General features: G+C 60.5%; 55 protein-coding genes (1 of these 55 running past the window's edge). 34 read left to right on the plus strand and 21 right to left on the minus strand.

Translation table 11 applies throughout. The features are described from left to right. The first annotated feature begins 657 nt into the window (after positions 1–657). Entirely contained in the window at positions 658–1,011 is a 354-nt protein-coding gene (locus ACX3P0_RS21045; protein WP_459091576.1) for a MarR family transcriptional regulator, read from the plus strand. 314 nt (positions 1,012–1,325) lie between these two features. On the opposite strand, the gene ACX3P0_RS21050 is transcribed toward ACX3P0_RS21045, so the two are convergent. The 4 genes from ACX3P0_RS21050 to ACX3P0_RS21065 all read right to left on the minus strand — a co-directional run bounded on the left by ACX3P0_RS21050 (position 1,326) and on the right by ACX3P0_RS21065 (position 4,670). After that, on the minus strand, positions 1,326–2,003 hold the full coding sequence (locus ACX3P0_RS21050; RefSeq protein ID WP_459091578.1) for a transposase: 678 nt from the start codon (positions 2,001–2,003) through the stop codon (positions 1,326–1,328). 340 nt (positions 2,004–2,343) lie between these two features. Beyond that, the gene (gene panC / locus ACX3P0_RS21055) at positions 2,344–3,213 is read right to left on the minus strand and encodes a pantoate--beta-alanine ligase (protein ID WP_459091580.1); all 870 of its coding nucleotides are present in this window, start codon (positions 3,211–3,213) and stop codon (positions 2,344–2,346) included. Further along, a complete protein-coding gene (panB, locus tag ACX3P0_RS21060; protein ID WP_459091582.1) occupies positions 3,210–4,046 on the minus strand; it encodes a 3-methyl-2-oxobutanoate hydroxymethyltransferase in 837 nt (278 codons plus the stop codon). The genes panC (ACX3P0_RS21055) and panB (ACX3P0_RS21060) overlap by 4 nt, the downstream gene beginning before the upstream one ends. A gap of 291 nt (positions 4,047–4,337) precedes the next feature. Next, positions 4,338–4,670 (minus strand): hypothetical protein, encoded by a 333-nt coding sequence (locus ACX3P0_RS21065; protein WP_459091584.1) that lies wholly within the window; start codon positions 4,668–4,670, stop codon positions 4,338–4,340. Between the two features lie 223 nt (positions 4,671–4,893). On the opposite strand from ACX3P0_RS21065, the gene ACX3P0_RS21070 reads away from it, so the two are divergent. The 4 genes from ACX3P0_RS21070 (at position 4,894) to repC (ending at position 9,336) form a co-directional block, all read left to right on the plus strand. Further along, complete coding sequence (locus ACX3P0_RS21070) at positions 4,894–5,187, plus strand: FCD domain-containing protein (RefSeq protein ID WP_459091742.1); 294 nt, start codon at positions 4,894–4,896, stop codon at positions 5,185–5,187. Between the two features lie 564 nt (positions 5,188–5,751). Further along, positions 5,752–6,963 carry a plasmid partitioning protein RepA gene (gene repA / locus ACX3P0_RS21075; RefSeq protein ID WP_459091586.1) on the plus strand — a complete coding sequence of 404 codons (1,212 nt, stop codon included), beginning with the start codon at positions 5,752–5,754 and terminating at the stop codon, positions 6,961–6,963. After that, positions 6,963–7,982, plus strand: a complete 1,020-nt coding sequence (gene repB, locus ACX3P0_RS21080; RefSeq protein ID WP_459091588.1) for a plasmid partitioning protein RepB — start codon at positions 6,963–6,965, stop codon at positions 7,980–7,982. Before repA ends, repB begins: the two co-directional genes overlap by 1 nt. 154 nt (positions 7,983–8,136) lie before the next feature. Next, positions 8,137–9,336 (plus strand): plasmid replication protein RepC, encoded by a 1,200-nt coding sequence (repC, locus tag ACX3P0_RS21085; RefSeq protein WP_459091590.1) that lies wholly within the window; start codon positions 8,137–8,139, stop codon positions 9,334–9,336. Between the two features lie 62 nt (positions 9,337–9,398). On the opposite strand, the gene ACX3P0_RS21090 is transcribed toward repC, so the two are convergent. Together ACX3P0_RS21090 and ACX3P0_RS21095 are read right to left on the minus strand one after the other, a co-directional pair. After that, positions 9,399–9,821, minus strand: a complete 423-nt coding sequence (locus ACX3P0_RS21090; RefSeq protein WP_459082143.1) for a PIN domain-containing protein — start codon at positions 9,819–9,821, stop codon at positions 9,399–9,401. Further along, on the minus strand, positions 9,818–10,084 hold the full coding sequence (locus tag ACX3P0_RS21095) for a type II toxin-antitoxin system Phd/YefM family antitoxin (RefSeq protein ID WP_459091592.1): 267 nt from the start codon (positions 10,082–10,084) through the stop codon (positions 9,818–9,820). Before ACX3P0_RS21095 ends, ACX3P0_RS21090 begins: the two co-directional genes overlap by 4 nt. 1,075 nt (positions 10,085–11,159) lie before the next feature. Here ACX3P0_RS21095 and ACX3P0_RS21100 point away from each other — a divergent pair. From ACX3P0_RS21100 to panC (ACX3P0_RS21125), 6 genes are all read left to right on the plus strand, one after another. Further along, positions 11,160–11,744, plus strand: coding sequence for an AMP-binding enzyme (locus ACX3P0_RS21100; RefSeq protein ID WP_459091594.1), 585 nt, complete (start codon positions 11,160–11,162; stop codon positions 11,742–11,744). A gap of 235 nt (positions 11,745–11,979) precedes the next feature. Beyond that, positions 11,980–12,378, plus strand: coding sequence for a hypothetical protein (locus ACX3P0_RS21105; protein ID WP_459091596.1), 399 nt, complete (start codon positions 11,980–11,982; stop codon positions 12,376–12,378). Between the two features lie 41 nt (positions 12,379–12,419). Continuing rightward, on the plus strand, positions 12,420–13,187 hold the full coding sequence (locus tag ACX3P0_RS21110; RefSeq protein WP_459091598.1) for an SDR family NAD(P)-dependent oxidoreductase: 768 nt from the start codon (positions 12,420–12,422) through the stop codon (positions 13,185–13,187). A 165-nt stretch (positions 13,188–13,352) separates the two neighbouring features. Further along, positions 13,353–14,243 (plus strand): acyl-CoA thioesterase, encoded by an 891-nt coding sequence (locus ACX3P0_RS21115; protein ID WP_459091600.1) that lies wholly within the window; start codon positions 13,353–13,355, stop codon positions 14,241–14,243. Between the two features lie 62 nt (positions 14,244–14,305). Further along, positions 14,306–15,151, plus strand: coding sequence for a 3-methyl-2-oxobutanoate hydroxymethyltransferase (gene panB / locus ACX3P0_RS21120; RefSeq protein WP_459091602.1), 846 nt, complete (start codon positions 14,306–14,308; stop codon positions 15,149–15,151). Then, positions 15,148–15,993, plus strand: a complete 846-nt coding sequence (gene panC, locus ACX3P0_RS21125; protein WP_459091604.1) for a pantoate--beta-alanine ligase — start codon at positions 15,148–15,150, stop codon at positions 15,991–15,993. The genes panB (ACX3P0_RS21120) and panC (ACX3P0_RS21125) overlap by 4 nt, the downstream gene beginning before the upstream one ends. 86 nt (positions 15,994–16,079) lie before the next feature. Here the strand turns inward: panC (ACX3P0_RS21125) and ACX3P0_RS21130 are convergent, their stop codons facing one another. Then, positions 16,080–16,907: an SDR family NAD(P)-dependent oxidoreductase gene (locus ACX3P0_RS21130; RefSeq protein ID WP_459091606.1), complete on the minus strand. Its 828-nt coding sequence runs from the start codon at positions 16,905–16,907 to the stop codon at positions 16,080–16,082. Between the two features lie 253 nt (positions 16,908–17,160). Between ACX3P0_RS21130 and ACX3P0_RS21135 the strand changes: the two genes are divergently transcribed. Next, entirely contained in the window at positions 17,161–17,925 is a 765-nt protein-coding gene (locus ACX3P0_RS21135) for an N-acyl homoserine lactonase family protein (RefSeq protein ID WP_459091608.1), read from the plus strand. Positions 17,926–18,041: 116 nt separating this feature from the next. Here the strand turns inward: ACX3P0_RS21135 and ACX3P0_RS21140 are convergent, their stop codons facing one another. From ACX3P0_RS21140 to ACX3P0_RS21175, 8 genes are all read right to left on the minus strand, one after another. Continuing rightward, positions 18,042–18,941, minus strand: a complete 900-nt coding sequence (locus ACX3P0_RS21140) for an alpha/beta fold hydrolase (protein ID WP_459091610.1) — start codon at positions 18,939–18,941, stop codon at positions 18,042–18,044. A 91-nt stretch (positions 18,942–19,032) separates the two neighbouring features. Next, the gene (locus ACX3P0_RS21145) at positions 19,033–20,016 is read right to left on the minus strand and encodes a Bug family tripartite tricarboxylate transporter substrate binding protein (RefSeq protein ID WP_459091612.1); all 984 of its coding nucleotides are present in this window, start codon (positions 20,014–20,016) and stop codon (positions 19,033–19,035) included. A 55-nt stretch (positions 20,017–20,071) separates the two neighbouring features. Beyond that, positions 20,072–21,052, minus strand: a complete 981-nt coding sequence (locus tag ACX3P0_RS21150; protein ID WP_459091614.1) for a Bug family tripartite tricarboxylate transporter substrate binding protein — start codon at positions 21,050–21,052, stop codon at positions 20,072–20,074. 60 nt (positions 21,053–21,112) lie between these two features. Then, on the minus strand, positions 21,113–22,309 hold the full coding sequence (locus ACX3P0_RS21155) for a CaiB/BaiF CoA transferase family protein (RefSeq protein WP_459091616.1): 1,197 nt from the start codon (positions 22,307–22,309) through the stop codon (positions 21,113–21,115). Position 22,310: 1 nt separating this feature from the next. After that, the gene (locus tag ACX3P0_RS21160) at positions 22,311–23,093 is read right to left on the minus strand and encodes an enoyl-CoA hydratase/isomerase family protein (RefSeq protein WP_459091618.1); all 783 of its coding nucleotides are present in this window, start codon (positions 23,091–23,093) and stop codon (positions 22,311–22,313) included. Positions 23,094–23,239: 146 nt separating this feature from the next. Next, positions 23,240–24,889, minus strand: coding sequence for a class I adenylate-forming enzyme family protein (locus tag ACX3P0_RS21165; RefSeq protein ID WP_459091620.1), 1,650 nt, complete (start codon positions 24,887–24,889; stop codon positions 23,240–23,242). A 48-nt stretch (positions 24,890–24,937) separates the two neighbouring features. Then, positions 24,938–26,368 (minus strand): aldehyde dehydrogenase family protein, encoded by a 1,431-nt coding sequence (locus ACX3P0_RS21170; RefSeq protein WP_459091622.1) that lies wholly within the window; start codon positions 26,366–26,368, stop codon positions 24,938–24,940. A gap of 59 nt (positions 26,369–26,427) precedes the next feature. After that, positions 26,428–27,486, minus strand: coding sequence for an alcohol dehydrogenase (locus ACX3P0_RS21175; protein WP_459091624.1), 1,059 nt, complete (start codon positions 27,484–27,486; stop codon positions 26,428–26,430). 592 nt (positions 27,487–28,078) lie between these two features. Between ACX3P0_RS21175 and ACX3P0_RS21180 the strand changes: the two genes are divergently transcribed. From ACX3P0_RS21180 to ACX3P0_RS21205, 6 genes are all read left to right on the plus strand, one after another. Then, positions 28,079–29,314: a CaiB/BaiF CoA transferase family protein gene (locus ACX3P0_RS21180; protein WP_459091626.1), complete on the plus strand. Its 1,236-nt coding sequence runs from the start codon at positions 28,079–28,081 to the stop codon at positions 29,312–29,314. Positions 29,315–29,465: 151 nt separating this feature from the next. Further along, positions 29,466–31,082 carry a class I adenylate-forming enzyme family protein gene (locus ACX3P0_RS21185; RefSeq protein WP_459091628.1) on the plus strand — a complete coding sequence of 539 codons (1,617 nt, stop codon included), beginning with the start codon at positions 29,466–29,468 and terminating at the stop codon, positions 31,080–31,082. Positions 31,083–31,166: 84 nt separating this feature from the next. Beyond that, complete coding sequence (locus ACX3P0_RS21190; protein WP_459091630.1) at positions 31,167–32,333, plus strand: acyl-CoA dehydrogenase family protein; 1,167 nt, start codon at positions 31,167–31,169, stop codon at positions 32,331–32,333. Continuing rightward, positions 32,330–33,841: a 3-hydroxyacyl-CoA dehydrogenase NAD-binding domain-containing protein gene (locus ACX3P0_RS21195; RefSeq protein WP_459091632.1), complete on the plus strand. Its 1,512-nt coding sequence runs from the start codon at positions 32,330–32,332 to the stop codon at positions 33,839–33,841. Before ACX3P0_RS21190 ends, ACX3P0_RS21195 begins: the two co-directional genes overlap by 4 nt. Before the next feature lie 14 nt (positions 33,842–33,855). Beyond that, positions 33,856–34,848 (plus strand): NADPH:quinone oxidoreductase family protein, encoded by a 993-nt coding sequence (locus ACX3P0_RS21200; RefSeq protein WP_459091634.1) that lies wholly within the window; start codon positions 33,856–33,858, stop codon positions 34,846–34,848. A 2-nt stretch (positions 34,849–34,850) separates the two neighbouring features. Further along, positions 34,851–36,296, plus strand: a complete 1,446-nt coding sequence (locus ACX3P0_RS21205; RefSeq protein WP_459091636.1) for a 3-hydroxyacyl-CoA dehydrogenase NAD-binding domain-containing protein — start codon at positions 34,851–34,853, stop codon at positions 36,294–36,296. A 36-nt stretch (positions 36,297–36,332) separates the two neighbouring features. Here the strand turns inward: ACX3P0_RS21205 and rpoN are convergent, their stop codons facing one another. After that, positions 36,333–37,820 carry an RNA polymerase factor sigma-54 gene (gene rpoN / locus ACX3P0_RS21210; protein ID WP_459091638.1) on the minus strand — a complete coding sequence of 496 codons (1,488 nt, stop codon included), beginning with the start codon at positions 37,818–37,820 and terminating at the stop codon, positions 36,333–36,335. 253 nt (positions 37,821–38,073) lie between these two features. On the opposite strand from rpoN, the gene ACX3P0_RS21215 reads away from it, so the two are divergent. Then, positions 38,074–39,735 (plus strand): sigma-54 interaction domain-containing protein, encoded by a 1,662-nt coding sequence (locus ACX3P0_RS21215; protein WP_459091640.1) that lies wholly within the window; start codon positions 38,074–38,076, stop codon positions 39,733–39,735. Positions 39,736–39,740: 5 nt separating this feature from the next. On the opposite strand, the gene ACX3P0_RS21220 is transcribed toward ACX3P0_RS21215, so the two are convergent. Genes ACX3P0_RS21220 through ACX3P0_RS21235 form a run of 4 tightly spaced genes read right to left on the minus strand, consistent with a single transcriptional unit; the run spans position 39,741 to position 42,905 of the window. Beyond that, the gene (locus ACX3P0_RS21220; protein WP_459091642.1) at positions 39,741–40,445 is read right to left on the minus strand and encodes an SDR family NAD(P)-dependent oxidoreductase; all 705 of its coding nucleotides are present in this window, start codon (positions 40,443–40,445) and stop codon (positions 39,741–39,743) included. A gap of 1 nt (position 40,446) precedes the next feature. Then, positions 40,447–41,217, minus strand: a complete 771-nt coding sequence (locus tag ACX3P0_RS21225; RefSeq protein WP_459091644.1) for an enoyl-CoA hydratase/isomerase family protein — start codon at positions 41,215–41,217, stop codon at positions 40,447–40,449. Between the two features lie 35 nt (positions 41,218–41,252). Next, positions 41,253–41,711: a MaoC/PaaZ C-terminal domain-containing protein gene (locus tag ACX3P0_RS21230; protein WP_459091646.1), complete on the minus strand. Its 459-nt coding sequence runs from the start codon at positions 41,709–41,711 to the stop codon at positions 41,253–41,255. Positions 41,712–41,738: 27 nt separating this feature from the next. After that, on the minus strand, positions 41,739–42,905 hold the full coding sequence (locus tag ACX3P0_RS21235; RefSeq protein WP_459091648.1) for a thiolase C-terminal domain-containing protein: 1,167 nt from the start codon (positions 42,903–42,905) through the stop codon (positions 41,739–41,741). A 305-nt stretch (positions 42,906–43,210) separates the two neighbouring features. Here ACX3P0_RS21235 and ACX3P0_RS21240 point away from each other — a divergent pair, with 305 nt between their 5' ends. The 7 genes from ACX3P0_RS21240 to ACX3P0_RS21270 all read left to right on the plus strand — a co-directional run bounded on the left by ACX3P0_RS21240 (position 43,211) and on the right by ACX3P0_RS21270 (position 48,879). Continuing rightward, on the plus strand, positions 43,211–44,413 hold the full coding sequence (locus ACX3P0_RS21240; RefSeq protein WP_459091650.1) for an acyl-CoA dehydrogenase family protein: 1,203 nt from the start codon (positions 43,211–43,213) through the stop codon (positions 44,411–44,413). A 49-nt stretch (positions 44,414–44,462) separates the two neighbouring features. Further along, positions 44,463–45,248, plus strand: coding sequence for an enoyl-CoA hydratase/isomerase family protein (locus tag ACX3P0_RS21245; RefSeq protein ID WP_459091652.1), 786 nt, complete (start codon positions 44,463–44,465; stop codon positions 45,246–45,248). Between the two features lie 31 nt (positions 45,249–45,279). Further along, on the plus strand, positions 45,280–45,606 hold the full coding sequence (locus ACX3P0_RS21250; RefSeq protein ID WP_459091654.1) for an EthD family reductase: 327 nt from the start codon (positions 45,280–45,282) through the stop codon (positions 45,604–45,606). Positions 45,607–45,685: 79 nt separating this feature from the next. Further along, positions 45,686–46,654 carry an NAD(P)H-dependent flavin oxidoreductase gene (locus ACX3P0_RS21255; RefSeq protein WP_459091656.1) on the plus strand — a complete coding sequence of 323 codons (969 nt, stop codon included), beginning with the start codon at positions 45,686–45,688 and terminating at the stop codon, positions 46,652–46,654. 40 nt (positions 46,655–46,694) lie between these two features. Further along, positions 46,695–47,507: an enoyl-CoA hydratase/isomerase family protein gene (locus ACX3P0_RS21260; protein WP_459091658.1), complete on the plus strand. Its 813-nt coding sequence runs from the start codon at positions 46,695–46,697 to the stop codon at positions 47,505–47,507. A gap of 69 nt (positions 47,508–47,576) precedes the next feature. Continuing rightward, complete coding sequence (locus ACX3P0_RS21265) at positions 47,577–47,981, plus strand: Zn-ribbon domain-containing OB-fold protein (RefSeq protein WP_459091660.1); 405 nt, start codon at positions 47,577–47,579, stop codon at positions 47,979–47,981. 58 nt (positions 47,982–48,039) lie between these two features. Beyond that, positions 48,040–48,879 (plus strand): thioesterase family protein, encoded by an 840-nt coding sequence (locus ACX3P0_RS21270; RefSeq protein ID WP_459091662.1) that lies wholly within the window; start codon positions 48,040–48,042, stop codon positions 48,877–48,879. A 135-nt stretch (positions 48,880–49,014) separates the two neighbouring features. On the opposite strand, the gene ACX3P0_RS21275 is transcribed toward ACX3P0_RS21270, so the two are convergent. Further along, complete coding sequence (locus tag ACX3P0_RS21275; protein WP_459091664.1) at positions 49,015–49,500, minus strand: ABC transporter substrate-binding protein; 486 nt, start codon at positions 49,498–49,500, stop codon at positions 49,015–49,017. Positions 49,501–49,515: 15 nt separating this feature from the next. Here ACX3P0_RS21275 and ACX3P0_RS21280 point away from each other — a divergent pair, with 15 nt between their 5' ends. The 8 genes from ACX3P0_RS21280 to ACX3P0_RS21315 form a co-directional block, all read left to right on the plus strand. Further along, complete coding sequence (locus ACX3P0_RS21280; RefSeq protein ID WP_459091666.1) at positions 49,516–49,695, plus strand: SDR family oxidoreductase; 180 nt, start codon at positions 49,516–49,518, stop codon at positions 49,693–49,695. 168 nt (positions 49,696–49,863) lie between these two features. After that, complete coding sequence (locus tag ACX3P0_RS21285) at positions 49,864–50,322, plus strand: tripartite tricarboxylate transporter TctB family protein (protein ID WP_459091668.1); 459 nt, start codon at positions 49,864–49,866, stop codon at positions 50,320–50,322. After that, positions 50,322–51,833, plus strand: a complete 1,512-nt coding sequence (locus ACX3P0_RS21290) for a tripartite tricarboxylate transporter permease (RefSeq protein ID WP_459091670.1) — start codon at positions 50,322–50,324, stop codon at positions 51,831–51,833. The genes ACX3P0_RS21285 and ACX3P0_RS21290 overlap by 1 nt, the downstream gene beginning before the upstream one ends. Positions 51,834–51,888: 55 nt before the next feature. Next, positions 51,889–52,026, plus strand: coding sequence for a hypothetical protein (locus tag ACX3P0_RS21295; protein WP_459091672.1), 138 nt, complete (start codon positions 51,889–51,891; stop codon positions 52,024–52,026). A 43-nt stretch (positions 52,027–52,069) separates the two neighbouring features. Next, positions 52,070–52,885, plus strand: a complete 816-nt coding sequence (locus ACX3P0_RS21300) for an SDR family oxidoreductase (RefSeq protein WP_459091674.1) — start codon at positions 52,070–52,072, stop codon at positions 52,883–52,885. After that, entirely contained in the window at positions 52,882–53,724 is an 843-nt protein-coding gene (locus ACX3P0_RS21305; RefSeq protein WP_459091676.1) for an enoyl-CoA hydratase/isomerase family protein, read from the plus strand. The genes ACX3P0_RS21300 and ACX3P0_RS21305 overlap by 4 nt, the downstream gene beginning before the upstream one ends. Positions 53,725–54,345: 621 nt before the next feature. Beyond that, complete coding sequence (locus ACX3P0_RS21310; RefSeq protein WP_459091678.1) at positions 54,346–55,095, plus strand: electron transfer flavoprotein subunit beta/FixA family protein; 750 nt, start codon at positions 54,346–54,348, stop codon at positions 55,093–55,095. A 24-nt stretch (positions 55,096–55,119) separates the two neighbouring features. After that, a protein-coding gene (locus ACX3P0_RS21315) for an electron transfer flavoprotein subunit alpha/FixB family protein (RefSeq protein WP_459091680.1) crosses the window boundary here: on the plus strand, positions 55,120–55,778 show its 5' portion. The gene runs 277 nt beyond the window's last position; 659 of the gene's 936 nt are visible here — the first part of the coding sequence; it begins with the start codon at positions 55,120–55,122; its stop codon lies beyond the right edge, outside the window.

Here is a 55,778-nt window from a genome sequence, read left to right on the forward strand (position 1 = left end):
CCGGCTGCGCAACCCGGACCAGCTTCGCCGGCCACACCGGCCGTAGCGCCAAGACCCGTCATGCACTAACATTAAACCCGGACCACCTCAGGGGGGCCGGCCAAGGGCGTGCGGTCACCAAGGCCTTGCACACTCGCTGTCCGTCTTCGAAATGCCAGCGGTCGGACCCCTGCGTTCTGTGCCCTCCACCGCTGGTATCGTTCCTACATACTTCGTTGCCAACGACTTTGGGCTCCGTGGATACGCAGCCCACTTCATCGCGTCCGCGATCACCGTTCCTGGTGACCAGCCGGAAGCCCGTATCGCAGTAATATGGCTCATAGCGGGGTTTGGACGCAGTGAAGCCGACACCGCTGCAGATCGGAAAGGATCGTCCTTTGGCGAGATGCGACCAAAGCCGTTTTATCGGTGGACGGCACTCGGCATACTGGGTAGGACCGCCGGGATTTGAAAGGCACAGGAGTACCTGGCAGCCCCAGTCATCTCCACGAGCTATGGAAGATGAAAACGTGTATATTGAAACGCACAGTAAACTCCCGGAAAGTGCCCGAATGATCGCATTTTTCATGCAAATCCCCTTGTCAGGAGCGTCCTCGGCTGGCCGTCGAGGCGGATTCTCCACCTTGTCATACTGCACGATAACGCATAGATAGACCGATGCCAACCCCGTTAAATCACCGCTGGCACAACACGGGTTTCGCGACCCTCGCAACGCACGAGATCATGTCAAAACCTTTGCCGGGCGAGACGCCCAATTCAAGGCTTCGGCAGCTTGGCATGATCAATTTGCTCTATAGCCTGCAGAAGGCGGACATGGCCTTGACGATCACAAATGTCACGGAAGTGGCTGGAATGACAAGGAAAGCTGCGCAGGAGGCGATTGATCCACTCGTAAAAAGGGCGCTTTTAAAGGAATCCTGGGGTCGTACTTCAATCGGTCGTGGCAAGGCCCGACAGTACGAGATTGCCCCCGAGATATTCGACAAGCTTCAGGGTGTCTACGGCGCGTGAAGTCAGCGGTCGCGGCGCCCTGGGCGCTTTTATCGCACTACAAGATCGCACACTATTGATGGCGCTCAGCGGTGCAGGCGTATTTGATGCTGTGACTTGATTGGCTTACCGGCAGCCTGATTCGTTTTAGCTAATTGGCACACTTAAAGATGCACTGTGACGTGCAAACCGGTCCCGATAAACGATCTCTGTGTGAGCGTCTCGCAGCCGGCCACTCGATGGTGCCGGCAAATAGTTTTGAATCGCTCGTGCAGCGCTCGCCCTGCCACTGGCCGGAGCAATAATGGCAGCGAACCGTCAGCACTGAGCCTGGTTTAAAGTCCGAGCTTCTTCTTCAGTTCGGCATTCTCCTCGCGCAGACGTTCTGCAAGGAGGGTCTTCAGCCGTTTGTTCTCTTCTTCGAGTGCGAGGAGATCCTTCAATTCGTCACTCTGTGAGACAGGTGCCGCGGACTTTTTCCACTGATAGTAGGTCTGTTCCGATATACCGGCCTGACGCGTAGCGTTCTTGATACTGTCGCCGCGACCGATTAACTTCTCAATCTGGCCGAGCAATTGGCCGCGCTCTTTTTCAGAGTAAATCTTCCGCGCTCTCCGTACTGGCGCGGAAGAGTCAGCTGCGGCGGGTGCAGACTTAGCGGCTGCTTTTCGCGCTGGCTGCATCTTTGCCTTTTTCGGCCGGGGAGCTTTCTTCTTTAGGTCAGAAGCACCCGCTTCTGCGGGGGCTTCTGATGTAGTCTGCACTGGTCCCGTTTCCTGAGGGTCGGCCATAAGATGCTCCGCTCGCGTTTTGTACCCGTCTCCAGCATCAATGGGTGTCACATGAGAGTCAATAAGCTGATCGCCTGGCTGCCCGATCTCCCCTTTTGTCTCCCTGGTCTCCTCTGTTAGAAGAGCAGAATGGTTGAGATCACCCCAGATAGAGCGGCTCTGCTTTAGACCGCGCCGCTTTTGTTTGACCTCCACGACAAATGATTGGGTTTGCCGCTTCATTATTCATTCCTTGCTGAAAGCGACCTGCACGAACAGGCGCTGCTATATTTCATCTGGCGAGTATCCGATGGTCAGTCACCGCATGTTGTCCGCTGAGCTTTATCGGACAAGGCCACTGACGAGCAAGTACCGTTCCGGCGCAACTGGCGCGTCTTAATGTTGAGCTTCTTCCTTCCTCTTTGACTGTGATTGGCTGAACCGTCCGAACTATGCGGCACTCATGTCGGGGTGGGGCGTCGATCCGATTTGCCGCTCGCGCTCAACGTCGCCGAAAGAAACGCCGGCCCGACTTCTCGTCATCGCCGACGCTGGCTTAAGCCGAAACTGCGCCGACGAACTGTTACAAGCCGAGCGGACTCCGTCCCGAAAAGACCTCGACATTGTCGATCAAGCGTGTTTCGCCGAGCCAGGCGGCGGCCAGCAGGCGCGCTGGCCTGTCGAACTCGTTCATCTGCGCGAGATCCTCTTCGGCCCGTAATTCGAGATACTCTACGCGCGCGTAGCCGGCCGCAACAATCCTCGCGCGGGCTTTGGCGAGCGTCATGTCAACACGAGCACCGCTGGCGATCTGCTTCGACTCCCCGAGCAGAATCGCGGCGAGTTTCGGTGCAATCTGCCGTTCGGCCGATGACAGACGGACGTTACGCGACGAAAGCGCCAGCCCGTCGGCTTCGCGCACCGTTGGGCAACCGAAGATGGTGACGGGGATGTCCAGGTCGCGCACGATGCGCCGCACCACATGCAGTTGCTGGAAATCCTTCTCGCCGAAAAAGGCGAGATCGGCGCTGGTCTGCAAGAAGAGTTTTGCCACCACCGTCGCCACGCCGTCGAAATGGCCGGGCCGAAAGGCCCCGCACAGACCTTCACTGACACCGCTCACCGTAACAGTGGTAGCGAAACCGTTCGGGTACATCTCATTGCCATCCGGCACATAAAGCAGGTGCGCACCGAGTGGATCGAGCTTTGCTGCATCCGACTCCTCCGTACGTGGGTAGGCAGCAAGGTCGGTTGCATTGTTGAACTGCTTCGGATTGACGAACAGCGTGACGATGACGCGGTCGGCCTTCTCAAGACCGGCGCGGACGAGACTGAGATGCCCTTCATGCAGCGCACCCATGGTCGGCACCACTGCAATCTTGGCGCCGGCCGCACGCCATTCCGCCACCTTCGTACGCAGGCCGGCGACGGTGCGGACGATCGGTACACTCATGCAGGCTCTCTACCCTTGGGCGCATCGCCGAAGACGTGCTCGGCGGCGGGGAAACGCCGCCCGCGCACTTCGTCGGCATAAGCCGCGATTGCGGCTTCGGCCTCGTCGCCGAGTTCGGCATAGCGCTTGACGAATTTCGGCCTGAAAGCGCCGAACAGCCCGAGCATGTCGTCGACGACGAGAATCTGACCGTCGCAGGCGGGCGAGGCTCCAATGCCGATGGTTGGAATGGCGATCTCCGCTGTGATCCGCCGTGCGAGTCGCTCGGGTACTTTCTCAAGCACCACCGAGAAGGCGCCCGCTTCCGTCACCGCAACTGCGTCGCGCCTGATCCGGTCAGCCTCCTCTCCCCGCCCCTGGACGCGATAGCCGCCGAAGGCGTTCATCGCCTGCGGCGTCAGGCCGATATGGGCCATGACCGGGATGCCGCGAGTGGCGAGGAAGCGGATGGTGGCGGCCATGCTCCCGCCGCCCTCCAACTTGACCGCCGCGCACCCTGTCTCGGCCATCAGCCTGGCGGCATTGCGGAACGCCTGCTCCTCGCCTTCCTCATAAGAGCCGAAGGGCATGTCGACGATCATAAGCGCGCGCTCCAGCCCGCGCCGCACGGCTTGGCCGTGCATAATCATCATGTCGAGGGTTACGCCGAGCGTGGAAGGCAGACCGTGCAGCACCATGCCGACACTGTCGCCGACCAGAACTATGTCACAATGCCGATCAACGAGCTTAGCAATCGGCGTGGTGTAAGCCGTCAGGCAGACGAGCGGAGTCTGGTTCTTCCGCAAGCGAATATCAGGCGGTGTGATCGCCTTTGTGTCAGCTGCAGCACTCAATGGCGCCTCCTTCCCCTGCGTCATTCACCCGCGGGGTGATGTTTGGCATATTTTTGTGCAGTTGCGAAGAGTCGGTTGCTGCAACGCGGTGCGCGTTGACGGGCGGCCGGACGACATCGAACGGGTGGGAGGAATTCACTCGATTAAAGTAGCAGATTGTGAAACTGATCAGTCCGCCTAACCCGTTGAGAACAGTAGCCAAAGATTAATGTGCAGGGTTCCGAACTTGTCGCTTTAAATGTCTAAATCCCGCCATGTGAACCCATGAGATTTGGGGTGAGTTTCCGGGTTTTACTCTTCGGCCTTACGGATCATGTCATCAACGATCTCGGCGGGAGTTTTATTCGAAAAGTCAACCACCTTGGCAGCCTTGACGCCTTCTCCTATCAATTTCTTCAGGGCGGAATCCTTGACGCCGAGTAGCTTTGCCCGAGCAGTTCTCAAATCGGCCAAGCTTAGGTCGTCCAGTTTGCCTTGGTCCATTTTTTCGATAAATGACAGCGGTACACCGTAGTAGTCGGCTGCTTGGTTAGGCGTGAGGTTCATTTCGTCTGATGCGAGCTGCAAATCCACGGCGATCTCGGCTTTCAGCATCACCTCGTCGTATATTGTGTCGTCACCCATATCGCCCCCCCTGTCGACGTAGTCTGCATAGTTAACACCCAATGGCTCCGAGGCGTTCCATGGCGGAGTTCAAATCTTTGGGATTGAAGAGTCGAATTCGAAAAGCCTTCAACGATATCCATATCTTGCACGCAGTCTGGTGAGTATCGGACTTATGCTGCGAAAGCTCTGTTCCTGATGAATAGAATTCCGCATCATCGACGATTTCGAGAGCGTGACCGACATGATGCTGATCAGCCAATGGAACCTCGGCCTACATTTGGCTTTCTATGCTCCGGCCGGCATGTCCCATCTGGAGAACATGATCACGCGAGCCCACACCATCGCGCAGCGTTATACCCATATCTACATGCGCCTCAGCGGAGCGCCTATAGCCACGCACGACGAAGATCGTGCAATCCTGGCAGCCTATAGTGCGAAGGATATCGACCTGGCCGAAAACCTAATGCGAGAACACATTGCAGTGGCCTCCGACGAATTCGCCGAGTATCTAAAACCCCGACTTGCCTCGTTGTAAGCTGTTCAACTGGCGATATGGATATACACGACCGGATGAAAAAGGATTGCGCATGCGATGGGTCGAAGAACGACCTTGCCGATAGCTATCCCCGTCGGGGTCCCGTAAGCGACGAATGCCAGGCTAAAGCCAGGCTGCGAAAGCGCGAAACGGCGATGCAGGGTTTCCGATCATCAGGAAGTTTTCAACGCGTCGTCTAGGTATTCTCGGCTCTTTGCAATCTGTTCGTCCGACTCTAAACACACTGCTCTGCTCTCGCCATCTACATTCGCCTCCTGCAAGCGATGGCGGAATGAACGCAGCAGTTGGGTCGTCGAGCTCGATGCCAGTAACGAGAAGCGGTATATCGCTGAGTTATGGCCACCCTGCCCTGACAGTCCATTTTCAATCCAATACGGTCCTGTTTACGGCCGTAAACTTTATCTGGATCCCGTGATGCGTTCCGCCAGAAAATTGTGTTAACCTTCTGTCAACTTTAAATTCCTTGCACGATGATGAGAATCGGGGCTAAGTGCGATATATCTGCTGATGCGGATGAAAATTCGCACTTACGGGTTCTATCGCATGAATATCGCATTCGACGCCGACAAGCCTCTAGCCGACTTCGATCAGCTCATATTGAAGCAGGGAGCCGCGCTGTCTGGCCGCCTTGAAAAGCATCGTCTGGAAAATTTTCCACCAGATGCCGTGAAGACCCTGCGTTCATTCCAGCTTGGCGAGGTCGCTCAATATCTCGGGATCAGCCCTGGTTATCTCAAGAATCTATCATTGAACAGCAAGGGGCCACAACCAGCCGTTACGGCAACTGGCAGGCGTTCTTACTCGGCTGCGCAAATGCTGGAGATGCGGCACTATCTCGATAAAAACGGCCGCTCGGATTCGAAGATGTATGTCCCCCACCGCAAGGAAGGGGAGCATTTGCAGATCATTGCCGTCGTCAACTTCAAGGGTGGCTCCGGTAAGACGACGACAACTGCCCATCTGGCGCAGCACCTCGCCCTGACTGGTCATCGTGTTCTCGCTATCGATCTCGATCCGCAGGCATCTCTTACAGCGCTGCACGGCATCCAGCCTGAATTGGACAATCTCCCATCACTCTATGAAGCCCTTCGATACGACGAGGACAAGAAGTCGATCACGGAGCTTATCAGGTCGACCAATTTTCCCGGTCTGGACATCATTCCTGCAAGTCTCGACCTGCAGGAATTCGAATACGACACTCCATTGGTGCTCGCCGAGAAGAGCACGCGCGACATGGGCAGACTGTTTTTCACCCGTCTCGATGCCGCTTTGTCGGAGGTTGAAAGTCAGTACGATGTTGTCGTTCTCGATTGCCCGCCACAGCTTGGCTATTTAACGCTGACAGCATTGTCTTCGGCAACGTCTGTTCTCGTTACTGTTCATCCTCAGATGCTCGACGTGATGTCGATGTGCCAGTTCTTGCTGATGCTCGGTCAAATTCTCGATCCTATCAAACGGGGCGGGGGCAACATGAACCTGGACTGGATGCGATATCTGGTAACACGATATGAGCCGGGTGACGTGCCGCAGAGCCAGATGGTTCATTTCATGCGGTCTCTTTTCGGTGGCTTCGTTCTCAAGAACGAAATGGTGAAGTCGACGGCGATCTCGGACGCGGGCATTACGAAGCAGTCACTATACGAGGTCGAGAGAAGCCAACTGACACGCTCAACCTATGACCGGGCAGTTGAATCACTACAGGCCGTCAACGGCGAAGTCGTTTCGCTCGTCCACAAGGCTTGGGGGAGGACATAATGGCTCGTAAAGGTATCATGGCGGGTCTCATGGATGACGATGAGTTTACGGCCGTAAACTCATCCAATCCGGAGTCTTCAAAGCCGACTGAAATACCCGCACGACGCGGTGCCTTCGGGATGATGTCCCGTGCAGCAGATGAAGTCGCGGCAAAGGTTGAGGCAGCGCAAAAGATTGAGCAGCAGCTGTTGTCGGGCACTCAAATTATTGAACTCGATCCCGATGACTTGGAGGCCTCATTCGTCGTCGACCGCCTGGAAGACGATGACGGATCAAGCCTTCAGGATCTGATCCAGGCTATCCGTGAGCGTGGTCAGGACAGCCCGATCCTGGTGCGGCCTATTCCAAACACGGAAGGCCGCTATCAGATTGTTTTCGGCCACAGGCGTGCGAAGGCCGCCATGGCTCTGGGCATCAAAGTCCGGGCATCGGTTAAAGAGCTGTCCGATCAGGAACATGTCGTCGCGCAGGGGCAAGAGAATACCGTCCGAGCTGACCTGAGTTTCATCGAGAGAACATTGTTCGCACAAAAACTCGCCGAACGGTTCGACAACGAAACCGTCATGTCGGCGCTGGCCGTTAACAAAACCGTGCTCTCGAAAATGCAGTCGGTCACGACGAATATCCCGTTCGATCTCATCTACAAGATTGGTGCTGCGAGAGGAGTAGGGCGTGACCGTTGGTATGATCTGTCGGTTCTCTTCAAGAGCGACAATGCACCCGAACTTGGCGACATCATTGTCCAAGATGCTTTCAGGGCGGCGACCTCTGATGACCGTTTCACGAAGGTCTATGATTTTCTGAAGAACGGCCCAAAGACAGCTAAAGCCAAGAAAACGGTCGCGATCGTTAAACCTTGGGCTCCGATGGACGAGTCGGTTAGCGTTCTCGCTAAATCGCGTCCCAAAGCGCTCACTGTTGAATTCTCGAACACTGACGGCAAGGCGTTCGGGACATGGATAACGAGCAATCTGGACGATCTCTACGAGGCGTTCAGGAAGTCGAAAACGGAGAACTGAAACCGCAAAAGAAAAAGGCCCCCAGACGGCGAACCGTGGAAGCCCTTCTCGATCTTTAGCAAGTTGAGAATCACATTTCCACGAATCAGTGTCAAGCGTTTTGACGTCAAAGTCGGCGAGTCGGGTTCTTTTGCCTAACTGTAGGCGAAGAAAAATGGAAACGCATATCGCAACGACGCCCTTTGGGCGGCGGTCGATGACGCTCGCCATGTTGGCAGCACAAAAAGAAGAGATACCGGCAGGGAAAGCCGTCGATAAGTGGCAGCTGTATCGCGATCTCTGCGAGGGGAAATCCCTCGTTGGTATCGGTGACCGCTCGCTGGCTATCTTGGCGGCACTGTTGTCGTTCTATCCGGACAACGAGTTGTCGGAAGAGAACGGCCTTGTCGTGTTCCCCTCCAACAAGCAGTTGTCGCTTCGTGCCCACGGCATGGCTGACACGACCCTGCGGCGGCATCTGGCAGCGTTGCTCGATTGCGGGCTGATTACGCGCCGGGATTCTCCAAACGGCAAACGATATGCCCGCAAGGGCAGGGGAGGGGACTTGGAGGAAGCGTTTGGTTTCTCGCTTGCTCCGCTGCTGGTACGCGCCGATGAGATCACAGACGCCGCTGAACGGGTGCGGGCGACCAACCGTGCGCTGAAGCTGATGCGGGAGCGGATCACGCTTCACCGTCGCGATATCAGTAAGTTGATCGAGGCCGCCGTCGAAGAAGATGTAGCCGGCGACTGGGGCGGCCTGTGGAGGCGTTTCCGCATTGTTGTGGATGCGATCCCCCGCCGGGCAACTGTTGACGACCTGGAGCCTATTGTGGGCGAATTGGCCGCGATCCGTGACGATGTGGATACGCTGTTGGATTCTCACATGAATACCGAGAATCCGGATGGCAATGAATCCCAGAGTGGCTGGCAGCAATCTGATTCAAATACCAATAACCTTTTTGAATTTGAACCCGCTCTCGGCAAGAGCAAGACAACGGCGGAGCCAGAACGGGGAACGCAGGAGCCGCCGAAAGGGTATCCGCTCGGGTTCGTGCTGAAGGCCTGCCCCGAAATCATGGATTACGCGGTCGTGGGAATCGGCAGCTGGCGCGATTTGATGGCCACGGCCGCCCAGGTGAGAGGATACCTCGGGGTTTCGCCGTCAGCGTATGAGGACGCCTGCCACGTCATGGGACCGGAAACTGCGGCGATTGTCGTCGCCTGCATCCTGCAGCGGGCCCAGCACATCAATTCGGCAGGCGGATATCTCAGGGTGCTGACCGAGAAGGCGAGGGCAGGGGAGTTTTCCGTTGGCCCGATGCTCATGGCGGCATTCAAATCGAATGGGGCAACGGCGAGGATGGTGGGGTAGTTGCGACCTAGAGCAGGCGGTAAGCACTTCGACCCGTTGCCGGTTTGCGAATCTGGAGAATATCATCCGATCCAAGGGTCGAAGAGCTCTATTCCAAAGCGCTCAAAATCCTTCGTGTTACGGGTCGCAAGGGTGAGGTCGTGAGCAATCGCAGTGGCAGCGATGAAACCGTCCATTGATGACATGCCACGGCCGCTCCGCTTTGCAAGTCCCATCAGGTCGCCCCAGGCTAAAGCTACCGACTCGTCAACAGGGAGAACCCTCTGCTCGAAGCGCTGTGGCAGGTCCCGGGCAAGCCACTCAGTCAGTGCATCGCGTTTCCGACCCTTATCCATCAGGGCCACGCCGCGCCGTATCTCCGCAATGGACACGACGCTGATGAATGAACGATCCTCGTCGAGTCCACCTAGCCATTCCAGCACCCGCGCGTCAGGGCTCGGCCTCGTCACTTCGGACAAGACATTAGTGTCGAGCAGAAGTCTCATAACGAGAGATCACGCGGTTCGTCGCGTTGGCGCTCGAGGTCCAGGCCGGTGCCACGCAGCGGCGACTCCATCAGGAACTCCGCAAGGGTGCCCTTGCGTGCGGTCTTGCGTTGCCATTCCTCAGCCGAAACGACAACAACGCTTGGCTTGCCGTTTCGTGTGATCGTTTGTGGCACCGACTGTGCACGCTCGATAACCTCCGAGAACTGGGCCTTTGCCCGGGCGACGGTCCACTTGATATCCGTTTCAGGTGCAGACAGCATTTCTAGCCTCCATGACCATAATGACTATCGTGACTATATAGTCTGTGGCCGGCGCCGAGACAATAGGGGAGGGCGGTTCGCCACGGGATAGTGCCCTTATCGAAACAGCGCAGGTCATTCATCGGCGGATCGTGGTGAGGGCTCCTAGCGCAAATCCGACACGCGTGGCTAGAGAAGGCGCTTGTAACGCTCTGGGCGCCGCCCAGCCAGCTGCCCGATGGACTGACGCTTTCACGGAATTTGGCGTCTACGCCCAGCCGGCCCGCAAAGGGCGAGGCGGCGCGTGGAAATTATTGAACCACACAGAAGCTCGTAGAACGCGTTGGGAGGGCTCGGATGACCATCAAGTCGTGACAGGCGAGAAACCTCTGTGCGACTCTGTATGGCCGAAATACGCAAACGGATGATTTTCGGGAAGAAAGGCTCTCCGGAAACCCGTTGGAAGCCGGAAACTCGGTCTTCAGTGGGGCGGACCTATCCGCAAGGCCGGTCCGCTCAATGAACGCGAATTCTCATCGAGCTGACGCCCAAAAGAGGCCGTCCGGCGTTGAAAAGCGAGCGACACGGTTCGTTTTTTCCAAAGCGCCATAACGAGCGATAAGGCAACATTATCGGTCCTATTATGTGCGCGACAGGCGGTGCTGTTTATTGCATTAAGAGTAGCCGAAAGCGCACGTCCGATCTATGCTGCTGCCCATGATTAGTGCCGAAAAATCCCCGCGCGCCGCCGCCGCCGCGCGTCCCCGCTTGGGCGCTGCCGGGCGGGCTGCTCAAACACGATGCCGATGCGGCTTTATACGCCGGCGGCGCCTTGAATTCGCTGGACATTCTCGTCCGCTCCGGCGCCCTGGCGCCACCGTCTGGCGCTGAAAGCGGCGGCAGTGACGGTGCGGGCAGCGGGGCGTGTTGAGGATGAAGCCCCGATGCCGTTCTGCTCACGCGGCTGGGCGATTTTTTATCCGTCGGCCCCGCTGGATCGATGCTGCTCGCCTGGCGCGCGCTGGCAACTGGGCCGTCGCTCGGGTCGCCAGGCTGAACGCCGACTGGCCGGTGCCGCTGGCCGAACGCCTGTCGATTGCCATGGACGAAGCCCACCCAGGAGGCAATCAACGCCGCCCTTGCGGCGGGCGTGGGGCGTCGGAACCCAGTCGAAGCCGCGGCATCTACTGCAGGGAACAATCTACGACTGTGGCCCGACAGCCGTCCGCTGGCGCTTTGGCTGGCCGACGCCGTGCTTGCCCGCCGCCTCTTGTTACGTCGCGACGAGGACGGCTTTTACTACTTCGTGGATCGGAACAAGGACGCGATCCGCCGGCGTGGAGAAAACGTCTCGTCGTTCGAGGTCGAGGCGGAAATTCTCGCTCACCCTGACATTCTCGAAGCGGCCGCAGTTGGTGTGTCGAGTGAGTTCGGGGAAGTAGAAATACTTGCCGTGGTGGTGCTTAAGCCGGGCAGAAGCGCTTCGAACGAAACTCTGCTCGAATTTCTGGCCAAACGGCTGCCTTACTTTATGGTGCCTCGATACATTCGGCGCATCGACAGCTTGCCGAAGACGCAAACGGATAAAGTTGAAAAGCATCGGTTGCGTAGTGACGGGATGACCGAAGATACTTGGGACCGTGAAAAATTTGGCTTCCGCATAGCTCGTCCCAAACTGTGACAGCGCAGCCCCGATCGTCGTGATTGGCTGTCTTGCTGGTTAACCTGCAAGGCACTTCCCAGCCCCCGCGTTCACCGTAAGCCTGATGCAGCAATGCCGGCGGATTGGCATATCATTTGCGGTGAAGCGGGTGACATGATCTCGCGCAGCGACCGCGACCTCGATGAGCAACTCCGTGGCCACAGGTAAGTGGGCTGGATCGGGTAGGCAGAAACCATCGTATTTGGGGGGGAGCATGAAGACTGTCCGGGACAAGATCGCCGTCATTACCGGCGGTGGCAGCGGTATAGGGCGGTCGGTCGCCGATCGTGCCTATGCAGAGTTCGGCCGGGTCGACATCCTTTGCAACAATGCCAGCGTCCCGATGCGTCCGTTCCGGGGGAACCTCGACACGACCGTCGATGATTGGCGTTTCATGATGGGCATCAATGCGCGCAACGCCATCCTCGACAATGCCCCCTATCTCAATACACAGGCGATGGAAGGCGATCTCCTGGCCGCATGCACAGGATGTTCGGTGGCCAGACCATCGCACGGGAGAATTGAGTGGCGAAACCGTCGCGCCGCATTTTATGCGGGGGCGCATTTCACACGCCGGTTCATATCAAACCTGACGGCAAGTCGGCCGATATAGGCACCGACTATAGCCAACAGCCAGAAAAAGGAAAACGGATCATGGCGAGACTCTCGGGAAGAACGGCAATCGTCACCGGCGCGGCCTCGGGCATCGGCCGGGCCATCGCCATTCGGCTAGCCGAGGAGGGCGCCAAGGTGGGCATCTTCGACATCAATTCGCAAGGCGGGAACGAGACCGTTTCCATGGTCGCTGCGGCCGGCGGCGTCGCCAAATTCTTCGAGGCTGACATCTCGAGCAGGGCCACCGTGCTGAAGAGATATGAAGAACTGAGCGCCGAGTACGGCGCGCCCAGCATCCTCGTCAACAATGCGGCTTGGGACAAATACGGCCAGTTCGTCGATTCCGACGAGGAGTACTGGGACAAGACCATTGCGATCAACCTGCGCGGCCCGATGAACCTGCAGCATGTCGCGCTGCCAGGCATGATCGCCAATGGATGGGGCCGCATCATCAACATCGCGTCGGATGCCGGTCGTGCCGGAACGTCGGGACAGGCCGTTTACGCGGCCTGCAAGGGCGGGATCATTGCCTTGACGAAGGCTCTTGCGCTCGAATCGGCCCGCTCGGGCGTAACCGTCAATGTCATATGTCCCGGTCCGACGGACACGCCGTTGTTCGATATGATCAAGGCAGGCAGCGAGCGTGCGAAGCGCATTGGCGAGTCACTGGTTCGCGCAATTCCGGTAAAGCGCGTCGGCAAGCCCGAAGACTATAGCGGCATGGTCGCCCAGCTTGCCTGTGAGGAATCGTCATTCATCACGGGTCAGGTCATCTCCATCAATGGCGGACTGATTATGCCCGGATAACGGTCACGGCGTTTGCCGGCACCCGGGAGAGAGAGCGGCGTTTGCCGCGGGCCGTACGCTTTGGTGCGGATTGGTCCGATGTTTACTGCTCTTTCGAGAGCATCTTAGCGGCCGCGTCCTGGGGGAGTCCAACGGCAAAGCTGTTTGGAAGATGGATTTGGAACATTGACGAGCTCGGTGAACATCGATGGATTTCTTCTGACGCATCGCAATTACGTATACCCGTGGGAGCAAGACGAGAACAGCCATTGGAGTGCCCAGTTTTTCATAAGAAGCTTCTCGCAGGCTTCGGCAACACTCGGCCTGATTGCGAATGGAAGAGAGTGCGCTGCGGCGCAGACCTCCATCCAGCACACGCGATTCTTTGGCGAATTGCGTGGCTCAGCCAGCTTGGAGGTGTTTTCCGCACGGATTGACGGTGGCTCTTTCGACGGCCGCATTGTACATGTCATGAACGAGGCTGGCAGTAACCGACTCTGTGCCTCCTCCATCGACAAATTGACCTTTGACGTCACGGCGGTATCGAGCGTGCCGGAAGCGCAAATTCGCTCGTTGTTGCCACGTGGTCTGGAGCCTGAAGGGGACGGCCCCTGGGATACAACATCAGCCGTCGAGAGCCGGCAGGGCCTCGTTTCCTATCTCGGTGTTCTGCAAAGGTCCGATTTCGATCATACGGGGTCGCTGCTTCCTGCGACAGTCCACGCCCAACTGAGTTCGGGTGCGGCAAATCTTTGGAATTACATTGGCGTTCCCCTGAAGACGCTCCACTCGAAGGGACTTGGTCCGGTGGTGGCTGAGACAAAGGGTAATTTCTACCGTTCGGCAGCAGAGGGTGATGTGGTTCGTCTCGTATCCTGGTTCGATCGAATGGAGCACAAGACGCTGCGGATGCGTCATCAGCTGGAGAGCCTCGCGGACGGGCAGCCGCTGGCGACAATGAGCAGTATAGTTTTGTTGCTCGACCAGACCAGCCGTCGCTCCATCGTCTTACCCGACTTCGTTCAGGCCGCATGCGCGCCTCTCTTGAAGTCTGCGGCCGTTTTCCCGCACACATAGAGGCAAGGCTGGTCGGCGGGCCAGGGTGACGTATGAAGACCACGCTAAAGGAAGGATCGCAGATGAGCGCCACCGGAAAGATCGCAGCCAGGACGCCGCCGCAGGTGATGGCATCAAAGGGTGGGACGCCGCTCGTCTGCCTGACTGCCTACACCACGCCGATGGCGAAGCTGGTGGACAGCCATTGCGACGTCGTACTGGTCGGCGACAGCGTTGGCATGGTGCTGCACGGCATGCCGTCCACGCTTGGTGTCACGCTCGACATGATGATCATGCATGGCCGGGCCGTGCGGCGCGGCGTCGAACGCGCACTGATGGTGGTCGACATGCCCTTTGGGTCCTGCGAGGGAAGCCGCGAACAGGCGTTCCGCAACGCCGCCCGTGTCATGCGGAAGACCGGATGCGCGGCCGTTAAGCTCGAAGGTGGCGAACCGATGGCCGAGACCATCCGCTTCCTCGCGGCGCGAGGCGTGCCGATCATGGCGCATGTCGGCCTCACTCCGCAAGCAATCAACGCTTTCGGCGGGTATGCGGTGCAGGGTCGCGGCGAGGACGGCGAACGCGTGGCCCGCGACGCGGCCGCCGTTGCGGAGGCCGGCGCCTTCGCGGTCGTGCTTGAAAAGGTGCCGGAGCCGCTCGCCCGCCGCATCACCGGGGAGATCGCCGTGCCGACTATCGGCATTGGCGCCTCGCCGGCCTGTGACGGCCAGATACTCGTCGTAGACGATATGCTCGGCGCCTTCACCGATTTCCGGCCAAGATTCGTCAGGCGCTATGCCGAGCTGGGTTCGGAGGCTGAAAAGGCGGTCGCTGCCTATGCTGCGGACGTGCGGACACGCACGTTCCCCGGCGCCGAGCATTTGTTCGGCGACACACCGCGAGCGACCGCTCAGGGAGGTGCGGGATGAGCATCCCCATCGTGCGAACACTGGCGGAACTTCGTTCCACGGTCGCCGGCTGGCGGCGGGAAGGCGCGACCCTGGCAGTCGTTCCGACCATGGGCGCGCTGCACGAGGGGCATCTGAGCCTTGTTCGCGCTGCGCTCGGCAGGGCCGACCGTGTCGTCGTTACGCTATTCGTCAATCCCAAGCAGTTCAACAGCGCGGCTGACCTCGCCGCCTATCCTCGCACCGAGGTCGATGACGCGGCAAAGCTCGAGCCTCTGGGCGCCCACATGCTCTTCGCGCCGGCTGCAGGGGAAATCTATCCGGAAGGCTTCGCCACGACCATTTCGGTGAGCGGCGTTAGCGAAGGGTTGTGCGGAGCGTTCCGTCTGGATCATTTCGATGGGGTTGCCACCGTTGTCGCGAAACTCTTTCTTCAGACAGGCGCGGATTTCGCCTTCTTTGGCGAGAAGGATTTCCAGCAGTTTCACGTGATCAGACGCATGGCGCACGATCTGAACATTCCTATAGAGGTCGTGGCCTGCCCCATTGTGCGCGAGGCCGACGGGCTTGCCCTGTCGTCGCGCAACATCCGCCTGTCGCCGGCCGAGCGTGCCAAGGCTCCGAGGCTTGCCGAGGTTTTGACCGAAGCCTCGCGGCGCCTCGTCTCCGGCGCGCCGGTGTCGGCCACGCTCGACCAAGCTAGAGCCGCGATCCTCGCTGCCGGCTTCGACGTCGTCGAATATTTGGACCTGCGCGCGGCTTCCGATCTTGCTCCGCTCGACGAATTGGCCGCGCCCGCACGTCTGCTTGTCGCGGCTTGGCTGGGTGAAACGCGCCTTATCGACAATCTGGAGATAGGCTGATTCAGCGAGGAGAAGCTGACCACCGGTCGTCAAGACCAGTCGATGTTCAGGCTTCCGTTACCTGAAGCTGGAGCAGGGACGCCTGCCTACTCTTCGTAGACACCGGCTTCCAGTAGCTTCTTGGAAGAGTAGTCGGCTCCGTGCCGGTGCGTCCAGAAGCCGGCAGTCAGGCCGCCATCGACCGGCACGATGGCGCCGCTGATATAAGAGGCGGCGTCCGACAGGAAGAGTAGGGCGGCCGATGCGATCTCCGACGCCTGGGCCATACGTCCGAGCGGGGTTCGGTCCTCAATCACGTCGGCGAGGAACTTGGGCGGCATGTTCCGGCGCAGCATCGGCGTGTCGATCGCGTTGGGGGCGATGCTGTTGACACGCACGCCGTGCCTACCCCATTCAAGTGCGAGGTTTCTGGTGAGCCCGTTCAGCCCATGCTTGGAAACGACATAGTGGGTGCGGCTCGGCTGCCCGCCAAGCCCGTCCGTCGAGCCGACCAGAACGATCGAGCCGCTTTTACGCTCCACCATGCGCCTGCCGAAAGCCTGCGCGGTCAGGAACGCGCCAGTCAGGTTGATCGAGAGCACGTCCTGCCATTCCTCCAGCGACAAGGTCTCGGCCGGAGCCGAACCGGAAATCGCGGCGCAGACGAGGAGCCCGTCGACCGGACCAAGCTCGCGCTCGAAGCCTGCCACCGCGGCCTCGAGCGCGGCGACATCGCGGGTGTCGCACGCGAAGCCGGCGGCCAGTCCGCCGAATTCGCGGATCTCGGCAAGGGCTGCCTCGACCGTCGCGTCCGATTGCCCGGTTACCCCGACATTCGCGCCCTCCTTGGCCAGCATGATGGCTGCGGCCTTGCCGACGCCCGACGTCCCGCCTTGCACGCACACCGTGCGCCCCTTGAATCCGAGATTGATCAAAACTGCCTCCCTCTTGCCGCATCGAATTGTGCGGCCTTCCGCAGGCTATCCGCAAAGCGTGCGCCATCGAGTGAGGCCTGTCGTTTCCGGTTGGCAATCCGCGCGTTGTGCATCCATCGCGGACACCTGTCGGCGGCGAGGACAAAAGCGGTTCCCGTTTCGAGTAGATATATCCCTGACCGGGCGGATGGCACGCAAATTGCCAATATACGAATGTAGCACGGCGCGCGCGCCACTGAATGGAGGATAGTCCTTGGAACCGATAAAGCTCTACGGGTTCGAAACCGGCCGCGTCAGCCTGAAAAAGAAGGCCGTCATCGATGATGGCGTGGGCACGATCGAGTTACCCATTCCTGCGTTTCTGATCATGCATCCTCGCGGCAATGTGCTGTTTGATACCGGCCTTCACGCCGATCTCGCCGATCCTACGTCGAAGCGATTGGGTGACCTTTCGAAATATTCAACTATCTCGTTCTCCATGAACGAGCATGTCGTTTCGCGGCTAGCCCTGCTTGGCCTCAAGCCCGAGGATATTTCGATCGTCGTGAATTCGCATCTCCACTACGACCATGCGGGCGGTAACAGCGCCTTCCCGGATGCGACGCTCGTGGTCCAGCGCCGTGAGTGGGAGGCGGCAAAAGACCCCGCTATGATCACGCGCAACGCCTACAATACGGATGACTACGCCCATAACCGCACGGTGACCCCCGTCGAGGGAGAGCACGACCTGTTCGGTGACGGCACCCTGACGCTCGTCCCGACCTTCGGCCATACACCCGGCCATCAATGCCTTCTCGTGCGGGTCGGCGGCAGGAAGATCGTGCTTGCCGCTGATGCGGCCTATATACTCGAAAACCTCGATCGCGGCATGGTCTCACGTTTAAGCTTCGATTTGAACAAAGCCAAGGCCTCACTGCAAAAGCTTACGGCCTGGCGGCAAGAGGGATGGGAACTGATGATCGGGCACGACAGCGCGTTGTGGAGCCAGGTGCCGAAGATCCCGCAACCGATCGCCTGAGCGGGACCGGCCCTGCATATTCGACGCTATCATGGTGAAACCGGCGAACGTCCGGCAGAACCGTCTGATCGGTTACGCGGGAACAGGCGCGCGGAGCCTGGCATCGCTTAGCCGGCCTAGCCTGTCTCAGTCTTTTCGTCGGCCAGCATGGCTGAGCGGCCGGCATTGGCGCGGATGTCGCGCGCCGGCCAGTTGTCGAGCCGAACGGCGGACAGGAAACTGTCGACCGCACGGTTGAACTCCGCAGGCTCCTCCAGGTTCACCGCATGGCCGGTCCTGGGGATGAGCAGCAGGCCGGATGCCGAAAGCGAGCGCTTGAGGAACAGGCTGGCGTCGAGCACCGGGTCGTCCTCGTCGCCCGCAATAATGAGAACGGGCGTCGAGGTTTGCTTGAGTTCGGCCTCGAACTCGAAGACCGAAGGCCGGCGCGCCTGGTAGTTGCGCATGGTCAACGCCTTTCCGAGCGCGGAATGTTGCGAAAGCTGCTGGCGGAATTCGGCCCAGCTACGCGGGTCCTTGTTCAGGAGTTGCACCCGCGTCGGGCCATAGGACATGACGTCTACGAACGGCCCCATGCCATTTTCGAGGAAGACATCGGCGGCATCGCGCGCCTCTGCGATGAAGGTCGGTCGGGAGGCAGCGTCCGAGCCGGATCCCCCGCTTGCGAAGACGAGGCCGCGCACGCGCCCTGGATTAGCCAACATGAATTGCAGCGCGCCGGTCGCCCCCATGCTGAGGCCGACGATGAACGCGCTGTCGATCTCCAGATGGTCGAGGATGGCGCCAATGTCGGCGACGGCGTGCTCGTGGCCGTACGACTCGTCGCATTCCGGCACGTCGGACGGCGGGTAGCCGCGTGCGTTGAAGGTGATACAGCGGTAACATCGCGAAAAATACCGGACCTGTGCTTCCCAGCCGCGCATGTCATTCGAAAATTCGTGTACGAAGAGAAGAGGCACACCCTTGCCGGCCTCTTCGTAGTACAGGGAAACATCCCCCGATTTCGCCAGCGCCATTGCGGTTCTCCTCCACGCGCATGATGCCGGCGAGCAGGATTATTCTTGCCCGCCGGGTATGTGTCTCTGGGCGAAGCGATGGATGCCGCTCTCAGTCCTGAATGCGGATGCCCGTCGTTTCGACAACATTCTCCCAGAATTCGTAATCCTTCTTCAGCGCGGCGGCCGTTCCCGGGCCGTTTGTCGTGTCCGGCACCGCGCCCTGCGCCTTCAGGCCTTCTGCGAAGCTCGGCTGTGTCACTACGTCCACGATTGCCTTCGACCATTTGTCCAACTCGGCCTGCGGCGTTCCCTTCGGTGCGAAGACCGCCATCCATTCCTCGAACACGAGGTCGGGAAAACCGGCTTCGCCGATGGTTGGAACGTCGGGAAGGAAGGGCGAGCGCTTCGCGCTAAAGATCGCAAGCGTGCGCAGCTTATCCGGTCCCTGCCACTGAAGAACGTCGCCCACGACCTGCGTGGCAGCGGGCACGTCGCCGCGCAGCACGTCCTGCGTCATCTGCGGCCCGCCGCCCTTGAAGGCGGCGAGGGTCAGTTCTACCCCGGCCGCCTTCGAAAACTGGGCCGTGAGGAGGTTCTGAGGCGTGCCCAGGACGCCGCCATAAGTGGCTTTGTCCGGGTTCTCCTTCACCCAGGCCAGATAGTTCTCCAGCGTTTTCACCTGTTCTGGCACGGCGGGACCTACCGACAAACAGAAGCCGAAGGAGATGACCGAGTTGACCGGAACGAAGTCGGCGATCGGGTCGAACTCGATATTGCTGAAGACATGCGGCCCCAGCGACAGATTGTCCGACCCGGCAAACAGCAGGCTTGTGCCGTCGGCCGGGCTCGTCTTGACATTCATGATGGCGATGCGGCCAGTCGCCCCCGGTCGGTTCTCGACAATGACGTTGTGGTCTAAATTCGCCTGGTTCAAGCCATCGGCAAGCCGCCGCGCGACTATATCGGTCAAGCCGCCCGGCAGAAATCCGACGACGATGCGGGCAGTCGGCGCGCTTTGTGCAGCCTTCACGCCGAAAAGTGCCGTCGCTCCCACGGCGGCGCTGGCAGTCAGGAATGTTCTTCTCGCGATCATCTTGTTCCTCTCCATTTACTTCCTATTGTAGCTGACGTGCAGTTATACTTTCACCTCACTCTATTTTGATGTTCTGTTCTTTTATCACCTTCCCCCAAGTGTCCCATTGCTTGCGCATGTCCGTTCCAAGCGCGGCTTGGTCGATCGGCCAGGGCAGGTTGCCCTGCTTTGCCGCGATTTCGGCAAGTTCGGGGGTGGAGAGGGCGTCGCGGATTGCCGTCGAGACACGCTCTACAATCGCCGGGGGCGTTCCGGCGGGCGCCAGGAGAAACTGGGTCGATAGCGCCTCAAAGCCCGGCAGCACGTCGGACATCGGCGGAATGTCCTCCGCGCCCGGCAGCTTCTGGTCAGTCATGAATCCGATCGCCCGGACCTGACCAGCGCGAACCAGTGGCAGCGATGCAACCGCGCTGACGACTCCGATCTGAATCTCGCCGGCGATCAGCGCGGTGAGGATGGCTGCGGCGCCGCGATAGGGAACGTGCGGCACGTCGATGCCGGTCCGGGCCTTCAGCATCTCGAAGCCCAGGCAGTTCGTCGTGGCAATGCCGGAAGTGGCAAAGGTGAACTTTCCGGGGTTCGCCTTGAGAAGTTCGAGGAACTCCTTAGGCGTCTTCGCCTTCAAGTCGTTGTTCACGACGATGGTAAGGGGTTGGATGAAGGCTCCTGCGACCGGCTCGAAAGACGTGAAGGGATCGACCGGCGCCGGCTGCAACTGCGGGCTGGTGAGAAGGCCGCTTTCCCCGAAAAGCAGTGTATATCCATCTGCCGGCGCGCGGGCGACAAGTTCGGCCGCGATCATGCCGGTCGCGCCTGGCCGATTGTCGACCACTACGGACTGGCCGAGCAGGCTCGTCAGATTATGCGCCAGCAGGCGCGCCGACGTGTCCATTCCGCCCGGCCCATAGCCCACCAAGAGTTGGATCGGCTTGGACGGATATTCCTCTGCGAAGCTTGGACGCGCGATGGATACCAGCCCGGCGGCCAGAAGACTGCTCGTCACGAAATCGCGGCGAGAGAGAGATAGCTTTGTCATAGACTCCTCCTTGTTATGGTTTCAAGTTCAGACCCCTCATCCCGAGGCCTTAGGCAATCGTCAGACGATGCTGGACGCGCGCAGCGCGGCGATCTCGTCGTCGGGATACTCAACCTCGCGTAGGACTTGGTCCGTATGCTCGCCAAGACCGGGCGCGACCGTTTTCACCACGGCGGGCGTTCGCTCCAGCCGCACCGGCTGTGAGATGTATGTGAACTCCTGGCCATCGGGCGACGTAGCGCATTCCGTAACGTTGAGATGCTGGATCTGCGGATCCTTGAACATCTGTGGCACTGAATAGACCGGCCCGGCGGGCACGCCTGCGGCGTTGATGAGATCGACCCAGTGGGCCACGGACTTTTGCGAGGTGATCTTCGAGATTTCGGTCGCAAGATCTTCGCGGTTCGCGATCCGCCCGGATTCCTCGCGGAAGCGGGGATCGGTCAGCCATTGCGTCTGGTCGAGTGCGTTGCAGAAGCGCCGCCAGTTGCCGCTGCCCGAAACTCCGAGGTTCAGCAGCCCGTCAGATGCTGGAAAAACGCCCATCGGACTCGCCATCGGGTGGTTATTGCCGCTCTGCACCGGCAGGATGTCGTCGTTCAGGTAGCGTGCCACCTGGAAGTCCATCATGGCGATCATCGACTGCAGCAGCGACGTATGCACCCACTGCCCTTCGCCGGACCTCTGCCGCTCCAGCAACGCCACGATGATGCCGATGGCCGCGAACAGGCCGCCGCTGGAGTCCGCGACGGCGATTCCGGCACGGACAGGCCCCTGGCTGGGCAGCCCCGTCACCGACATCAGGCCGCCAATCCCCTGAATGATCTGGTCGAAGCCCGGCCGCTTTTCATATGGGCCGCTCTGGCCGAAGCCGGAAATGCTGGCCAGGATGATACGCGGGTTCACAGCTCGGAGGCTCTCATAGTCGGCTCCGAGCCGATACTTCACGTCCGGCCGCCAGTTTTCGACGACGACGTCGGCGTTCTTCACCAGGCGATGAAGGACTTTTCGCCCGTCGGGGTGCTTCAGGTTGAGCGTGAGTGAGCGCTTGTTACGGTTCATGTTCTGGAAGTCCCCGCCAATACGGGAATCAACGAACATGTTGTCATTGGCATCGACGCCAGCCGGCGGCTCGACACGGATGCAGTCAGCACCGAAATCCGCCAGTACCCGCACGCAAGTTGGCCCGGCCCGCACCCGCGAGAGGTCGATAACGCGGATACCGTGGAGGGCAGGAAGGGACGAAACCGACATCATATCAACACCCCTTCCATACAGGCGCGCGCCGCTCAGCGAAGGCGCGCCGCCCTTCGGCGAAGTCCTCGCTGGCCATGACAAGCTCGCCGCGCGTGGTCGATTGCGCTGCATCGTATTCGTCGCGCGACAGCTCGGCCAAGGTCTGCTTCATTGCCTCCACGGCCAGCGGTGCAAGCGTGGTTATATGTCGGGCGAGCTGATCGACATGCGCGTCGAGTTCCGCCGGTGGCAGCACCTTGGAAAAGCAGCCGACATCGAGCAGGGTCGCGGCTGCGATCGGCTCGGCCGTGAGGAATATCTGGTTGGCTAACCCTACACCTGCGCGCGAAATGAAGCGGCGTAGCCCGGCACCGTGATAATAGATTCCAAGCTTTGCCGCAGTGACGCGCAGGGCGACACCCTCGGCTGCCAGAATAAGATCGCAACCCAAGACCAGATCGACACCACCGCCATAGGCGGTGCCGTTAAGCGCGCAGATGGTCACGGGGCGCATACGTTCGATTGCCCTGGTCACTTCATCGAAAGAGACGGGCGGCGGCCCGGCGTCGAAATCCTGGATGTTGAAACCGGCGCAGAAGATCGGCTTGTCATCCAGTACTTCCGCCGACAGCACGACCACGCGAACCGAGCGGTCCGCGTTCAGCTTCCCGATCATTTCGTAGAGCAGAGCGAGATCTTCGCTATGGATGCGGTTGCGGTGTGCGGGCCGCTGCAGGATGATGCGCGCTACGCCATCAGAGATGGTCAGCCTCGGCGCTTGAGATGGAAATGGATGGGCAGTCATTATGCGTTGGTTCCGTCTGCTGACGGGGGGCCATCGCCGGCCGCCCCTCCCTGACGGTAACCTCGCAATATCCATGCCGGGGAGCGTCGCCTAACTAAAATTCGGCGCTCTCATCTTGGTTCGCCGCAACATCGGCGGGCGACCGGTCAGACCTGCGCGGCTTCCAGGCGCTGTCGGAGCGCCCGCCGGTCGATCTTGTCGGTCCGGTTGAGCGGGAGTTCGTCGATGAACTCGATATGCCGGGGGATCTTGAAGCTTGCAATGCGTCCGTTGCAGAACTGCTCGATGCGCGTGCAAAGTAAATGCACATCGGCGCCGCTGGCCGGTACCACGAAAACGGCCACGACTTCCGAGAGGCGCTCGTCGGCCATCGACACCGCAGCGATCTGCCTGATCTCCTTGATTTCCAGGAGCAGCGACTCGACTTCCGTCGGGTCGACATTCTCGCCGCCGACGCGAATCATGTCTTTGAACCGGCCCACGAAGTGCAGCATTCCGTCGTGGCGCATGTATCCCGCGTCGCCAGTGTGGAACCATCCATCCGTGTCGATGGCCTTGCGAGTTTCTTCTTCGTTATTGTAGTAACCCAGCATCAAACTGGGGGTCGTCAGGATGATTTCGCCGGTTTCTCCCTGAGGCAGATCGTGACCATGCGGATCGACGATCCGCATGCGCACTGCTGGCATTGGATAGCCGGATGCGTCGCAGGTCTCCTCGATGGTCATGTCCTTTGGATGCCGGCAGGTGACGGCGCTGAAGGCTTCGGACATGCCATAGCCCGACACGGTTCGACAGAAGACGGTTTGGAAGCGCTCGACGATCGCCCGTCCGAATTCCGAGCCGATGGTATGCGTCCCTATCCGGAGGCTGCTCAAATCGTAGCGGTCGGGATTGCGATCATAGGCCTGCAGCAATTCGCCGAGGTGGACCTCGAAACCGTGGAGCATGGTGACCCGCTCCTCGGTGATGACGCGTAATGCTTCTTCCGCGTCGAAGCGCGTGAGCAGTACCTGCCGAGCGCCGCAGAGAACATTGTGGATCACGATCCAGGCCAGCGAGTAATTGTGGAAGAGCGGTATGTAGTTAATCTGGACATCGTTGCTCGTCATTCCGAGCGTTGTCGACCGATCCGACGCCGAGCGGATACCCGCATGCGAGAGCATGACGCCTTTCGGATTGCCGGTGGTTCCCGAGGTGAAGAGGATCACCGCCAGCGCATCGGGATCGACCGCGCCAGCGCGTCGGTCCACTTCCTCCAGCGAGATCTTGGCGCCTTGCCGCAGGAAATCCTCCCAGGTCGATTGGTCATTCGCGGAGCCGTCCGGCAGGAAGACCACGCGGCGCAAGGTCGGGCAGTTCGGGCTTTCGATGTCGCCGCCGTCACTCAGGCAGTGGGGGCCGAGCGCCTCTGCCACCATCGCGGCATAGTCGATCGGCCCGGATTTGGCGTCCGAAAAGAGGACATTCGTGTCGCAGGATTTTAGGCCGGCGAGGAAGTCACGGGTCCGCCAGCGTGTGTTCATCGGCATCGCCACCGCGCCGACGCGGATTATGGCGAAGAAGAGAAAGATGAATTCCGGCCGGTTGTTGATCCACAGAGCAACGTGGTCTCCTGGCTGCACGCCTGCCGCGATCAGGGCGCGCGCCACGGCATCGACCTCCTCGGAAACCTGAGAAAAGCTCCACCGTCGTCCCTCGAAAAGGATGGTCTCCCGGTTGTTCCAGCGCTCTGCGGCGAGCTTCGGCAGGTCGCCTATCGACAGCTTAGGGAACCACTCGCGTGTCTTATGTATCACCGGTTTATCCTTCCGATTCTTGATGTCGAGTTCGCGGCGATGTCTGCGTCAATCTGCACCGTAACCGGCGATCCCCTTGAGCTCCAGGAAGGCTTCCAGTCCGAACTCACCCTGCTCCCGGCCGTTCCCGGACTGCTTGTAGCCGCCGAAAGGCAGGCTGACATTCCAGTCCGGATAATTGACGTAGACCGAGCCGGCACGCAACCGCCGGGCCGCATCCCGCGCCTTTTCCTGATCGGCACTCTGCACATAGGCAGCCAGCCCGTAGACCGTGTCGTTGGCCTGGTCGATGGCTTCGTCGACCGTGTCGTAGGGCAGGATCGATAAAACCGGCCCGAAGATTTCCTCGACGGCGATCGTCATGTTCGAGGTCACGTCGGCGAAGATTGTGGGCTGAACGTAGTAGCCGCGATTGAGCCCTTCCGGTCGGCCGGGGCCACCGGCCACCAGTGTAGCGCCCTCCTTGATACCGCTTTCGATCAATGCCTGAATCTTGTCGTACTGAACCTGACTGATGACCGGGCCGAGTTTGGTATTCTCGTCGCGAGGCGCCCCGACGCGGAACTTCTGTGCCGTCGCCTTGGCAATCGACTTAACTTCGTCCTGCCGCTGGCGCGGCACGAACATGCGCGTCGGCGCGTTGCAGGACTGGCCGCTGTTGTTAAAGCAGGCGTAGATGCCCTTGCTGACCGCTTTGGGGAAATCGACGTCGTCGAACAGAATGTTCGGCGACTTTCCGCCGAGTTCCTGGTGGACGCGCTTGACCGTATCGGCTGCCGCCTTGGCCACCAGGACGCCCGCGCGGGTGGACCCTGTGATCGATATCATGTCGACGTCCTCATGCACCGACAGCGCGTGGCCGACGCCCGGTCCATCGCCGTTGACGAGGTTGAATACGCCAGCCGGCACCCCGGCCTCATCAAGGATTTCGGCCAGGATCAGCGCATTCAGTGGCGCAAGCTCGCTTGGCTTCAGCACCATGGTGCAGCCGGCCGCGAGCGCGGGTGCGACTTTGCAGGCGATCTGGTTCAGAGGCCAGTTCCACGGCGTGATTAGCGCGACGACGCCGATCGGTTCATGCACCAGCGCATGCTGTCCAACCCGTTTTTCAAACTCGAACGAGCGCATCGCCTTCAGTGTTTGGCTGAAATGCGCCAGGCCGGCACCGACCTGGCTAGTGTAGGCAAAATCGAGAGGCGCCCCAACCTCTTGCGAGATCGCTTCGGCAAGGTCCTTGCCGCGCTTTTTGTAGACGGCGATTATACGGCCTATGAGGTCCGCGCGTTCCTCCACCGTGGTCCGACTGTAGGAGGCGAAGGCCTTCCTGGCAGCGTGAACGGCGCGGTTCACATCTTCGGGGGAGCCAATCGACACCTTGGCGAAGGCCTCCTCTGTGGAGGGATCAATGATGTCGATTGAACGCGCGGTGGCAGGGTCGCTCCATTTGCCGTCAATGTAGAATTGCAGATTGTGTGTCATGGAATGCTCCATTCGAAGGGTCTGACGACGTCGATTGCGGCCGCTTGCTGTGAAGCGACCTATTGTGGCAGTGCGGGCGCCAAAACGACTCGCCCGACGATGGAGCCTTGCTCCAGGTCATCGAGCGCCGTTGCGGCTTCGTCCAGCGGTCGGACTTCCACCGGCGTGGCGGGCATGCCACGCTCGATGACCAGCGCGATGAGTTGGCGAAGCTCGGACAGGCTGCCGACAAAGCTTCCTTGGATGGCGATCGACTTCAGCGCCAGCAAGGGCGTTGGCAGTTCGAGTTTGCCGCCGAGCAGCCCGACGACGACAATCTTGCCGCCCACGGAAAGCAGGTCGATGCCCTGCCGCACCGTCTGGGCACTTCCGACCAGATCGAGCACGCCGCGTACCGGCTGACCAACCGCCTTGCGGATTTGCTTGCCACTGTCTTCTGCGCGCGGATCAATGGCTGCCGCCGCGCCGGCTGCCAATGCAGCCTCACGCTTCCTGGGGTCGATTTCGAGAACGACCGGCGGCATGACCCCCATCATTTTCAATAGGCCAATGGCCATCAGTCCAAGGCCGCCCGCACCGATGATAACCAGCGGGCATTCCCCGGGCAGGGATCCGAACTTTCCGATAGCGCTGTAGGTCGTCAGGCCGGAGCAGGCGAGGGGAGCCGCTTTGGACGGGTCGAGATCGGCGAGGTCGATCAGATAACGGCTGTCCGGGACGCGGACATAGTCGGCATAGCCGCCGTCGCGGTACAGGCCGATATAGCGAGGTCGGAAGCAAAGATGCTCCAGCCCGCTCAGGCAATTGGCGCACTCGCCGCACCCGACCCAGGGGAAGACCAGAACTTTGCGTCCAGTGGCGGCATCGGTCGCGTCCGGCCCTGCCGCAGCGATCGTGCCAGAGATCTCATGTCCAGGTGTGACCGGATATTGCAAGCCGTAGAAGGGGAGCTTGTTGCCGTCGCCAAGATCGAAGCTCCCCTCGTGCAGGTGCCAGTCCGTGCGGCAAACTCCGCAGGCCGCTATACGGACGAGGACTTCCGTGCCGCTGACCTCTGGAACCGCGACCTCGTCGCATCGAAGACGCTCTCCGGCTTGTGGAAATCTATAAGCGCGCATCATTACACTCGCATTTCATTCGTGTTGTCGACTGACCGGATATCCGCAAGCCCCATGCCAACTTGCTGCTCCTTGGTCATAGCAGACAAGAGTGGGCCTTCGGGTTCCTGCGATCTCATGACGACCGAAACATGGACATGGAAATAGCACGATGCTGTCCGCGCCGCGGACACTTGTCCATTGTTGCGCCAGGGGTGGGCGGTCGTCTCCTGCTTTCCGGACCGCTTAGTACGTTCCATTCTAGGGAGACCTCGCCCTTGGCTGTGTTTTCCACTACGACGCAGAAACGGCGCTCGAACGGCAAAAAGCTGCGAGGACAATTGTGAAGATCGATGTGATCCATTGATTCGATCAGTTCGGCTAGTAGTTTGCAGCCGTTTCAGCGTCGGAATGAGGGTCAGGCTTTTATATGGTCCATCCACCCGGCTAGTTTGTTGCGAAAGACTTCGCCTTTGCTCCGCGTATCCGAACAGAGGGCCTCATACCATTTCCGTCAAATTACTAGGCCCTGACCCTAGTCATTCGCCTCCCGCTTGGCCGCTGGCATCGGTTTTGCGGAGTTGGAAAGCGGAATGCAAGGAGATGTCCGTAAATGAGCCGCCAGTCATTCGAGAAGTCGTCGGAATCGGCGAATTTACCCTACGAGGATCTGCCTGCCGTCGCAGCGAAGGGCTCGTTCTCGATGCTGGCCGGCGTCAACGTTGTCGATCTGACCACATCGATTGCTGGGCCTTATGCCACGATGCTGCTTTCGGATTTCGGGGCGGAGGTCATCAAGGTGGAGCGTCCGGATGGCGACGATGCGCGCCAGTGGGGGCCTCCTTTTCTTGATGGTGAAGCGCTGTGGTTCACCGCTGTGAATCGTAATAAAAAGAGCGTGGTGATTGACATCCGCCAGCAGCAGGGAATGCAGGATTTGGAGCGGCTGGTGCAGGGTGCGGATGTCGTTGTCAGCAACCAACCCCTCGCTACACAGCAAAAGCTCGGGCTCGATTACGTCTCTCTGCGCCGATTGAAGCCTGATCTTATCTTCGTCTCGATCACGGGTTTTGGTTCTACGGGCGTGCGGTCCAGCCTCACCTGCTACGACCTTATCGCAGAGGGCTATTCCGGGATTATGGATCTGACCGGTGACGGAGAAGGCGCTCCCCAGAAAGTCGGTGCGCCCGCCGCCGACATGCTGGCCGGTCAGGACGCTGCAATGGCATGCCTGGCGGCACTGATCGAGCGGAATCGCACGGGTCGTGGGTGCAAAATAGATGTCAGCCTAGTCGAGAGCATGACGAGGTTCCTGTCGTGCCGAATCTCATCATATATGGGGTCGGGGGAGGTTCCCCGGCGGTCGGGGGGCACCGACAGCGTCATCGCAATTTACCAGTCTTTCGAGACGGCCGACCGTCCGGTCAATCTTGCGCTCGGTTCCGACCGGATATGGCACCGTTTCTGGAGCGTTGTTGGCGACCCAGACTTCGGTACCCGCCGTGATTTCGCCACCAATGCCGACCGGCGCGTGTCCCGCCAGATTATCGTTACGCGGATCCAGGAAATCCTGAAGCTGAAGACCCGGCGCGAATGGCTGGAAATTTTCGCGCTGTCAAAGGTTCCTGCCGGTCCCATCAACAGTGTGGACGCGGTTGTCGCCGATAAGGCGCTACAGGAGCGCGGGCTGTTCTTCAATCTGGTGGACGAAGATGGCCGCACTGTTCCACAGATCGGCTTGGGCATCCACATTGACGAGGAATTCTGCGTACCCCGGTCTGCCCCTCCCAGGTTGGGCGAGCATACCGATGAGGTTTTAGGCGCACTCCGACAAATATCCGCCGGCTAAGGCCATTTAGAAAAACCGACGGTGAAAGGGGCAAGTTTATGATATTGAGCCAGAACTTTTACGAGGAAGACGGTCCCATCGGCATGATCGCCCTCAATCGTTCGCGCGCGGAAAACCTGACCCGTCCTTCTTCGACAAGTGAGGCAGGGCCATGCGACCGTTTCTGACCCTGCATGATCCTCAAACGGACAAAGCCTGCTACGTCGAAGGGTTATGGACCGGAGACACTTTCTATTCCTTGCTGGCGGACCATGCGCAGGAAAGGCCGGATGCAATGGCGCTGCGGGATGGCCGTCAGCGTTTGGACTGGAGAACGTTGAAAGCGTGCGTCGACGCATTGGCCGACGATTTCGTGAACAGGCAGTTCACCTCCGGCGACCGGATTTCGATCTGGATGTCGAACCGCATCGAGGCGGTTATCGCGTTCCTCGCCTGCTCACGGGAGGGAATCGCCTGCAATCCTTCCCTGCACCGCAGCTACACCTGCAAGGAGATCGTCGATCTGCTCACGGAGCTTCAGTCGAAGGCCCTCGTGACCGAGGAGGGTTGGGGAGCGGATCGCAATGAGCGCGATTTCGACGAGATGGTCAAGGCGCTGCCTTGCCTGACAAAGCTCTATTCACCCGCGAGCTTCCCGCGCCACATCACCCAGGTGAACCGGGAACCGCATGGCAACCCAGATTCGGTTGCCTACCTGGCCTTTACGTCGGGCACGACCGGCCGCCCGAAATGCGTCATGCACTCCAGCAACACGCTGCTGGCGAATGCGCGCGACCTCGCTCGGGACTGGCGGCTCGACCCCAGCGCCGTAATCTTGTCGCTCAGTCCGCTTTCGCACCATATCGCATGGGTCGCGGCCAGCCAGTGGCTGGTATGCGGCGGCGAACTGGTTACCGACGATCCGCCAAAAGGGGTCTCGCGCCTCGACTGGATCGTCGAGACCGGGGCGACCTATGTGCTCGGCGTGCCCACGCATGCCATGGACATACTAGCCGAACAAACGCGCCGTGGTTTGCCCCGGATCGGCGAGGTCATCACTTTCTACATGGCGGGAGCGCCGATTCCAGAGGTCGTGGCGCGCGCGTTCGTCGCGCAGGGGATCACTCCGCAGAACGTCTACGGCATGACGGAGTGCTCCTCACACCAATATACGCATCCGGGCGATCCGAAGGAGGTCTGGATCTCCACCTGCGGACGTGGCGGGCCGGCCTATGAGATCAAGATCTGGGACCAGGAGAATCCTGACAAGGAAGTACCGCAGGGCAGGACCGGCGAGATCGGCGGCCGCGGTGCTGCAATGATGCTAGGTTATTACGGCAACCAGGAGGCCACCGAAAAAGCATTCAATCGCCACGGCTATCTGATGTCGGGCGACCTCGGCTCGGTTGACAGGTTTGGGAATCTGCGGATCGAGGGCAGGGCCAAGGACATCATCATCCGCGGTGGCCACAACATCTACCCGTCACATATCGAGGCCGCGGCACTCACCCATGAGGCGGTGGAAAAGGCGGCGGCGTTTCCGGTTCCCGACGAGCGCCTCGGGGAGAAGGTCTGCCTTGCGGTCATCGGGCAGATCGGTTCGGTCGAGATGCTGAGGCACCTGGCCACCGAACATCTGTCGAAATTCGACATGCCGGAATGGTTCATCGCGGTGGAATCGCTGCCGCTGACGCCCAGCGGCAAGATCCTGAAGCGGGAACTCGTCGCGATGGTAAAGCGGGGCGAGTTGTCGCCGGAGCCGGTGCGGTTCCAGATAGAGCAGGCGTGAAGGTCGTCTAACGGCGCGATTTAGCCTCAGAACAACACCAGCGACCGGCTTCCCATCCGGGGCAGCCAGGAAGGTATCGATGCCATGAACATCCATGACAGGGTTTGCAGCCAGCGACGGTGGACCGACGATGAGCGCCAGATTCTGGATCAGGTGCAGCGCATGGTCGACGATGTCATCGCACCGCGGGCCGCACATTTCGACGAGACCGGCGAATTCCCATGGGAGAACGTGGCGGCGATCAACGAACTCGGACTCAACACCATTTTCATCCCGGAGGAGTTTGGCGGTACCGAAATGTCGTACCGGCTCTACCTGGAGATCGTCTCCATCATCTCGGCGGCTTGCGCGTCGACGGGCATCATTTACGCCACGAACTTTCATGGCATGAAGCCGCTGGTCGAATTCGGCACTGAGGAGCAACGCCGGCGGCTGTTGCTGCGCATCGCCGAAGGGGGTCTCGGCGCACTGGCGATCACGGAAACCGGCGCAGGCTCCGATGCGACGGGAATGAAGACGCGTTTTACCCCGGACGGCGACGACATCGTCGTAAGCGGGTCGAAGGTCTTTATCACCAATGGCGATGTCGCCGACCTCATTCTGCTCTTCGGCAAATGGTCGGAGATCGACGATCCGAGGGCGGCGATCTCGGTGCTGATCCTCGAAAAGGGTGCGGAGGGTTTCAGTGTCGTCTCGAAGGAAAAGAAGATGGGGCACTGCGCTTCGTCGACCTGCGGGCTCGCCTTCGACGCTGTGCGCGTGCCTCGCGCCAACCTCATCGGCGAGCCGGGCGATGGGCTGAACATCCTGCTTGCCTCGCTCAACCGCTCGCGCCCCTCCGTGGCGGCACATGCAAGAGGCATCGCGCGGGCGGCCTTCAGAGACATGATCGCCTATGGCAGTGAAAGGGCGCAAGGAGGCCGCAAGGTCCTCGATTTTCAGGGCAACCAGTTCATGCTGGCGGACCTGGCGTCCGAACTCGTGATGCTGGAGCGCTGGCTCGACTACGTCGCCGACCTGATAGAGGCAGGCGTCGCCGATTTCGGAATGGAGGCCTCTGTCGCGAAACTGCGGGCGACCGACCTCGCCATGAAGATGACCACGGAATGCGTGCAGTTCCACGGCGGCTATGGCTACTGCCGGGACTACCGCGCTGAGCGGCTGATGCGCGACGCCAAGATCACTCAGATATGGGAAGGCACGAACCAGGTGCATCGCCAACTCATAGGCAGGAGTCTCAAGCGCAAATGACGAATATCAGGAAAGTTGCCGTTTGCGGCGCGGGCGGCACGATGGGTGCCGGTATCGCTTTGGTTGCGGCGCGCGGCGGGATCGAAACGGTGTGTTTTGACATGGCTCCTGAAGGTCTGGCGCGCTCGCGCAAGGCTGCCGAGCAGTTTCTGCGCAAGACCGTCGAGCGCGGTCGCATGAGCGAGGACGAGGCCGTCGCCACGCTGGCACGAATGACCGACACGACCGAACTTACCGATCTCGCGGACTGTGACATGGTCATCGAGGCCATCTTCGAAAATCTTGCCGTCAAGAAGGAATTGTTCGGCAAGTTGAATGGGATTTGCAAAGAAAGCACGATCTTCGCCTCGAACACCTCCACGCTCTCCATAACCGAGATCGCGGGCGGTTGTGGCCGCGAAGACAGGGTCGTGGGCATGCATTTCTGCCTGCCCGCGCAACTGATGAAGCTGATCGAAATGTCTCGCGGCATCAATACTTCGGACGAGACGTTCAACGCCGCTTGGGAATGGACCAAGGCGGTGGGTCAATTTTCTGTCGAGGCGCAGGACAAGCCGGGCTTCATCCTGAACGCGCTATTGGTGCCGTTCAACAACGACGTCATCCGGACCATTGAAGCGGGCCTTGCATCACCAGAGGACATCGACATAGCTGTCAAGTCGGCGCTGGGTTACAAGATGGGCCCGTGCACCCTGCTCGATCTGATCGGGCTCGACACCCAGATCCGGCTCGGTGAAGCGTTCTACCCGATCACTCTGGATAGGCGCGCCTCGGTGCCGCCGCTGCTGCGGCGAATGGTGGCGGCCGGGCTGCTCGGCAACAAGTCAGGACGCGGATTGCTAACAGGCGCCGCTGCAACGTCGCGGGCGCAGAGCGCGCCGGCCTTTACAATCGTCAAAGCCGGGGAAAGCCGCTCCTTCCCTGAGGGCGACGCTTTCCTGGCGTGCGCCGCGAAGAACGGCAATGTCACCGTTCATCTCGGCGGGGGTTACCAGCCGGACAGTACGAAGACGGCAGTGCTCGTCGAACTCGATACGGAGTGCTTGGGCGAGCACACTGGCGAGGACATGGGACGTGAGGGATCGAACGTCGTCGGCTTTGCGCGCTATCGCAATGGCAATGACGCACCGTCGAAGCTCGTCGAGCTTGTGCGCCAGCACGGCACGGATACGGAAGCGCTTGTTGCGGCGCGTGCCGTGTTCGAGGTAGCAGGCCTGGACGCAGTCGTCTGTGCCGACCAACCCGGTCGAATCGTCGACCGGCTGGTGCGGCCAAAATACAACGATGCACTGCGTTTCCTTGACGAGGGGCTCGCCAAGGCCGTGGACATGGACAAGACCTGCTGCCTCGGGCTCGGCTATCCGGACGGGCCGATCGAACGCGTCACCCGAGGCGGGCTCGCCCGCCATTTCGACGTCAGCCGATCCATTTACGACATGACCGGCCTGCCCGGCTATGCGCCGGCGCGAGCGGCGGTCGTCGCCAAGCGCATCGACCTCGCAGGCTAATCAGGAAATATAGAATGCGCGCGATACTGGTTCATGAGTTTGGCCCCATAGAAAAGGCGGTCCATGTCGAGACGGCTGATCCGATGCCGGGCGCGGGCGAGGTCGTGGTCGATCTGGCGGCGGTCGAGGTGAACTATCCCGACATCCTCTATATGGAGGGACGCTACCAGCGGAAGCCGCCGCTGCCTTTCTCTCCGGGTCTCGCCGGCGCTGGCGCCGTATCGGCTGTTGGCGAGGGCGTCACCAGCCTTTCTGTCGGGCAAAAGGTACTGGTCTTGCCGGAATATGGCACCTATGCCGAGAAGGTGCGTGCGCCGGCGGATTTCTGCCTCCCCGTTCCCGAGGACATGCCAGCAAATATCGCAGCAGCTTTCGGGCTGGTCTACCAGACAGCGTATTTCGCGCTGACGGCTCGCGCCGGCCTGACCGCGGGGCAGAGCGTGTTGGTGCTGGGCGCCAGCGGCGGGATCGGCATGGCCGCGGTGCAACTGGCCAAGGCGCTTGATGCCGGCCGTGTCATCGCCACGACACGGGGCGATGCTGGCGTGGCCTTTGCACGCCAGATCGGTGCGGACGACGTCATCGACACGCAGGCACGGGATCTTCGCGAAGCGGTCAAGGAACTGACCGGTGGCCGTGGCGTCGACGTGGTTATCGACCCGGTAGGCGGCGACTTGAGCATCGCGGCGATGCGAACACTTGCCTGGAGCGGTCATCTCGTCGTTGTCGGCTTCGCATCCGGCACGATACCGAATTTTCCGGCGAACTATCTGTTGGTCAAGAACGTGTCCGTGAGCGGTCTGCAATGGACCGACTATCGCAGCCGCAGTCTGGATGCGGTGAGGGCGGCGCAAAACCACATCTACCGGCTATGGCAACAGCAGCGCCTTTCACCTGTCATCTCGCGGACTTTCCCGCTCGAACGCTTTGCAGAGGCGCTCGACGTGTTGAAGCACGGCAATCCGCGCGGAAAGATGGTCCTCACAACGGAAATCGAGCGGGCTTGAAAATGGCGGCAATCGGGAAGTCAGAATCGATCGGCGTTGTCGGCGCCGGCACGATGGGAGCGGGCATCGCCCAAGTCGCCGCAGCGGCAGGCCACCCCGTTATCCTCTATGACGCCATGGCCGGAGCCGCCGCGAGAGGGAAAGAGAGACTTCGCGTCGATCTGGAGAAGCTGGTGGCGCGCGGCCGCACCTCGCAGGAGGGCGCCGACGCGCTGCTGGACAGGATTGTGCTCGCGGATAACCTTGAAAGCCTCTCCCCGGCAGCGCTCGTTGTCGAGGCCATCGTGGAGAACCTGCAGGTCAAGCGAGAACTCTTCGCCCGTCTCGAGGCCATCGTGCGGCCGCAGGGAATCCTGGCGACCAACACCTCATCGATCTCGGCGACCTCGATTGCCCGTGACCTCAATTTTCCATCCCGCTTCGTCGGCATGCATTTCTTCAACCCTGCGCCTATCATGAAGCTGGTCGAGGTCGTTTCGGGCATCGCCACCGCGCAGGAAAATGCTGATACTGTCTTTGCTACCGCCGAGGCTTGGGGAAAAGTCCCCATTCATGCCAAGTCGACGCCAGGTTTCATCGTCAATCGCGTCGCCCGATCCTACTATGCAGAGGCGCTGCGGCTCTACGAGGAGCAGGTAGCGGACCCCGCCACTCTGGATGCGCTGATGACGGAAGGCGGCGGCTTTCGCATGGGACCTTTCGCGCTGATGGACTTGATCGGCCATGACGTCAATTACGAGGTCAGCATGTCGGTATTCAACGCCTACTACCAGGAGCCGAGGTTCCGGCCGTCCATTGTCCAGTTGGAACTGGTCAATGCCGGGCGTCTCGGGCGCAAGACCGGACGGGGCTTTTACGATTACGGCAAGGATGCCGTGCAGCCGACGCCGACGGCCCATAAAATACCTGAAGGCACCGCGCCTTTCCCAGGCTTCTCGGTAGATATCCCCTTTAAGGCTCTTGATGTGCACATTCTACCTACGGATGGCCAAACTGCGCATGATCGCGCCACGTCCCTTAGCGGACCGGTGATCCTGTACGATTTGGCTGACCGCTCTTCCGGCGCTTCGCGCATTGGCTTCACTGCATCGCTGGATGTGCCCACCGAAACGGTGGAGCGGTTTGCCGCGACGATGAAGGCGATGGGGCTGGAGCCCACGCGATTGCCGGACTGGCCCGGCCTCGTGGTCATGCGCACTGTGGCTATGCTTGCCAACGAGGCCTTTGAGGCGGTGCTGCACGGTGTCGCCGATGAAGCTGGCGTGGACACCGCCATGCGCTTCGGTGTCAATTATCCAAAAGGGCCGATTGGCTGGGCGCGAGAAATCGGACTCGCCCGGGTACTCTGCGTCATTGATAACTTGCGCACGCTGACGGGCGACCCACGCTATCGCGCGTCACTCGCCATGCGCATGGCAGCCAAGACCGACCGGGCTGAAGTGCTTTAGGTCAACCGCCGTTCCTGCTGCCGGCCCCGTCAGTAATCAATACGCAACGGCGCGGCGCGGCGTCGGCGCAATGCTTGCCGTCTCCGACGACCCCATCATCATCCGCTGCCGCTTGCGCTGCGTCGACGAGTCAATGTTCATCTCCTCCCGGTATTTCGCCACGGTGCGGCGGGCGATGTCGACGCCCTCATTCTTTAGCCGGCCCATGATCGCGTCGTCGGAATAAATGGTTTCTGCGGTCTCGGAGTTGATCAGATTCCTGATCCGATTTCGGATCGTTTCCGACGAGTAGGAGGTCATGCCGTCGGTCGCGGAGATAGAGTTGACGAAAAAGAACTTTAGCTCGAACGTGCCCCGGCTTGTGAACACATATTTGTTGACTGTCGCACGGCTGACGGTGGATTCGTGCAAGTCGAGCGCATTGGCGACGTCACGCAGGTTCAGCGGGTGCAGATGGCCGGCGCCATGGAGTAGAAAATCTTTCTGCCTCGCGATCACTTCGGTCGCCACCCGCAAGATGGTCTGGGCGCGCTGTTCGAGATTGCGGACGAGCCAGTTAGCATTGTTCCAGCAATCGATGACGAACTTGCGGCCGTCCTTAACGCCGCACTGCGCCGATATTTCCGCATAATATTCCCGGTCTACGAGAACCTTCGGAAGCTGAGCCGTATTGAGCTCTACGGTGAAACTGCCGGCTGCGTCGGTCCTGACGATCACGTCTGGCAAGGCCGGGATGACCGGGTCGGTCGCGAATCTGTAACCCGGACGGGGTTCCAACTTGCGGATCTCAGTCGCCAGTTGGGCGACGCCTTCTGCATCGAGGCGGCAGATCTTGCCCAGTTCCGCGACCCGGTACGCGGCGAGCAAGGGAAGGTTGTCAAGGAACAAGGTAAGCTGCGGTGTCAGCCGGTTGGCGTCGCGAAGCTGCAGCTTCAGGCACTCGGACAGGTTGCGGGCACCGACGCCGGAAGGCTCGAAGGTCTGGACTGCTACCAGAACCCGCGTCACGTCTGTCTCTTCGACATCGAGAAGATAGGCGATTTCCTCTAGGCTCCTGCGGAAATAGCCGTCGTCCTCGATGGAATCGACGATCTCCAACCCGATCCGGATGTCGCGAGGATCACGCACCATAATCATGAGTTGTGAACGCAAATGGTCCTTGAGTGTTGTCCTTGCCGCGCACATTACTTCCAGGCTGGGAGCATTGCGTGCAGTCGAATCGGACATTCGAATCTTGGCTGATCGTTTATCGCCTGTCTGCCGATGTTCCGCACTGCCCGAACCCCGCGAGTAAGGCGGGGATGCAACTTGGCTTGGTACGGACTGTGTATCGGATGACGACGCGGTCGCAGAGGCCTGAGACTGCGAATTCAGCCGGATCAGCGGGTTGCGCTCGACTTGTTCCTTGACGTAGGCATCAAGTTCCTGCCCGCTGTATTGCAGCACCTGAATGGACTGGATAAGTTGCGGCGTGACTGCAAGCGTCTGCGTGGGTATCAGCTGCACACTGGCGGTAATATTCATTATTTCCTCCCTATCGACCCGTACCTCGTCCCAACCATGTGTTTCCTCCAACACGTGGCCATGGGTCATGGCCTTTGATGCAACAATCGTGCCAGTTAACTTCCGGCGCCAGAGTCCACTGCTCAGAGCCTCTTGGCGTCGGCGCTGCACGCAAACGTTGATTGACATAGTGTATCGAAGGGCTACAACGCCTCCTGGCAGTGACTGCAGCACGGACATATTGGCGCTGTGGTAGCGACGGTGGAGGAAAATAGTGACAGTTGCGGCTCAGTCCGGCATCGCCGGTATTGTCATCGTCAATGGCGCGGGCAAGAGCCTTGCAGCGCTGGGTGTAGGGAATGACCCGCGGATCAAGGCGCTTGTCGCGGATTCGGAATGGATGGCGCAGGCGACCGGCAAGGGGCTCGTGCCGATAATTATGAAGGATGCCAGGCTCGCGGCAATGATAACGGCGACGGCAGACGGAACCATCGTGCTCCTGTCCGAACTGGCCAGCGACACGGTGGTGAACTTCCTTGCGAACGTAGATTTCGCCTATGACATCATCGAACACATCCTAACCGACCCCTACGACGCGATGGTCGTCGTCGATGCCGACGAAAAGCTGGCCTTCATGTCGCCCGCCCATGAAAAGTTCTTCGGACTGGAGTCCGGCCAGGCATGGGGCAAGCATATCCGCAACGTCATCGAGAATTCGGGACTCCCGCATGTCCTCAAGACGGGCATCGCCGAGGTCGGCCAGATTCACCGCATGAACGGCAAGGACCGGGTCGTCTCGCGCCATCCTATCCGTCGCCAGGGCAAGGTGGTCGGTGCGATCGGTCGCATCATGTTTAAGGGGCCGCAGCAAGTCGAGGCGCTTGCCCGACGCATCAATGCGCTGGAAAGCGAGATCGCACTCTACAAGACGGCGTCGCGAGAGGAGCAGCGCGGCGAGCGCTTCCTCGATGCCATCATAGGTGAAAGCTTCGCCATCAAGTCGGTGCGCGAGCAGATACGCAAGGTGGCTCCGCTCGACATCCCCGTGCTGATCCGCGGCGAGAGCGGTACTGGCAAGGAACTCGTCGCGCAGGCGCTGCACATGATGAGTTCGCGCCAGGACGGCCGGCTGGTGACGGTGAATGCCGCTGCGCTCCCGGCATCGCTGGTCGAGAGCGAGCTTTTCGGCTACGAGGCGGGATCCTTCACCGGAGCCGACCGCAAGGGACGCGCCGGCAAGTTCGAACTGGCCGACGGCGGAACGATCTTCCTCGACGAGATAGGCGACATGCCGCTGGAGGTGCAGTCCAAGCTGCTCCGTGTGCTGCAGGATCGAATCGTCGAGCGAGTCGGCAGCGACAAGCCGAAGCGCGTTGATTTCAGGCTGTGCAGCGCGACCAACCGTGACCTGGAACACTTCGTCAACGAGGGCAAGTTCCGACTGGACCTCTTCTACCGGATCAGTCCTTTTTGTATCAATTTGCCTTCCCTGGAAGAGCGGATCGAGGATATCCCGCTACTGGTTGGGCACTTCCTGCAGGAACTCTCCAGACAGTACAACCGGGCAGTGCCGGAAGTGTCGTTGGAACTCCAGGAATATCTCATGAACCGCTCTTGGCCGGGCAATATCCGCCAGCTTCGCCATGAGATTGAGCGCGCCTTCGTGCTGGGCGGGGACAACCGGCTGTCACCATCCGATTTCGTCCGCTCGGACGGAATGAGCGTGTCCGCGACCCGTGCGCAGCCTGCGCGCAATGGTGCCACCGAAGACAAGTCTGGCACTTTGCGCCACGCGCTAGACCACCTTGAGTCGGAGATGATCGGATCGGCAATGGCGCGGTTTGGCGGCAACAAGAAAAAAGTCGCGGAATATCTCGGAGTGTCCCGCTCCTATCTTTACAAAAAGCTCGACATCGAAAGCGCCGCTGCCGGGTAGGCAGGTTAGTGGGCCACGCCCTGGCCACCATCGAGATAAATCGTTTCCCCGGTCAGGAAGGGGATCTTCTCGGCGAACAGCATGCCCACGAGGCGGGCAACCTCTTCCACCGTGCCCGGCCGCTGCAGCGCGATGCGCTGGCGCAGGAATGATTTGACTTTCTCCCGCGAGAGGTAATCCCGGTTTAGCTCGGTTTCTATGTAACCCGGTGCGACATTGACTACGCTGATGCCGTCCGCTCCCCATTCAACCGCCATACAGCGTGACATGGCCGCGACGGCCGCCTTCGACGCGCAGTAGGCGATGTTGTCGCGGACGCCGAGTTTGCCGAATACGGACCCCATGTTGATGACGGTGCCGCGCGTCTCCTTGAGCAGGGGGTAGGCCTCGCGTGATGCGATCAGCACAGAGGTCACATTGAGCCGCATCATCGCTTCGAACTCCGCGGTCTTGGTCTCGGCCACGGACTGGAGACTGTGGAATCCGGCATTATTCACCAGCCCGTGCAGCGGGCCTTCCGCCGCAACCTCTCGAAACAGCGCCTTGATGGCCTCTTCGTCCGTCATGTCGCAGATCTTGGCAACGCCGACTTTCGCCCGACCCGAGCGCGATACGCAAATGACCTCGAAACCGCGTCGGTCGAGATCCAGCGCGATAGCTTCGCCGATGCCCTGGCTAGCCCCTGTGACCAGTATACGTTCACGCGCCATCTCAGCAATCCTTGAACTGGGGTTTGCGCTTCTCCTCGAATGCGGCCATGCCTTCCCGTGCATCCTCCAACTGGTAGGCTAGGGTAGAGGCGTCGCTCTCGATTCTCAGCGCTTCGTCGATGGAGGTTTCGGCCGCGCGGGCGATCGCCCGCCGCGTGATCTCCAGCACCGGGAGGCTGTAGCGGGTGATGCTGGTCGCGAAGGCAATCCCGGCCTGCAAGAGGTCGTCCTTCGCCACCGCGTTGACAAGGCCGATGCGCTCTGCCTCCTCGGCGCCAACGTTGCGGCCGGTCATGATGATTTCGAGCGCCCGGCCCTCACCGATGAGGCGAGGGAGGCGCGCGATGCCTCCATAGCCCGGCGTCAGGCCAAGCTTGATCTCCGGCAGGCCGAAGATCGCGCTGGGCGCTGCGATCCGGAACGTGCAGGCCAGCGCCAATTCACAGCCGCCACCGAACGCATAGCCGTTGACAAGCGCGATTGAAGGTACGGGCAGCCGGTTGAGCTTGGCGAACACGGTCTGACCGAGCTCGGCGCCCCGTTTCTGGTCCATGAGCGTGCGGTCGCGCAATTCCTTGATGTCCGCCCCGGCGCAGAAGGCCTTCGATCCCTCTCCGGTCACCAGCAGCGCGCGCACGCCATTGTCAGCACTGACCTTGTCGAGCGTCCGGTCGATCTGGCGGATGATGTCGAAAGACAGCGCATTGAGCGCCTCTGGCCGACTGAGCGTGATGAGAGCGCAGTCTCCTACCCGGGTAAATTTTACTGTCATGGTATGATTATCCTGTAGCGGAACGTCGAAGAAGGCTAAGCCCTGCGCTTGTACATGAATGTCGCGGTCATGCTCTGCACGGTTTCGTCGTGCTGATTGACGAATTCGCGCTTGAAGGAGACGATGCCGCGGTCGCTCTTGGAGGTTTCCTTCTTGCTCGTCACAGTCGAGCGCATATGCACCGTGTCGCCATGTTTGACCGGCTTCAGCATGCGCCACTCGTCGATGCCGATGACGGCAAGAAGCGTCCCATCATTGACGCCGCTGGCATATTGCAGTCCGCCCATCACGGCATAGACCAGCGGTGCGTGCGCAATCGGCTCGCCGAAGGGCGTGGTTTTGCAGTACTCGAAATCGGTGTGGACGCCGTTGAAGTCGCCCGATAGGCAGGCGAAATTGACGATATCGGTCGAGGTAATCGTCCGCCGCGGCGTCTGGAGCACCTCGCCCACGTTAAAATCCTCGAAATAGCGTCCACGCGGTTGCTGCGACATGCGGTTCTCCTGGGTCGTGGTGACGATTTAACGCGGGCTGGCGGTGAGGATGCTGGTGCAGTGCGATGACAGGATGCCTCCCTCGCCATGTACGATTGCCGCTTCGGCGCCGGGTACCTGTCGGGCCTGCGCCTGGCCGCGCAACTGGCGCACGGCCTCCACGATGGCCATCAGCCCGCCGACGGCGCCGGCATGGGCGTGGCTCAACATGCCGCCATGGGTGTTGACCGGCAACTTGCCGCCAATTCCAGCTTCACCGGATGCAAAGAACGCGCCCGCCGCACCGCGCTCGACCAGACCGAGTTCTTCCATCTCTATGATCGGGACGATGGTGAAGCAGTCGTAGAGGAATGCGATGTTCATGTCGGCAGGGCCGAGACCGGCCATGGAATAGGCGGCCTTGCCCGAGGCGGTGGTACCGAACTCGGTCAAGCTGGGCGCAGAAGTGAGATGCTCGTGGGTATGCGCCTCACCAATGCCGGCGAGGTAGACGGGCTTTTGCGGGAGGTCGCGGGCCCGCTCGGGCGTCGTCACGATGAAGGCGCCGCCTGCATCCGAGATGAGGCAGCAATCGTAGAGGTTAAAAGGATCGGAGATGGGCTTGGACGTCAGCACGTCGTCCAGAGTCAGCGGGGTCTTCATGTGCGCATTGGGGTGCTGCAGCGCGTTCTTGCGTGTACTGACCGCCACGGCCGCCAACTCTTCGCGCCTGGTGCCGTATTTGTGCATGTAAGCTTGTGCAACCATCGCGTAAAGCGAAGGGATACCAACGCCGTAAGGGGCTTCGTAGTAAGGATGGCCGACGGAGGCCATGGCAGCGACGGTCTCGTCGCGAGACATTCCCGTGGCGCGGTTCTCTCCGGCGCAGACGAGCACGTACTTGGCCGCGCCGCTGCTCACCGCTTGCGCGGCATGGTGGAGCATCACGGTCGGCGATGCCCCGCCGACGACGATCGAGCCGCCATAGCTCGGCTGGATACCAAGATACTCCGCCAGAACCGAACCCAGCATGAAATAAGGCTCGGTGAAGGAATAGGCGGTCAGGAGTCCGTCTATATCCGTGTGCTTGAGCCCGGATTCGTTGATCGCCCTGCGGGCGGCCTGGGCATTCAACCCGAGTCCGGTCATGTGCGGCACGCGACCGATGTCGCTTTCGCCAACACCTACGATCACGGCACGGTTGCGAAGGGTCATAGGTGTTCCAACTCCACTGTCGAGCTTTCTGGTGTAGGACATTGCCAACCAGGAATTTGGTTCCGCGCTGCCGCACACCGGTTCACCAAGACCTAGCAAGCCGGATGCCATCGGCCGACCGGCCTAGCCGTTTCCAGCTTGATGCCGGCTTGGCATTGAACTTGCGGAGCCGAATACGAGTTTTCAGGGCGGCAAAGACGCGCGCCGGTCGGTCGGATCCGACAGTCGCGTCGCTCGGAGATCGCTATAGAATTGGAAGGCGACGGAGCCGTTTCCCAGGCAATCGTCCGACGGAAGGAACAGATATGGCAGACATAGAACAGTTGGAAGAGATCAGGTCGACGGTCCGCCGCTTCATGAAGGCGGAAGTCATTCCGCAGATGGAGCAATACGAAGCGCGTAAGGAATTGCCCCGCGCGTTGATCAGGAAGGCGGGCGAGTTGGGTCTCTATGGCTCCGTGTTTCCAGAATCGGTCGGTGGAACCAATCTCGGCTATATGACGGCGGTGGTCATCCTCGAGGAGATTTCCCGCCTCGACGTCCGATTCGCAGTTTGCAGCAACCAGCAATCCGGCACTTGCCCGACCTCCATCTATCTCGCCGGCACGGACGAGCAGGTCAAGAAATACGTGCCCCGTCTTATCGGGGGTGAGATCATCGGCATGATGTCCCTGACCGAGGAAGGCAGCGGCTCCGATGCGGCCGGCGCGATGAAGACGAGAGCCGTCCGCCACGGCGACGTCTACAAACTCAACGGCTCGAAGATGTGGGCGACGCTCGGCGATGACTGCGACGCCGGCATACTGCTCGCCAAGACCGATCCTGCCGCCGGCGCAAAGGGCGTGACGGCCTTCATCGTAGAGCCGAAGAAGTACCCAGGCTATACCGCCAAACGCATCGAAACCGCCAATCTCTCCAAGGCTTTCACCGCGTCGGCGCTTTTCCTCGACGATTTCGTCGTCCCGGTGGAAAATCGGCTCGGAGACGAAGGCGAAGGTTTCAAGATGATCATGCGCGCGCTGCAGTCCGGCCGGGTCGTGATTTCCGCCAAGTCGCTCGGTATCGCGCTGGGCGCCTATGACGACGCGGTGCGCTACGCCAACGAACGCATCGTCCGAGGCAGTCCGATAGGCCGCTTCCAGATGATCCAGTCCATGATTGCCGACATGGCGGTGCAGATCGAGGCTAGCCGCGCGCTGGTGTACAAGGTGGCGACGATGATGGATGCGGGTGAGGCGACCAATCGCATCGCCTCCATCGCCAAGTATCATGCGGCTTCCACGGCCAAGTTCTGCACAGACATGTGCCAGCAGATACATGGCGGCTATGGCCTGTCTACTGAGTTCCGCGTAGCCCGCTACAAATCGTATGCGGACCTCATGTACACGGGCGAGGGCACGGCCAATGTCCAGAAAATCCTCATCGCAGAGGATGCGCTGGGCTACAAGGACGCCGACCGCCATCATGGTAAGACGGGCTTCCGGCCGATGGGCAAGGTCGCAAACTGACGTCGGTGACCGGCGATCGTGAACAATGACATGCCAGAGGAGACAGCCTTTGTCTGACCATCTAGATATTGAAGTCGTCGACGGTATCGCGACGATTACGATGAATCGTCCCGAGAAGCTCAACTCGTTCACGCATGACATGCTGGTCAAGTGGGTTGACCGGATCGTCGAGACCGGCCGACGCGAGGATGTACGCGTGGCCATCCTGACAGGGGCGGGCCGCGCCTTCTCCACCGGCGGCGACATACAGGGGTTTGCGGCAGTGGCGCAAAGCACGCCGGCGGAGATAAAGGCCGAGGTCGCCCAGGTGCAGAAGCTGACACGTGCGCTGACGGAATTCGAGAAACCCATCATCGCCGCCATCAATGGCTTCGCGACCGGCGGCGGTCTCGATCTGGCGCTCGCCTGCGACATCCGGTTCGCCGCGCAAAGCGCCAAGATGGCCGAGACTTATGCCCGCATGGGTCTCGTTCCGGGAGCTGGCGGCGCCTATTTGTTGCCGCGCCTAATTGGAAACGCCCGGGCCTTGGAAATGCTCTGGTCGACCGAACCGGTCTCCGGCGAGGAAGCGGAACGCATCGGCCTCGTCAACCATGTCTATCCGGACGAGGAGCTAATGGCGCGCACCCAGGATTTTGCCAGGAAGATCGCCGCCGCCGCGCCACTTTCCGTCCAGATAATCAAAAAGATGGTGCGGCTCGGCGCCGACAAGGATCTCGCGACCGGCCTGGAACTGGCCGCGTCCGGGCTTGCCGTCGTGCGCAAGAGCCAGGACCACCTGGAAGCGGTCGCCGCGTTCAAGGAAAAGCGGACACCCGTCTTTCATGGAAAGTGACCAGTTCGTCACTACGACCTAGGAGAGAGCCATGATCAAATTCCACGTCATGTATCCGCCGCAGGAAGGCGGGCATTTCGATTTCGACTACTATGTCGACCACCACATGCCGCTGGTAACCGGGCTGATGGGCGCGGCCTGCGTTTCGATCTCGCTCGACAAGGGGCTCTCGGGATTTCGCGCCGGCTCGGAGCCGCCTTTCGTGGCCCAGGCGACGGTGGCATGCGCTTCGATGGACGACTTGAAGTCCTCACTCTTCCCGCACCTTCCCACCATCAGTGCCGACATCCCGAGGTTCACCAACATCAAGCCGGTGATCTGGGTCAGCGAGTTGGTTGGCTCCAAAAGTAGGAAATGAACGCCTTGCTTCGACCCGCCGATGGCACGCTTTGTGCGTAGAAGGAATCGAGTGGCCACTATCAGGGAGACTGCCCATCATGAAAACCCGGATCACCGAACTCTTTGAGATCGCCTATCCGATCGTCCAGGGCGGGATGCACCATGTCGGCTATGCGGAACTCGCCTCGGCGGTCTCCAATGCTGGTGGGCTCGGCATCATTACGGCGCTGACGCAACCCTCTCCGGACGCTCTGCGCGCGGAGATCGAGCGCTGCCGCGCCATGACCGATAAGCCATTTGGCGTCAATCTCGCTTTCCTCCCCTCCACCCGGCCGCCGGACTACGCCGGTTACGTAAAGGCCATTGTCGACGGCGGCGTCACGATCGTGGAGACGGCCGGCAACAATCCCAAGGAATGGATGTCGGCATTCAAGGACGCCGGTATCAAGATCATTCACAAATGCACGTCCATACGCCATGCGCTCACGGCAGAGCGCCTCGGTTGCGATGCCATCAGCATGGACGGCTTCGAGTGTGCCGGACATCCGGGCGAAGATGACGTCACCAACTTGATCCTCCTTCCGCTTGCCGCGCGGAAGCTGAAGGTGCCGTTCATCGCCTCTGGCGGAATGGTCGACGGCGCTTCCCTTGTCGCCGCTCTCGCGCTCGGCGCGGACGGCATGAACATGGGCACGCGCTTCATGGCCACGGTCGAGGCGCCGATCCATCAGAACGTAAAGGACGCGCTCGTTGCCGCGTCCGAACGCGACACGCGCTTGATCCTGCGGCCGTTACGCAACACCGAACGCGTGCTCGTCAATCCAAGCGTCGAGCGCGTGATCGCGACGGAGAAGCGGCTTGGCGCAGACGTGACCTTCGAGGATGTAGCGGCCGAGGTCGCTGGTGTTTACCCCAAGGTCATGAGTGGAGATGTCGACGGCGGCGTCTGGTCGTGCGGGCAGGTTGTCGGCCTGATCGATGACATTCCGACCGTGAAGGAACTGATCGACAGAATAGTCACGCAAGCGCGCGCCCTCATCGAGGAACGCCTTCCGCGCATGTTGTGAGCGAACAATCTTATTCCCATCCATCGAAGAGTATGACGAGATGACCATGAGCAACGTGAAAAATGACGACCAGGAACCGGAAGTCCTGCTGGAACGCCGCGACGGCATTGGGATAGTCACCCTGAATCGGCCGCGCAAACGCAACCCGTTGACCCACACGCTGAGCGACGCCTTCCTTCGCGTTCTCGACGAAGCCGAACGCGACAGGGACCTGAGAGCGCTGGTGGTGACGGGCGCCGGATCGGTATTCTGCTCCGGCGCGGAACTCGGCACCTTGGTCAAGCCGGAGGGGGTCGAGGATATGGAGTGGCAGTTCGTCGCCGTGCGCAGCCACTGCAAGATGATCCAGCGGATCAAGGAACTGGACCTGCCAGTCATCGCGGCGGTGAATGGCCCGGCTATCGGCGGCGGCGTGGCTCTGGCACTCTGTTGCGATCTCGCCATCGCGGTGCCTGAGGTCAAGTACCACTTCGCCTTCGGCCGCATCGGCCTTGGCGCATGGGACATGGCCTGCACCTATCACCTGCCGAAGCTGGTCGGAACGATGCGTGCCAACCGATGGCTGCTGACCAGCGCCGTCGTGGAGGGACAGGAAGGCAAGGATGCGGGCCTGTTCTTGGACCTAGTCCCCGCGGATCAGTTGCTCGATCGCGCCGTCGAGCTGGGTCAGGAGATCGCGGCAGGCGCCCCTCGGCGGGCGACTGCGGCTACCAAGCTGTCGCTCGTGCGCGCAGCCGACATCGATCTCACCTCGTGCCTGGCCTATGAGGCTTACACGCAAAACTACCTGTTCCAGAGGAGCGAGCACAAGGAAATGCTGTCCGCTCTCATGGGTAAACTGGGTAAGAAATAAAACCGCGACCCGGCAGCGCCGGTCCGTGCGGCGTCAGGCGCCAAAGGTAGACATTCGGGAATAAAGCGCATGGTTTCGCTCAATTTGCAGAACGCGGACGGCAAGGAATACTGGGAGGGCGCTGCTAACGGCAAGCTTCGCTTCCAGAAGTGCCGGCAGTGCGAGGCCATACAGTTTCCGCCACGCCATCACTGCGCCACGTGCTGGGAAGCCGAACTGGAATGGATCGACTGCCGCGGCGAGGGTACGGTTGAGAGCTTCACCGTGGTGCGCCGGGCGCCGATTTCGTCCTTCCGCGACAAGGTTCCCTATGTGGCGGCCGCCATCCGCACGCGCGAAGGTCCGCGGATGATTACCAACCTGATGGGCGAGGACGCGCTCGATGTGAATATCGGCGACCCCGTCAAGGTCGAGTTCGTAGCAAACGAGGCAGGCGACGTCTTGCCCCAATTCCGCAGGGTTCGCGCAAGGTAGTGGAGCGGTCTCCAGCCCCGTGACGCCTGCCGATGCAATGAAGACGGGGGGATCATCCATGACGACATCCGGCAAGCCACAGCGAACCTATATCGGCGTGGTCCGCACCTGGGAGTGCGATGAGAACGAACATCTGAACCTTGGCTTCTACATTCGCGCTTTCCAAGATGCGTCCGAAGCATTCGCGATCCTGGTAAGCGGAAGGAATCCTGGGGCGTCCACCGCCGTGTTGCGCCACCTCAGGTTTCACCGCGAGCTTCTGGTCAGCAAGATCTACACGATCGATTCCACTCTGGTCTTGGGCGGAGAGTATGACGGGGCCATCGTGCACCTCCTGAAATCCGACGGTGTGCTGTGCGCGACGGCGCTTGATAGGCCAGGCTACGACATCACAGGTTCGACGCCTCGTTGGGAGCAGCCGGTCGGGATGGCGCTCGCACTGCCCCGCGGGCTGGCCGCGACGCCCCATTCATCAAATGACAAAAAGAGTCCCGATGCTGCGGGCCTGGAAGCGCAACTCGGCATCGTGCGACCGGATGAAGTGGATCACACCGGGCAGTTGATGATGCACGAGCTCTTCGCTTTCTGTACCTTGTCGTCGCTTCATATGCTCCATTCGATAGGTCTGTCGTCAGAGTGGAGAGCAACCTCAGCTTGTACCCATATGGGCGTTGAGGTTAAGGTCACGCGCCATGGCGATTGCCGCCCAGGCGACGCGTTGAGGTCCCGATCCTGGATATCGCCGATCGGTTCGAAGGCACTGTCCCTGCGGCATGTGGTCTGCACGCAGACCGGTGCGCCTGTCGCGTCGGTCCAGCAGGTTCTTGTAGTCGTTAATTCAACGGCGCGGCGCGCTGTGGCCTTGCCGGATTTTCTCCAATTTCTTCAGCCCGCCTGATTTTCGTCGACGTCAAAACAGGGCGCGCGGAGAATCAGGCGCCTTGTTTGTCGGGCGATTATTCCGTCGCGATTTCTATCTTGAGATGCGGCTGCATTTCGCCGTCTTCAATGACGCTCAGCCCGATCGGGAAGATCAACTGCTGGTTGATGCCGAGCTGGGTCTTTCCGCGCCATCCGGCTTTGCCAAGATAGCATGATTCCGCGTTGTTTCGCGCAGTTCTGCCGCGATTTTCTCGGCATCCTGATCGGTGCCAGCTTGGTCATTAGGCCCGAGGATGACAACCGACTTGAAGCCGAAGCGATCCTTCGCCGCCTTGATGAAGGCAGGACCCCAAACGGTCGGATCAAGGCCGTCTGCGAAAGCCAACGGGAAGTCCGGCGAGATGGTTTCCTGCGAGTAGGAACTCGAGAAGCTGACCTGCGAATTCCGCTTGGCAATTGTATTGAAGCCTGCGACTTCCGGGGAAGAGACGGGGCCAACGATGGTGTGGACGCCCTCCGACGCCAAATAATTCGACGCCGCCGCGGCTCCGGCCGCCGCCGACTGGGCGTCATAGGTCAACACCACGACATTGCACTCTTGTCGCCCGCCTGCACGCCGCCATGAGCGTTCGCCCACGCGGCTTCGAACTCTGTGCCGGCTTTGCGGGCCAGGCCCCAGGCAGCGCCGCCGCCTGTCATCGGTCTCGCGAAGGCGATCCTGTTTTTGGCCTCCGACGACGCCGCTTCGATCACCGGACAGGCGCTGGCGGTGGACGGCGGAACCCTTGCGCTCTCGTCGGGATATTCGGCACCCCGCTCAACAAGAGCCTGAACGGATCAGCGTCTCCACAGCCGCTGTGGCTCGTGAATGCGGGCGACTGAGTCCCGTTTTCCATCAAGTAATCCCACTTTGAATGCGCAGTTGGCACGGCGTTTGCTGCTACCCGTCACGGTAGGAGCGCAACGTCGCCGTCACCGCATAGCGCCATGGGAGGAGCTAATGACACTAAGGATCAAGAGCCAGGTGGATTTCCTGGCAGGGCTGATGTTCACCATTCTCGGAGTTGCGTTCACGCTCCTGTCGCTACGTTATCGACTGGGCTCGGCCGGCTCGATGGGGCCGGGGTATTTTCCTATGGTCCTTGGGCTCCTACTCGCGGTTTTGGGTCTGATCGTGCTCGCAGCCAGCACCACCGGCGAGGAGGAAGACGCGCTCGAGACGATCAACCTGCGTCCGGTTGGTCTCGTCACCGGCGCGGTCGCGCTGTTCGGCACTTTTCTTGTTCCCCTCGGGCTCCTAGTCTCCTCGTTCATGCTTATCGTGCTGAGTGCGCTCGCCAGCAAGGAGTTCCACTGGAGATACGCCGTTCTGACAGCGATCGTCATGATCGTGGCCTGCTATCTCATGTTCGTCGTTGGCCTCGGGTTGCCGATGCCGATCTGGCCGAGGATCCGATGATGGAACTCTTCGATCACCTGGCCCTCGGGTTTCAGACGGCACTATCCCTGAACAATCTTTTCTATTGCTTCGTCGGTGTTTTTCTGGGGACGGCGATCGGTGTCCTGCCAGGGCTGGGGCCGGTTACGACGATCGCGATGCTGCTGCCGCTAACCTATGCTCTCACCCCAGTCGCAGCCCTCATCATGCTCGCTGGAATTTACTACGGCGCCCAGTATGGCGGGTCTACCACGGCGATCCTGGTGAACCTTCCAGGCGAGGTGTCTTCGGCGGTTACCTGTCTCGACGGCTATCAGATGGCCCGGCAGGGGCGCGCGGGCGCGGCCTTGGCGACCGCGGCGCTGGCGTCGTTCTTCGCGGGTACGGTGGCGACGATACTCATAGCGGGGTTCGCCCCGCTGCTGACCAAGGTCGCGCTGCAGTTCGGTTCGGCCGAGTACTTCTCGCTCATGGTGCTCGGTCTGATCGGAGCCGTTGTGCTGGCGCAGGGCTCGCTTCCAAAGGCGATCGCGATGATCGTCCTTGGTCTGCTGCTTGGCCTGGTAGGCACCGACGTCAATAGCGGCGTTGGCCGCTTCACCTATGGCATTCCTGAACTTACCGACGGCATCAGCATCATCGCTGTTTCGATGGGCGCCTTTGCGCTGTCAGAGATCATGATCAATCTGGAAAACCAGGAGAAGCGAGACGTCTTCCTCTCCAAGGTCAAAGGACTCTGGTTGAGCAAGGAGGAATTTCGACAGGCCGCTCCAGCGGCATTGCGGGGAACCGCGATCGGATCGATCCTCGGCGTATTGCCGGGAGGTGGAACGCTGCTCTCGTCCTTCGCTTCCTATGCGGTAGAGAAAAAGGTTTCCAAGAATCCCGGCGGGTTCGGCCGTGGCGAGATCGCCGGCGTGGCTGGTCCCGAGGCTGCCAACAATGCCGGCGCGCAGACGTCTTTCATACCGATGCTGACGCTTGGCCTGCCATCCAACGTCACCATGGCGCTGATGATCGGCGCCATGTCGATCCACAACATCCAGCCCGGCCCGCAGGTCATCACTTCCGACCCCGCGCTGTTCTGGGGCCTTGTCGCCTCGATGTGGATCGGTAACGCCATGTTGGTCGTCCTGAACCTTCCCTTGATCGGAATGTGGATCAAATTTCTTCAGGTTCCTTATAAGGTGCTGTATCCGGCAATCCTGTTGTTCTGCGCCATTGGCTCGTTCAGCATACAAAACAGTGTCTTCGACATATACATAACGGCCCTGTTCGGCGTCATCGGCTACATCTTCCAGAAGTTGCGGTGTGAGCCGGCACCGTTGCTCCTCGGTTTCGTACTTGGACCGATGATGGAGGAAAACCTACGACGTGCCATGGTGCTTTCGCGCGGGGATCCGTTGGTTTTCCTGACACGGCCACTCTCCGCCACGTTGCTGATAATGGCGCTGATATTGTTGGTAGCAATCGCGGCCCCCTCGCTGCGGCGCAAGCGCGAGCAGGTATTCAAGGAAGAGGAATCTCGGTAACACCTCTCGACACCGTGTCGCCAGGGTTGCGGTCGGGAGGAACCGGACAGCGACAATGAACGAACTTATCCACGTACCAACATCGATTTGCAGGCGAATGCTCAACAAGGCGCAGGAAATTGATATGCAAGCCAAGTGCCTGTCGCCTTTGCTGAAGTCGACAATGCCTTTGCCGGCATCGGATCGGAAATGATCGCGAACCGGCGCGCTGCCGGCCGCGAAGCCGGAGATCGCGAATGACAACGGCATCGCAAGCGCTTTCCGGCCGCGTCGCGCTCGTCACCGGTGGCGGTTCCGGGATCGGGCTTGGTATCGCCAAGGCCCTGGCGCGGACTGGGGCGAGCGTCGTCGTTGCCAGCCGCAGCTTGGAAAAGCTGGAAGCGGTCGTGCGCGAGATCGAAACTGCCGGCGGCAGGGCGCTTGCCTGCCAGACCGATGTGCGCTCCTTCGACGAGGTCCGCGGGGCTGTTGCGGCTGCGATCGAAACCTTCGGTGGGTTGGACGTCATGGTCGCGAATGCGGCGGGCAATTTCGTGGTTCCAACGCATGAAATGTCGGTCAATGCCTGGAAAACTGTCATCGACATCGATCTCAACGGTACGTTCTACTGCGCCAAAGCGGCCTACCATGCGCTCAAGGCTTCGCCCCATGGCGGCCGCCTCATCGCGATTTCGACCATGCGGGCCATGGAAGGATGGCCAGGCTGCGCCCATGCCGCTGCGGCGAAAGCCGGTATCATGTCGCTGATGAGGACGCTCGCCGCCGAATGGGGCGCCGACGGCATATGCTGCAATACAATCGCGCCCGGTCCGATCGGCGATACGGAAGGCGTCAAGCGCATCTATGAGGGCGCCAGCCTGGCTGCTAATGAACTGTCGAGTGTTCCGCTCGGGCGCTTTGGCAGCGTTATAGACATCGCAAATGCGGCCCTTTTCCTCTGCTCGGATGCTGGTTCATACATCAGCGGCACCGACCTGGTCGTCGATGGTGGCCGCCAACGAGGCCGCGGCAGAGCGATTTCGTCTGTTCCTGAAAGGCCCGAAGCATCATGATCAAGCAGTACCCTCATCTCGAAACCGAACGGCAGGGCGGTGTCCTCATCATTCGTCTCGCCAACGAGACGGCCCGCAATTCCCTGACGCGCGAGATCAGGTTCTCGCTGCGCGACGTGGTCCGCGAGATACAGGACGACTATTCGATCCGTAGCGTTTACCTGACGGGAAAGGGCAAGACGTTCTGCGCCGGGGGGGATCTGCGCATGCTGTCGGATGGTGGCGATCCCTGGCCGGCGCATCGGCGGTTCAGGCATGCCGGCACATTGTTTCCTCCGCTGATGACGCTTGACAGGCCGGTAGTCTGCGGCGTGCGCGGAATGGCCGTCGGCGGCGGGTTCGGCCTGGCGCTGATGGCCGACACTATCGTCGCCTCGCGCAATGCGCAATTCATGGCCGGGTTCTTCCGCCTCGGCGTGGTGCCGGACTGTCTGACCTTGTTCACCCTGCCTCGGCTGGTTGGCCTCGCCAAGGCGCGCAACTTCTTCTATGCCAATGCAACCTGGACGGCTGCTGATGCATTCGAAAACGGCGTCGTCGCCAAGGTAGTCGATGACGAAGAGGTCGACGCCCAGGGCCTGGCGCTGGCGCACCAATACGCCGAGGGGCCAGCCCAAGTGATGGGTCTAGCCAAGACAATCATGCTGAAATCGTTCGAAAGCAGTATTGAGGAGATGATGAATTACGAGAATCTTGCGCAAGTTCTGGCCCAATCCAGTTCGGAGTTCCGTGAGGGGTTGGCCGCGCTCAAGGAAAAACGGCCTGCCCGGTTCGCCGAAGCCGCACTGCTCAGTGGTTCCCATGACGGTATGTCATCTTATGACGGAGCGGAGCGTTAGAGTTTCGCATCTGATCGTATGGTCTGCCACTTGAAAGAACTCCCGAAATGGTTTGATCACAGAGGCGCAGGCGTCGCCAGCGACGTGCAGCGATGCTCGAAGAATCGGGTCGCTTCTTTCGCGAGCGTTGTAAAATGCTGGTCGCTGAGCTGTGATCGTTGGAGGCCCGCAACACGGAGCAATCCGGTAACGCTCTTTACAAAGCCGCCTCGTTTTCTGTGCATCCGGTGCCTCGAGTGCCGGATATGGCACGACACTTGCGAAACAACGGATGTGTATCGCCCCTGAGATGTGTCGATTTGATGCTATCCCAGACATCGGGTTCGGAAATGATTGTACGCAGGTGTGCAGTGATCGTCGGAGTGAACGAGAGCGACATCGTCAGGCCACTTCGCACACGTGGGAGAACGAGGCCCGAACGGGCTGGTTGCGCGGACGCGGTATGGGAAATCCATAGCGGTAGGCGGCGCTTCTTCAATGATTCAAAAGCGCCACGCCGCTGGGGCCGCCAATGGCGACTCGGCGAGCACGTTCATATGTGTCGGCGCAAACCGCTACTCTATCCAGCGGACGAAAGGATGCCGAGTTCAAGAAACATCGGGAAAGGAGTCTAGGCCTGCCATGAAAGTTCTCGTCCCTGTTAAGCGGGTTGTCGATGCGAACGTGAAGGTCCGCGTGAAGGCCGATGGATCGGCGGTGGAACATGCCAACGTCAAGATGGCGATGAATCCGTTCGACGAGATCGCGGTCGAAGAAGCGATCCGGCTCAAGGAAGCCGGCAAGGTCGAGGAAATCATCGTCGTCTCGGTCGGCCCGCAGCAGGCGCAGGAAACCCTGCGTACAGCCCTCGCCATGGGCGCCGACCGCGCCATCCTGGTCAAGACCGACGAGCAGACCGAGCCGCTCGGTATCGCCAAGGTGCTGAAGGGCGTGGTCGAGGCGGAACAGCCCGGCCTCGTCATCCTCGGCAGGCAGGCAATCGACGACGATTCCAACCAGACCGGCCAGATGCTGGCGGCGCTGCTCGGCTGGGCGCAGGGCACGTTTGCCTCCAAGATCGAGCTTGCCGGCGACAAGGCCAAGGTGACGCGCGAAGTCGATGGCGGCCTGCAGGCCCTGGAGTTGACAATGCCGGCCATCATCACCGCCGATCTTCGTCTCAACCAGCCGCGCTATGCCTCGCTGCCCAACATCATGAAGGCCAAGAAGAAACCGCTGGACGAGAAGTCGCCCGCCGATTTCGGCGCCGACGTGACACCGCGCCTCAAGATCTTGAAGACCGAGGAGCCGAGCGGTCGCAAGGCAGGCGTCAAGGTCAAGAGCGTCGCCGAACTGGTCGACAAGCTGCGCAACGAAGCCGGCGTGCTTTAGTCAGCAGGGATAGGAGATAAAAACATGGCTATTCTTCTGATTGCCGAACACGACAACGCCACCCTTTCCGACCAGACCGCCAAGGCGCTGTCGGCCGCCCTCCAGATCGGCTCCGACGTGCATGTGCTGGTCGCGGGCAAGGGCGCGAAGGCTGCGGCCGCTGCCGCTGCCAAGCTCAAGGGCGTCACCAAGGTGCTTCTTGCCGAGGCCGATGAACTGGCGGAACGCCTGGCCGAGCCGCTTGCACTGACAATCCTATCGCTCGCGGGCATCTACGACACCATCGTTGCCGCCGCGACTTCAACAGGCAAGAACGTATCGCCGCGCGTGGCGGCGTTGCTCGACGTGGCGCAGGTGTCGGAGATCATAGAGGTGGTCTCGCCCGACACCTTCAAGCGGCCAATCTATGCCGGCAACGCCATCCAGACGGTGCAGGTCACAGGAGCTTGGAAGGTGATCACCGTGCGCACCGCTTCCTTCCAGGCAGCGCCCGAAGGCGGCTCCGCATCGGTCGAAACCGTCAAGCCGGCAAGCAATCCCGGCCTTTCGACCTTCATCGAAAACAAGCTCTCCGAGACCGACCGCCCTGAACTGACCTCGGCGAGGATCATCATTTCGGGTGGCCGCGCGCTCGGCTCGGCCGAAAAGTTCCAGGAAGTCATCCTGCCTGTCGCCGACAAGCT

It is taken from the genome of Mesorhizobium sp. A556, assembly GCF_054489545.1.

What these genes read in the sequence shown, in the direction of transcription:
- ACX3P0_RS21170 (WP_459091622.1), bottom strand. Translation starts at nt 26,368, where the DNA reads ATGACACACAATCTGCAATTCTACATTGACGGCAAATGGAGCGACCCT.
- ACX3P0_RS21220 (WP_459091642.1), bottom strand. Translation starts at nt 40,445, where the DNA reads ATGGCGCGTGAACGTATACTGGTCACAGGGGCTAGCCAGGGCATCGGC.
- ACX3P0_RS21200 (WP_459091634.1), top strand. Translation starts at nt 33,856, where the DNA reads ATGCGCGCGATACTGGTTCATGAGTTTGGCCCCATAGAAAAGGCGGTC.
- ACX3P0_RS21110 (WP_459091598.1), top strand. Translation starts at nt 12,420, where the DNA reads ATGGCGAGACTCTCGGGAAGAACGGCAATCGTCACCGGCGCGGCCTCG.
- ACX3P0_RS21225 (WP_459091644.1), bottom strand. Translation starts at nt 41,217, where the DNA reads ATGACAGTAAAATTTACCCGGGTAGGAGACTGCGCTCTCATCACGCTC.
- ACX3P0_RS21050 (WP_459091578.1), bottom strand. Translation starts at nt 2,003, where the DNA reads ATGAAGCGGCAAACCCAATCATTTGTCGTGGAGGTCAAACAAAAGCGG.
- ACX3P0_RS21185 (WP_459091628.1), top strand. Translation starts at nt 29,466, where the DNA reads ATGCGACCGTTTCTGACCCTGCATGATCCTCAAACGGACAAAGCCTGC.
- ACX3P0_RS21305 (WP_459091676.1), top strand. Translation starts at nt 52,882, where the DNA reads ATGATCAAGCAGTACCCTCATCTCGAAACCGAACGGCAGGGCGGTGTC.
- ACX3P0_RS21105 (WP_459091596.1), top strand. Translation starts at nt 11,980, where the DNA reads ATGAAGACTGTCCGGGACAAGATCGCCGTCATTACCGGCGGTGGCAGC.
- ACX3P0_RS21160 (WP_459091618.1), bottom strand. Translation starts at nt 23,093, where the DNA reads ATGACTGCCCATCCATTTCCATCTCAAGCGCCGAGGCTGACCATCTCT.
- repC (WP_459091590.1), top strand. Translation starts at nt 8,137, where the DNA reads ATGGAAACGCATATCGCAACGACGCCCTTTGGGCGGCGGTCGATGACG.
- ACX3P0_RS21295 (WP_459091672.1), top strand. Translation starts at nt 51,889, where the DNA reads ATGAACGAACTTATCCACGTACCAACATCGATTTGCAGGCGAATGCTC.
- repA (WP_459091586.1), top strand. Translation starts at nt 5,752, where the DNA reads ATGAATATCGCATTCGACGCCGACAAGCCTCTAGCCGACTTCGATCAG.
- ACX3P0_RS21190 (WP_459091630.1), top strand. Translation starts at nt 31,167, where the DNA reads ATGAACATCCATGACAGGGTTTGCAGCCAGCGACGGTGGACCGACGAT.
- ACX3P0_RS21310 (WP_459091678.1), top strand. Translation starts at nt 54,346, where the DNA reads ATGAAAGTTCTCGTCCCTGTTAAGCGGGTTGTCGATGCGAACGTGAAG.
- ACX3P0_RS21205 (WP_459091636.1), top strand. Translation starts at nt 34,851, where the DNA reads ATGGCGGCAATCGGGAAGTCAGAATCGATCGGCGTTGTCGGCGCCGGC.
- ACX3P0_RS21285 (WP_459091668.1), top strand. Translation starts at nt 49,864, where the DNA reads ATGACACTAAGGATCAAGAGCCAGGTGGATTTCCTGGCAGGGCTGATG.
- ACX3P0_RS21300 (WP_459091674.1), top strand. Translation starts at nt 52,070, where the DNA reads ATGACAACGGCATCGCAAGCGCTTTCCGGCCGCGTCGCGCTCGTCACC.
- ACX3P0_RS21045 (WP_459091576.1), top strand. Translation starts at nt 658, where the DNA reads ATGCCAACCCCGTTAAATCACCGCTGGCACAACACGGGTTTCGCGACC.
- ACX3P0_RS21270 (WP_459091662.1), top strand. Translation starts at nt 48,040, where the DNA reads ATGACGACATCCGGCAAGCCACAGCGAACCTATATCGGCGTGGTCCGC.
- ACX3P0_RS21065 (WP_459091584.1), bottom strand. Translation starts at nt 4,670, where the DNA reads ATGGGTGACGACACAATATACGACGAGGTGATGCTGAAAGCCGAGATC.
- ACX3P0_RS21155 (WP_459091616.1), bottom strand. Translation starts at nt 22,309, where the DNA reads ATGATGTCGGTTTCGTCCCTTCCTGCCCTCCACGGTATCCGCGTTATC.
- ACX3P0_RS21150 (WP_459091614.1), bottom strand. Translation starts at nt 21,052, where the DNA reads ATGACAAAGCTATCTCTCTCTCGCCGCGATTTCGTGACGAGCAGTCTT.
- ACX3P0_RS21250 (WP_459091654.1), top strand. Translation starts at nt 45,280, where the DNA reads ATGATCAAATTCCACGTCATGTATCCGCCGCAGGAAGGCGGGCATTTC.
- ACX3P0_RS21235 (WP_459091648.1), bottom strand. Translation starts at nt 42,905, where the DNA reads ATGACCCTTCGCAACCGTGCCGTGATCGTAGGTGTTGGCGAAAGCGAC.
- ACX3P0_RS21175 (WP_459091624.1), bottom strand. Translation starts at nt 27,486, where the DNA reads ATGCGCGCTTATAGATTTCCACAAGCCGGAGAGCGTCTTCGATGCGAC.
- ACX3P0_RS21230 (WP_459091646.1), bottom strand. Translation starts at nt 41,711, where the DNA reads ATGTCGCAGCAACCGCGTGGACGCTATTTCGAGGATTTTAACGTGGGC.
- ACX3P0_RS21265 (WP_459091660.1), top strand. Translation starts at nt 47,577, where the DNA reads ATGGTTTCGCTCAATTTGCAGAACGCGGACGGCAAGGAATACTGGGAG.
- ACX3P0_RS21260 (WP_459091658.1), top strand. Translation starts at nt 46,695, where the DNA reads ATGACCATGAGCAACGTGAAAAATGACGACCAGGAACCGGAAGTCCTG.
- panB (WP_459091602.1), top strand. Translation starts at nt 14,306, where the DNA reads ATGAGCGCCACCGGAAAGATCGCAGCCAGGACGCCGCCGCAGGTGATG.
- ACX3P0_RS21090 (WP_459082143.1), bottom strand. Translation starts at nt 9,821, where the DNA reads ATGAGACTTCTGCTCGACACTAATGTCTTGTCCGAAGTGACGAGGCCG.
- panC (WP_459091604.1), top strand. Translation starts at nt 15,148, where the DNA reads ATGAGCATCCCCATCGTGCGAACACTGGCGGAACTTCGTTCCACGGTC.
- ACX3P0_RS21070 (WP_459091742.1), top strand. Translation starts at nt 4,894, where the DNA reads ATGATGCTGATCAGCCAATGGAACCTCGGCCTACATTTGGCTTTCTAT.
- ACX3P0_RS21290 (WP_459091670.1), top strand. Translation starts at nt 50,322, where the DNA reads ATGGAACTCTTCGATCACCTGGCCCTCGGGTTTCAGACGGCACTATCC.
- ACX3P0_RS21095 (WP_459091592.1), bottom strand. Translation starts at nt 10,084, where the DNA reads ATGCTGTCTGCACCTGAAACGGATATCAAGTGGACCGTCGCCCGGGCA.
- ACX3P0_RS21180 (WP_459091626.1), top strand. Translation starts at nt 28,079, where the DNA reads ATGAGCCGCCAGTCATTCGAGAAGTCGTCGGAATCGGCGAATTTACCC.
- ACX3P0_RS21240 (WP_459091650.1), top strand. Translation starts at nt 43,211, where the DNA reads ATGGCAGACATAGAACAGTTGGAAGAGATCAGGTCGACGGTCCGCCGC.
- panC (WP_459091580.1), bottom strand. Translation starts at nt 3,213, where the DNA reads ATGAGTGTACCGATCGTCCGCACCGTCGCCGGCCTGCGTACGAAGGTG.
- ACX3P0_RS21195 (WP_459091632.1), top strand. Translation starts at nt 32,330, where the DNA reads ATGACGAATATCAGGAAAGTTGCCGTTTGCGGCGCGGGCGGCACGATG.
- ACX3P0_RS21255 (WP_459091656.1), top strand. Translation starts at nt 45,686, where the DNA reads ATGAAAACCCGGATCACCGAACTCTTTGAGATCGCCTATCCGATCGTC.
- rpoN (WP_459091638.1), bottom strand. Translation starts at nt 37,820, where the DNA reads ATGAATATTACCGCCAGTGTGCAGCTGATACCCACGCAGACGCTTGCA.
- ACX3P0_RS21140 (WP_459091610.1), bottom strand. Translation starts at nt 18,941, where the DNA reads ATGGCGCTGGCGAAATCGGGGGATGTTTCCCTGTACTACGAAGAGGCC.
- ACX3P0_RS21145 (WP_459091612.1), bottom strand. Translation starts at nt 20,016, where the DNA reads ATGATCGCGAGAAGAACATTCCTGACTGCCAGCGCCGCCGTGGGAGCG.
- repB (WP_459091588.1), top strand. Translation starts at nt 6,963, where the DNA reads ATGGCTCGTAAAGGTATCATGGCGGGTCTCATGGATGACGATGAGTTT.